The organism is Streptomyces sp. NPDC007088 (assembly GCF_042869355.1).
In the GTDB taxonomy this organism is placed as follows: domain Bacteria; phylum Actinomycetota; class Actinomycetes; order Streptomycetales; family Streptomycetaceae; genus Streptomyces.
In genome coordinates this window covers 114,136-171,806 of the sequence record NZ_JBIAFO010000012.1, presented here as the reverse complement: position 1 = coordinate 171,806, position 57,671 = coordinate 114,136, and the positions used below count along the sequence as shown (strand labels likewise).

At 72.8% G+C, this 57,671-nt stretch carries 45 protein-coding genes, 2 pseudogenes and 1 riboswitch (2 of these 48 only partly in view); of the genes and pseudogenes, 35 read left to right on the top strand and 12 right to left on the bottom strand.

Going from position 1 to position 57,671, the window contains the following annotated elements; all coding sequences use genetic code 11:
* On the bottom strand, positions 1 to 614 hold the start of the coding sequence (locus ACFYMP_RS20725) for a helix-turn-helix domain-containing protein (protein WP_388859460.1). The gene continues 637 nt to the left of window position 1, outside the view; 614 of the gene's 1,251 nt are visible here — the first part of the coding sequence; the start codon lies at positions 612 to 614; its stop codon lies off the left edge, out of view.
* Positions 615 to 822: 208 nt separating this feature from the next.
* Here ACFYMP_RS20725 and ACFYMP_RS20720 point away from each other — a divergent pair.
* Positions 823 to 1,183 (top strand): annotated as a pseudogene (locus ACFYMP_RS20720) (ATP-binding protein).
* Entirely contained in the window at positions 1,180 to 1,335 is a 156-nt protein-coding gene (locus tag ACFYMP_RS20715) for a hypothetical protein (protein WP_388859457.1), read from the top strand. The pseudogene ACFYMP_RS20720 and the gene ACFYMP_RS20715 overlap by 4 nt, the downstream one beginning before the upstream one ends.
* Positions 1,336 to 2,314: 979 nt before the next feature.
* On the opposite strand, the gene ACFYMP_RS20710 is transcribed toward ACFYMP_RS20715, so the two are convergent.
* A complete protein-coding gene (locus tag ACFYMP_RS20710; protein WP_388859454.1) occupies positions 2,315 to 3,193 on the bottom strand; it encodes a CPBP family intramembrane glutamic endopeptidase in 879 nt (292 codons plus the stop codon).
* A gap of 187 nt (positions 3,194 to 3,380) precedes the next feature.
* On the opposite strand from ACFYMP_RS20710, the gene ACFYMP_RS20705 reads away from it, so the two are divergent.
* Both ACFYMP_RS20705 and ACFYMP_RS20700 read left to right on the top strand, forming a co-directional pair.
* On the top strand, positions 3,381 to 4,622 hold the full coding sequence (locus ACFYMP_RS20705) for a sensor histidine kinase (protein WP_388859451.1): 1,242 nt from the start codon (positions 3,381 to 3,383) through the stop codon (positions 4,620 to 4,622).
* Positions 4,619 to 5,294 (top strand): annotated as a pseudogene (locus ACFYMP_RS20700) (response regulator transcription factor). Before ACFYMP_RS20705 ends, ACFYMP_RS20700 begins: the two are co-directional and overlap by 4 nt.
* 523 nt (positions 5,295 to 5,817) lie before the next feature.
* Here ACFYMP_RS20700 and ACFYMP_RS20695 read toward each other — a convergent pair.
* From ACFYMP_RS20695 to ACFYMP_RS20680, 4 genes are all read right to left on the bottom strand, one after another.
* Positions 5,818 to 7,065, bottom strand: coding sequence for a ThuA domain-containing protein (locus ACFYMP_RS20695; protein WP_388859448.1), 1,248 nt, complete (start codon positions 7,063 to 7,065; stop codon positions 5,818 to 5,820).
* Positions 7,066 to 7,391: 326 nt separating this feature from the next.
* A complete protein-coding gene (locus tag ACFYMP_RS20690; RefSeq protein ID WP_388859445.1) occupies positions 7,392 to 8,396 on the bottom strand; it encodes an ABC transporter substrate-binding protein in 1,005 nt (334 codons plus the stop codon).
* 14 nt (positions 8,397 to 8,410) lie between these two features.
* A complete protein-coding gene (locus tag ACFYMP_RS20685) occupies positions 8,411 to 9,181 on the bottom strand; it encodes an ABC transporter ATP-binding protein (RefSeq protein WP_388859442.1) in 771 nt (256 codons plus the stop codon).
* A 67-nt stretch (positions 9,182 to 9,248) separates the two neighbouring features.
* Positions 9,249 to 10,340, bottom strand: coding sequence for a FecCD family ABC transporter permease (locus tag ACFYMP_RS20680; RefSeq protein ID WP_388859439.1), 1,092 nt, complete (start codon positions 10,338 to 10,340; stop codon positions 9,249 to 9,251).
* Between the two features lie 96 nt (positions 10,341 to 10,436).
* A riboswitch (cobalamin riboswitch) is annotated at positions 10,437 to 10,561 on the bottom strand.
* Positions 10,562 to 11,026: 465 nt separating this feature from the next.
* Here ACFYMP_RS20680 and ACFYMP_RS20675 point away from each other — a divergent pair.
* Positions 11,027 to 12,946: a right-handed parallel beta-helix repeat-containing protein gene (locus ACFYMP_RS20675; RefSeq protein WP_388859436.1), complete on the top strand. Its 1,920-nt coding sequence runs from the start codon at positions 11,027 to 11,029 to the stop codon at positions 12,944 to 12,946.
* A gap of 148 nt (positions 12,947 to 13,094) precedes the next feature.
* Here ACFYMP_RS20675 and ACFYMP_RS20670 read toward each other — a convergent pair whose 3' ends face one another.
* From ACFYMP_RS20670 to ACFYMP_RS20660, 3 genes are read right to left on the bottom strand one after another with little or no spacing between them, the layout of a single operon-like run.
* Positions 13,095 to 14,120 carry a TolB family protein gene (locus ACFYMP_RS20670; RefSeq protein WP_388859433.1) on the bottom strand — a complete coding sequence of 342 codons (1,026 nt, stop codon included), beginning with the start codon at positions 14,118 to 14,120 and terminating at the stop codon, positions 13,095 to 13,097.
* Positions 14,117 to 15,403, bottom strand: coding sequence for an MFS transporter (locus ACFYMP_RS20665; RefSeq protein WP_388859430.1), 1,287 nt, complete (start codon positions 15,401 to 15,403; stop codon positions 14,117 to 14,119). The genes ACFYMP_RS20670 and ACFYMP_RS20665 overlap by 4 nt, the downstream gene beginning before the upstream one ends.
* Before the next feature lies 1 nt (position 15,404).
* Complete coding sequence (locus tag ACFYMP_RS20660; protein ID WP_388859427.1) at positions 15,405 to 16,295, bottom strand: alkaline phosphatase family protein; 891 nt, start codon at positions 16,293 to 16,295, stop codon at positions 15,405 to 15,407.
* A gap of 489 nt (positions 16,296 to 16,784) precedes the next feature.
* On the opposite strand from ACFYMP_RS20660, the gene ACFYMP_RS20655 reads away from it, so the two are divergent.
* Positions 16,785 to 18,521 (top strand): discoidin domain-containing protein, encoded by a 1,737-nt coding sequence (locus ACFYMP_RS20655; RefSeq protein WP_388859424.1) that lies wholly within the window; start codon positions 16,785 to 16,787, stop codon positions 18,519 to 18,521.
* 940 nt (positions 18,522 to 19,461) lie between these two features.
* On the opposite strand, the gene ACFYMP_RS20650 is transcribed toward ACFYMP_RS20655, so the two are convergent.
* Complete coding sequence (locus ACFYMP_RS20650) at positions 19,462 to 20,490, bottom strand: NAD-dependent epimerase/dehydratase family protein (RefSeq protein WP_388859421.1); 1,029 nt, start codon at positions 20,488 to 20,490, stop codon at positions 19,462 to 19,464.
* 216 nt (positions 20,491 to 20,706) lie between these two features.
* Here ACFYMP_RS20650 and ACFYMP_RS20645 point away from each other — a divergent pair, with 216 nt between their 5' ends.
* Entirely contained in the window at positions 20,707 to 21,471 is a 765-nt protein-coding gene (locus ACFYMP_RS20645; RefSeq protein ID WP_388859418.1) for a glucose 1-dehydrogenase, read from the top strand.
* A 231-nt stretch (positions 21,472 to 21,702) separates the two neighbouring features.
* On the opposite strand, the gene ACFYMP_RS20640 is transcribed toward ACFYMP_RS20645, so the two are convergent.
* Positions 21,703 to 22,683 (bottom strand): ScbA/BarX family gamma-butyrolactone biosynthesis protein, encoded by a 981-nt coding sequence (locus ACFYMP_RS20640; protein WP_388859415.1) that lies wholly within the window; start codon positions 22,681 to 22,683, stop codon positions 21,703 to 21,705.
* Positions 22,684 to 22,872: 189 nt separating this feature from the next.
* Here ACFYMP_RS20640 and ACFYMP_RS20635 point away from each other — a divergent pair, with 189 nt between their 5' ends.
* The 11 genes from ACFYMP_RS20635 to ACFYMP_RS20585 all read left to right on the top strand — a co-directional run bounded on the left by ACFYMP_RS20635 (position 22,873) and on the right by ACFYMP_RS20585 (position 36,219).
* Positions 22,873 to 23,577 carry a ScbR family autoregulator-binding transcription factor gene (locus ACFYMP_RS20635; protein ID WP_388859412.1) on the top strand — a complete coding sequence of 235 codons (705 nt, stop codon included), beginning with the start codon at positions 22,873 to 22,875 and terminating at the stop codon, positions 23,575 to 23,577.
* A 433-nt stretch (positions 23,578 to 24,010) separates the two neighbouring features.
* Positions 24,011 to 25,867: an AMP-binding protein gene (locus tag ACFYMP_RS20630; RefSeq protein ID WP_388859410.1), complete on the top strand. Its 1,857-nt coding sequence runs from the start codon at positions 24,011 to 24,013 to the stop codon at positions 25,865 to 25,867.
* The gene (locus ACFYMP_RS20625; RefSeq protein ID WP_388859407.1) at positions 25,864 to 26,241 is read left to right on the top strand and encodes a hypothetical protein; all 378 of its coding nucleotides are present in this window, start codon (positions 25,864 to 25,866) and stop codon (positions 26,239 to 26,241) included. Before ACFYMP_RS20630 ends, ACFYMP_RS20625 begins: the two co-directional genes overlap by 4 nt.
* A 70-nt stretch (positions 26,242 to 26,311) precedes the next feature.
* The gene (locus ACFYMP_RS20620) at positions 26,312 to 26,623 is read left to right on the top strand and encodes a LysR family transcriptional regulator (protein ID WP_388859404.1); all 312 of its coding nucleotides are present in this window, start codon (positions 26,312 to 26,314) and stop codon (positions 26,621 to 26,623) included.
* 491 nt (positions 26,624 to 27,114) lie between these two features.
* The gene (locus tag ACFYMP_RS20615) at positions 27,115 to 28,641 is read left to right on the top strand and encodes an FAD/NAD(P)-binding protein (protein WP_388859401.1); all 1,527 of its coding nucleotides are present in this window, start codon (positions 27,115 to 27,117) and stop codon (positions 28,639 to 28,641) included.
* A gap of 150 nt (positions 28,642 to 28,791) precedes the next feature.
* A complete protein-coding gene (locus ACFYMP_RS20610) occupies positions 28,792 to 29,604 on the top strand; it encodes a class II aldolase/adducin family protein (RefSeq protein WP_388859398.1) in 813 nt (270 codons plus the stop codon).
* A 110-nt stretch (positions 29,605 to 29,714) separates the two neighbouring features.
* Positions 29,715 to 31,106, top strand: coding sequence for a class II 3-deoxy-7-phosphoheptulonate synthase (locus tag ACFYMP_RS20605; protein WP_388859395.1), 1,392 nt, complete (start codon positions 29,715 to 29,717; stop codon positions 31,104 to 31,106).
* Positions 31,107 to 31,193: 87 nt separating this feature from the next.
* Entirely contained in the window at positions 31,194 to 32,378 is a 1,185-nt protein-coding gene (gene aroC / locus ACFYMP_RS20600; protein ID WP_388859392.1) for a chorismate synthase, read from the top strand.
* 309 nt (positions 32,379 to 32,687) lie between these two features.
* On the top strand, positions 32,688 to 33,557 hold the full coding sequence (locus ACFYMP_RS20595; protein ID WP_388859389.1) for an AraC family transcriptional regulator: 870 nt from the start codon (positions 32,688 to 32,690) through the stop codon (positions 33,555 to 33,557).
* Positions 33,558 to 33,793: 236 nt separating this feature from the next.
* Positions 33,794 to 35,845 carry a BTAD domain-containing putative transcriptional regulator gene (locus ACFYMP_RS20590; RefSeq protein ID WP_388859386.1) on the top strand — a complete coding sequence of 684 codons (2,052 nt, stop codon included), beginning with the start codon at positions 33,794 to 33,796 and terminating at the stop codon, positions 35,843 to 35,845.
* A gap of 188 nt (positions 35,846 to 36,033) precedes the next feature.
* Entirely contained in the window at positions 36,034 to 36,219 is a 186-nt protein-coding gene (locus ACFYMP_RS20585) for a hypothetical protein (RefSeq protein ID WP_388859383.1), read from the top strand.
* Between the two features lie 77 nt (positions 36,220 to 36,296).
* Here the strand turns inward: ACFYMP_RS20585 and ACFYMP_RS20580 are convergent, their stop codons facing one another.
* Positions 36,297 to 37,289: an LLM class oxidoreductase gene (locus ACFYMP_RS20580; RefSeq protein ID WP_388859380.1), complete on the bottom strand. Its 993-nt coding sequence runs from the start codon at positions 37,287 to 37,289 to the stop codon at positions 36,297 to 36,299.
* A gap of 404 nt (positions 37,290 to 37,693) precedes the next feature.
* Here ACFYMP_RS20580 and ACFYMP_RS20575 point away from each other — a divergent pair, with 404 nt between their 5' ends.
* From ACFYMP_RS20575 to ACFYMP_RS20495, 17 genes are all read left to right on the top strand, one after another.
* A complete protein-coding gene (locus tag ACFYMP_RS20575; RefSeq protein ID WP_388859377.1) occupies positions 37,694 to 38,917 on the top strand; it encodes an IS701 family transposase in 1,224 nt (407 codons plus the stop codon).
* Positions 38,918 to 39,211: 294 nt separating this feature from the next.
* Positions 39,212 to 40,852, top strand: a complete 1,641-nt coding sequence (locus ACFYMP_RS20570) for a carboxylesterase/lipase family protein (RefSeq protein ID WP_388859374.1) — start codon at positions 39,212 to 39,214, stop codon at positions 40,850 to 40,852.
* Positions 40,853 to 41,006: 154 nt separating this feature from the next.
* Complete coding sequence (locus ACFYMP_RS20565) at positions 41,007 to 42,173, top strand: 3-deoxy-7-phosphoheptulonate synthase (protein WP_388859371.1); 1,167 nt, start codon at positions 41,007 to 41,009, stop codon at positions 42,171 to 42,173.
* A 53-nt stretch (positions 42,174 to 42,226) separates the two neighbouring features.
* Positions 42,227 to 43,024: a 2,3-dihydro-2,3-dihydroxybenzoate dehydrogenase gene (locus ACFYMP_RS20560; RefSeq protein ID WP_388859367.1), complete on the top strand. Its 798-nt coding sequence runs from the start codon at positions 42,227 to 42,229 to the stop codon at positions 43,022 to 43,024.
* 99 nt (positions 43,025 to 43,123) lie between these two features.
* A complete protein-coding gene (locus ACFYMP_RS20555; RefSeq protein WP_388859365.1) occupies positions 43,124 to 43,747 on the top strand; it encodes an isochorismatase family protein in 624 nt (207 codons plus the stop codon).
* The gene (locus tag ACFYMP_RS20550; protein WP_388859362.1) at positions 43,744 to 45,678 is read left to right on the top strand and encodes an anthranilate synthase family protein; all 1,935 of its coding nucleotides are present in this window, start codon (positions 43,744 to 43,746) and stop codon (positions 45,676 to 45,678) included. Before ACFYMP_RS20555 ends, ACFYMP_RS20550 begins: the two co-directional genes overlap by 4 nt.
* 168 nt (positions 45,679 to 45,846) lie before the next feature.
* Entirely contained in the window at positions 45,847 to 46,917 is a 1,071-nt protein-coding gene (locus ACFYMP_RS20545) for a 3-oxoacyl-ACP synthase III family protein (RefSeq protein ID WP_388859359.1), read from the top strand.
* A gap of 10 nt (positions 46,918 to 46,927) precedes the next feature.
* The gene (locus tag ACFYMP_RS20540; RefSeq protein WP_388859357.1) at positions 46,928 to 47,728 is read left to right on the top strand and encodes an arylamine N-acetyltransferase; all 801 of its coding nucleotides are present in this window, start codon (positions 46,928 to 46,930) and stop codon (positions 47,726 to 47,728) included.
* Positions 47,729 to 47,733: 5 nt separating this feature from the next.
* Positions 47,734 to 49,323 carry an FAD-dependent oxidoreductase gene (locus tag ACFYMP_RS20535; RefSeq protein WP_388859354.1) on the top strand — a complete coding sequence of 530 codons (1,590 nt, stop codon included), beginning with the start codon at positions 47,734 to 47,736 and terminating at the stop codon, positions 49,321 to 49,323.
* Positions 49,324 to 49,469: 146 nt separating this feature from the next.
* On the top strand, positions 49,470 to 49,958 hold the full coding sequence (locus tag ACFYMP_RS20530; RefSeq protein WP_388859351.1) for an RrF2 family transcriptional regulator: 489 nt from the start codon (positions 49,470 to 49,472) through the stop codon (positions 49,956 to 49,958).
* Positions 49,959 to 50,117: 159 nt separating this feature from the next.
* Positions 50,118 to 51,602 (top strand): MFS transporter, encoded by a 1,485-nt coding sequence (locus ACFYMP_RS20525; RefSeq protein WP_388859348.1) that lies wholly within the window; start codon positions 50,118 to 50,120, stop codon positions 51,600 to 51,602.
* Between the two features lie 188 nt (positions 51,603 to 51,790).
* Positions 51,791 to 52,984, top strand: coding sequence for an MFS transporter (locus ACFYMP_RS20520; protein ID WP_388859345.1), 1,194 nt, complete (start codon positions 51,791 to 51,793; stop codon positions 52,982 to 52,984).
* A gap of 124 nt (positions 52,985 to 53,108) precedes the next feature.
* Positions 53,109 to 53,726 (top strand): NAD(P)H-dependent oxidoreductase, encoded by a 618-nt coding sequence (locus tag ACFYMP_RS20515; RefSeq protein ID WP_388859342.1) that lies wholly within the window; start codon positions 53,109 to 53,111, stop codon positions 53,724 to 53,726.
* A gap of 33 nt (positions 53,727 to 53,759) precedes the next feature.
* The gene (locus ACFYMP_RS20510) at positions 53,760 to 54,143 is read left to right on the top strand and encodes a YybH family protein (RefSeq protein ID WP_388859339.1); all 384 of its coding nucleotides are present in this window, start codon (positions 53,760 to 53,762) and stop codon (positions 54,141 to 54,143) included.
* A gap of 196 nt (positions 54,144 to 54,339) precedes the next feature.
* Complete coding sequence (locus ACFYMP_RS20505) at positions 54,340 to 54,987, top strand: NAD(P)H-dependent oxidoreductase (protein WP_388859336.1); 648 nt, start codon at positions 54,340 to 54,342, stop codon at positions 54,985 to 54,987.
* Between the two features lie 281 nt (positions 54,988 to 55,268).
* Positions 55,269 to 56,906: an AMP-binding protein gene (locus ACFYMP_RS20500; RefSeq protein ID WP_388859334.1), complete on the top strand. Its 1,638-nt coding sequence runs from the start codon at positions 55,269 to 55,271 to the stop codon at positions 56,904 to 56,906.
* Positions 56,907 to 57,135: 229 nt separating this feature from the next.
* Positions 57,136 to 57,671 carry the 5' portion of an NADPH-dependent FMN reductase gene (locus tag ACFYMP_RS20495; protein ID WP_388859331.1) on the top strand. Its footprint extends 22 nt past the window's final position, so 536 of the gene's 558 nt are visible here — the first part of the coding sequence; it begins with the start codon at positions 57,136 to 57,138; its stop codon lies off the right edge, out of view.

The window sequence follows — 57,671 nt, the reverse complement described above, 5'->3', positions numbered from 1 at the left end:
AGTCCGAGCCGGTAGGCGTGCTCCGCGTCGTCACCCCGACCGGCGTCCGAGGCGATCCATCCGGCGATCTGGCCCAACTCCCCGATCTGCACGAGCAGGCCGCGCCCCGTCTCCTCGGAGTGCTCGGACTCGCGGTACAGGCGGACGGCGGCGCGCAGCTCACGGAAGGCGGGGGCGATCAGGTCACCGCCGGACAGTACGTCGTCCGCGAGCCGGAGGCCGTGGACGCGAGCCGCCAGACCGTCCACGGTGGTGGTGCCGATCCGACGGCCACGGGGGGTCACCAGGGGTTCCAGCGCGTCCCCGTCGGGCAGCAGGTCCGCGAGGGTGGCCGCGACCCCGGGAAGAGTGGCCTGAACGTCCCCCCGGGCGTACGCGGCGGCCTGCTCCAACTCACGCAGCGGCACGCCGAACACCTGGGCGAAGGCGGGGAGCCACACGTCCGGGACGCGCTCCCCGCGCTCCCACCGGGAGACCTCGTTCCGCGTGATCGACTGGGCGCCCGACACGGCGCACAGCACGGCGGCGAACTGCCGCTGCGAGCGGCCGGAGTGCCGCCGCAGACCGGCGAGGTAGGCGCCGAACTCGCGGCGTCGCCCGGTGGTGTCGCTCATGGTGGCCCCCTTCCGTATCCAGTGTGGCCCCTTCCTGGCCCCCCGGTTGGCTCCTCCGCATGATCACGCACCCCGGTTACCTGAACGCGAAGCGCCCCGGCGACCGCGCGAACGGTCCCGGGGCTGGCCGATCTGAAGGAAGCAGACCGACAGGCCGCAACCTACAACCCGGGCCCGCCGGACCGGGCCCCCCGGGTACAGCGAGACCCTGCCGAGGCAGCCCGAGAGCGCAGCCACCGCGCGGCGCCTGCTTCGTACCGCCTGTGCCGTCTGGGGGCTGGACGCCTTGGCCGATGACGGGGCGCTGATCGTCTCCGAGCTGGTGGCCAACGCCGTGCAGCACGCCCGGCGGGAGTCCATCCGGGTCGTCATCGACCGCCCCGGTGCCGCGCGGGTGCGTGTCGGCGTCGCGGATCTCTCCCGGGCGCGGCCGGTGCAGCGCGAAGCCGACGACAACGAAGAGGGCGGGCGTGGTCTGCGTCTCGTGGCGGCGCTGGCCGCCGACTGGGGCACCGAATGAGCGGCGTTGGGGCAAGATCGTGTGGGCGGACCTGGAGGGGCGCGGGTGACCACGGGAGAGGCCCCCGGCCGCAGTGCGGCCCGCGCCCATCTGTCGCAGTTGATCGAGCTGTTCGGCACGGAGGGATGCCTGCGGATCAGTACGGCCCCTGCTGAACCCGCGCCGCCCGCCGGCGGCGGGGAGTCCGAGGACGACGAGTAGAACTGACCGCCCCAAGGCGCGGGAGTGCCCCGGTCGGTGAACTCCACCGAGCCGGGGCTTCGTCGTCTCACGGTCGTCTCGCACTGGTCTCACACACTGCACGGACTGACGCGACCCAGAGCTGTGGACCACGTAGCCTTCCCGTGCCGCCGTCGCCCACCGCGCAGGGTTGGCGGGTCAGAGCGCGTGAGAGGGGGAGGCCGGTGGGTGCTCCCACGCCCGTTCCTGGTCCATGACGGTTCCCAAGTCCCGAGCTGGAGACGGGCCGAAAAGCGAAACGATGTCCCAACTGCTGGCAGGCATCCCCCTGGGGACGAGGTACACAAACTCCGCGCCCCGGCGTGCCGACTGTGGCCAGGGACGTGCATTGAGACGGGCTCCGTCGCGGTAGAGCCGAACACCGAGAGGGCCGAGACCTCCGCGGATCTCTTGCAGGGCCGTGAACAGACCGCGCCCCGCGGCTGCGTGCTGATCTCCCGTCGGCGGTGAGATCGTGACCGTCCATGGCGCCCGCTCGGAGTACTCGGCGGTCCGTGTCTCCTCGTCGCGGTCCTCAATGCCTGCTCGGAGGTTGACTCTGATCGTCGCGGCACATGCTCCGGGTCCTCGACTACCTGCTTCGTAGGCATTCCTCAGGACCATCTCTCGGCGCGGACGACGCGGGAGGGGGCGGCCCCGTCAGGGTTGTGGAGACAGTCGCCGATCAGAGCGCCGGTGCTGTTGGTCTCTGTCGCGAGGTGCGCAATCGGAGTGTTCCGGTCCCACAGGGCTGTGCGGTCGAGTTTGCCGTAAGCGGAACGCCGACGGCCGCCGGGCAAGGATGAGCGGAGGGGCCGCGTGGGCCGCTGTCGCCCGGGAAGGGGGGGGCGACGGCGGCCCGCAGGTGTCCGGGCCCGGCCCGTCGGCCCTCGGGTGCCGGTTCCCGCAGCCTGGGGGCTGGGCGGGGGCGAGTACCGGAGGTGCGCGTCCTCGGCTGGCCTCAGTCGGTTCCGCTGCCGTGCCCCGCGGGCATCGGGTCCGGGATCCGGCGTTCGCGTGCCGACTTCCGGCCGCCGACGACGCACAGGCAGATGGCGGTCATAGGGGCGAGGGAGAGCAGCATGGGGGCAACCGCTCCCAGACCTTTCGCCTCGTCCAGCACTTCACCGAGGAGCAGGAAGAGGACCATGTTGTTCCCCGCGTGGGCCAGGCTCGCCACCCAGACGCTGCCGCTTCGCTGGTACAACCACATGAGTATGATTTCCTGGAGCTGGAATGAAATCGTCCATACCGCCAGGCCGATCAGCACGTTCGTGAATTCGACGTAGCCGATGAAGGCCAGCGGAAAGTGCCACACCGCCCAGACGAGACCTGTGGCGATGACGGACGGTGCCGTGCGGCCGCCGAAAAGACGTGGCCTGAGATAGCTGGTCCACCCGAATTCCTCACCCGCGTAGAGAGGGCTGAGGGCCACGGCCGCAACCATGAGGCCGAGAACGGAGACCAGTTCCTTCGTTCCGGGTATCCCTCCTGGGCCGGACAGGTCCGGTTCCCAGAGGCCCGTCGCCGCGGCAAGAGCGAGGGTGGTCGCCAGGATGAGCGGCGGCCCCAGCAAGGCTGTGGCGTAGTACCGCCAGGCAGCCTTGAGGCGCAGTCTCAGTCCGGCGTCGGCGAACCCCTCCTTTGTGATCCAGCGACGGACGGCGATCGCGGCAATTCCAGGCATACAGAAGCCGGGGAGTTGCAGGAGGGGGTTCAATGGGGACAGGCCCAGGACCGCTCGCGCGAGCAGCAGCCACAGCCAGGTTCCGGCGAAGGAGATGACGAGGAAGGCGGTCACGCCTTTACGGGTGAGAGATCTTGAGTCGGTGGGGAGCACAAGCATTTTTTCCTTTCGGCTTCTGGGACCGTGGTGCCCGCGTCGGGAATTACGGCTCCCCACCCTTGCATTCGGCAACCGGATGCGTATCACCACCGTGAGCGAATTGTCGTTCCCCCGTTGCGGGGACGCGTTCTGGCTCTTTCGGGGGAGGCGACCGGGCGGGGCGCGGGGATACGGTCCGACCGTGCGCAGATCAATTCGCCCGCCTTCGCGCGGGACTGTGTTCCGGGACTGGATGTACGCGGCCCTGGGCGCGGCCATGAGCCTTCCGCCGCTGACGGCCGCGGTGCTGTTCGCACCGCCGAGGTGGCCGGCAGGGCTCCGTGTGCTGGGCTTCGTGCTCGCGTTCGCCGTGGTGACCGTGGCCATGGGTGCTCCTCTGACGGCCAGGTGCGCGAGCGTGCGACTGGCCAACGGACTGCTGAGCGCCGGTCTGCCCGCGCCGGTGGACACCGCGGGGTGGCATGGGGCCAACCGGCTGCGTACGTCGGTGTGGCTGGTGCCGCACATGGTGCTCGGTTCGGTGGTGACGGCGATCTCGTGCGTGGCTGCGTTCGGAGCCGTTGCGTTTCCCGCGGTCTGGCTGGGCGGTGAGGAACGCATGGCCGTGTTCGGACTGTCCCTGCGGATCAGGGAGGGCTGGCGGGGAGCGTGGACGTTGCTGCCCGCCACGGGGTGTCTGGCGCTGGCGACAGCGGTCACTCTCGGCGGCGCGGCCGTGCTTCGGGCGCTCGCGCCGGTGCTCCTCGGCCACCGGCCCGGTGAGCGGCTGGCCGCCGCCGAGGCACAGATGAACCTGCTGGCGCAGCGGAACCGGCTGGCTCAGGAGCTGCACGACTCGATCGGACACACCTTGACGGCGTCCACGATCCAGGCAGCCGTGGCGGTGGAGCTGATGGACACCGACCCGGCCGGGGCCAGGCGCGCCCTGAACAGCATCGAGGAAACCTCTCGGGCCGCCATGGACGATCTCGACCATGTTCTCGGGATGCTGCGCGAGGAACGGCCGTCCACAGCGCCCCGGCCGACCCTCGCGGACCTGAGCCCGCTGGTGGAGGGGGTACGCGGAACTGGCGCGGAACTGGAAGTTGAGGTCCAAGGCGACCTGGCCCGGGTGCCGGCCACGGTGTCGCGGGAGGCGTACCGGGTCGTCCAGGAGGGGCTGACCAATGCCCTGCGGCACGGTGGGAAAGCCGGGATCCGGCTGCGGACGACAGTTCGGGACGGGTGGCTGGAGGTGGAGCTGACCAATCCGCTCGGTGCGGTGATACCTGGCCGGCAGCGATCCGGGGGCCACGGCGTGCGGGGGATCGGCGATCGAGTGCGGCTGCTTCGGGGGGAGACGCACGCCGGGGTCGTGGACACCGACGGGAAGGGAACACACTGGCGGCTCGTGGTCCGGATACCGCTACGGTCGGTGTCATGAGTGTCTCCAACGCGGCGGGCGTGAGCGACGACCCGCCCGTGACCGTCCTCATCGTGGACGACGACGAGCTGACCCGTACTGGCCTGCGGACGCTGCTGTCGGCCAAGCCCGACCTGGACGTGGTGGGCGAGGCCACCGACGGTGCCGAGGTGGTTGCCGCGGTGACCCGACTGCGACCGGATGTGGTGCTGATGGATGTACGCATGCCGCGGGCCGAAGGTCGTGGTGATCACCACGTTCGAGTACGACGAGCATGTCTGGGACGCCCTCCGGGCGGGCGCCAGCGGGTTCATCCGCAAGCGGGCCCCGGCACAGCAGATCGCCCACGCCATCCGGTTGGTGACGACCGGTGACTCGGTACTGTTCCCGGAGGCGGTCCGCTCGATGGCCGCCGGCCGGCCCGTACGACGCGACGCCTCGCAGATCGCCGCGCTCACCGGCCGCGAGACCGAGACGCTCCGGCTCATGGCACGGGGGCTGCCCAACCAGGAGATCGCCGCCCGGCTGGTGGTGAGCCTGGAAACGGTGAAGACCCATGTGGGCAACGTGCTGGCCAAGCTGGGCGTCGGCAACCGCACCCAGGCGGTCGTGCTGGCCTTCGAAACGGGGGTGGCCGACCCGGCTACGCGATGTGACCCGGATCAGCCCACCCCGTCCGCCGAACCCGGATAGCACCGCACGTGCCGATCGACCCGTTGTCTCCGTGACGGCCGGCACGGCGCCCCGTCCTCGGCACTGACCGCCGTCGGACGTGTTCCGCTTCCGCCATAGCCGGCAGCTGAGGCAGAGGCAGCGGCGCGTGGGCCCGTCCCCCCCCGCTCGTCTCCCGGTGGTCGCCGGTGGTGCGGGGCCGGCGTTTCTCAGCGACCGCCGACGACGGGCCACGACGCGAGGAGCACACGCTCCCCGAAGGGCGGAAGGCGGCGCGGCCGTACCTCCGGCGGTTGAGCGTCTTGACGGGGGTGACTGCCTTTCGGCGACTCCCGAGTTCCAGGGGGAGGGCGCGTCCGGAGATATCCGCGTCACCCCTCGCGGTCGGTGCCCGCCGCCCGGAGACCGGCTCCCTGGACGGCCCCCGGCGCGCGCCGGGGGCCGTGGCGGCCACGGCCCCCGGCCCCGGCGCGTGGCCGGTCGCGCCCCCGGCCGACTGGCCGGGGGCGCGGGCGCCGTACGGGCAAGCGCCCCGCGCGGCGGATCAGTTGGGCAGGGTCCACTTCTGGTTCGCGGCGCCGGAGCAGGTCCACAGCTGGAGGCGGGTCCCGTTGGCCGAGCTCTTGTTGGTGGCGTCGAGGCACTTGCCGGACTGCGGGTTGACCAGCGAGCCGTTGTCACCGGCGCGCCAGACCTGCGAGCCCGTGCCGTTGCAGTCGTAGAGCTGGACGGTGGTGCCGTTGGCGGTTCCGGCGGCGGTCACGTCGAGGCACTTGCCGAGGGCGCGGAGCGAGCCGTTCGAGGCGACCTCCCACGTCTGCGCGCCGGTGCCGTTGCAGTCGTAGAGCTGCGCCGCCGCGCCGTTGGCGCTCGACGCGCCCGCGATGTCCACGCACTTGCCGCCGTAGCCGACGATCGGTCCCGAGGCGGTGCCGCCCGGCGGGTTCGAGGGGCCCGAGGCACCGCCGAGCCACCGCAGGCCCTGGAGCAGGAGCTTGTTCTGCTGAGCGCTCGCGAAGGTGGAGGAGAGGGCGGTGTTGGTGCTGTAGTTCATCGCGTTGTGGCCGAAGTTGTTGTAGATCATGCGGTAGTCGCGGTTGGTCCACGAGATCGGGTAGTACCCGCTGTACCAGCTCTGGTTGGGGTCCGTGCCGATCGGGAACGTGGACTGGTCCATCGCGGCGAGGACGTCGATCGCCGGGTTCTTCCGCAGGTCGTTCTGCCAGCTGTACCACTCGCTCACCGACGAGGTGATCGTCGAGGGCAGGCCGGCGGTGGCCGCGTGGCCCGCGTCCTCGATCCTCAGCGTCTCCTGGGTCGGGCCCCAGGTGTTGCTGCGGAAGGCGCCGGTGCCGAGGAAGGTGTTGTGGTACCAGGGCCAGTCGCCCGGGTCCGTGTTGAACGCGGCGACGTGGAAGCCCATCCACCCGCCGCCGTTGTCCATGAAAGTCTTGAACGCGGCCTGCTGCGAGGCGGTGTGGGGATAGTTGTCGAGGAAGATCACCACCTGATACTTCGCCAGGTTGGCGGTGTTGAGCTGCCCCCAGTCGGAGGTCGAGGTGTAGGTGAAGCCGTTCGCCGCGCCCTGCTGCGGGAACCAGGCGTTCGCCTCGTGTACGAAGTTGATGTGCGCGGCGTCGTAGGTGCCGTCGTAGAAGGCGAGCACCTTGAAGGGCTCGGCGGCGCGGGCGTCCTGGGCCGGGACGGCCTGGAAGCCGAGGACCACGGCGAACAGGGCGAGCAGCCTGACCAGCACGCGTCCCGGGAACGCGGCCGTACGGGTGGGGGGCATGGGGGAAGAACCTCCTGCGCGGGGCGAGTCGGGGGCAGAACCCCGCATCAGGATTCAAGGGTTGAAGTCGTGTGCACGTCAATACACGCGTCGGCATTAGTCCGGACCAGTCGTCGCCGGTCGCTCGTCCTGCCCGCGTCCAGCGCCCTCGCGGGGTCCCCCGTCGTCCCCGCCCGCCATACCCCGCGCCAGGCCGACTCGTGCCCCGCCCCGGCCGGACCGGGGCGGGGTGGAGGCGGTGGTCCGGCCCGCCTCCTCGTACCCGAGCGAGGGTTTCCTCGTCGCGAGCCGGAGTCCTCAGGGGCCGACGCGGCCCACTGACGGCCTCAGGAGCGGTCGGTGTCGCGCAGGTACGCGCCGAGACGCTCGACGGCCGAGGGGTTGCGCGGGCTCTCCACGAGGTCGGCGTAGTCGAGCGTGAAGATCCGCCGGTGCTTGATCGCGGAGACGTTCCGTAGCGGCGGGTACGAGAGGAGGAACTTCTTCTTCTGCGCCGCACTCGTCGAGCCGTAGTCGTTGACGACGATGACGTCCGGGTTCCGCTTCACGACCGTCTCCCAGCCCACCGTCGTCCACGAGTCCTTGAGGTCGTGCAGGAGGTTGACGCCGCCGGCCTCGCTGATGATCTGCTCGGGCGCGGCGTAGCGGCCGGAGGTGAACGGCTTGTCCTGGCCGCTGTCGTAGAGGAAGACCGAGGGCCGGTCCGTGTCCTCGGGGGCCTGGGCGCCGACCGCGGCGACCGCCGCCTTGTACCGCTTGATCAGCTTCTGGGCGCGCTTCTCGACGCCGAAGATCCTGCCGAGGTTCTCCAGGTCCGTGTAGAGCGCGTCGAGCGGCGGCATGATGCCGCGCGAGGTGCTCGTGCTCGCGTTGCGGCAGGACTCGGTGAGCAGATACGTGTCGATGCCTTCCTTGTGCAATTCCTCCGGCGTGAGCGTGTTCTCGTTGAAGCCGTAGTTCCAGCCGGCGAAGACGAGGTCGGCGCGGGCGTTGAGGGCGATCTCCTTGGTGACGCGGTCCTTGGCGAGCCACTTCACCTTGTCGTAGGCGTCCTCGTACGGCAGGCCGTCGGTCGAGCCCTTGTCGGCGGGCATGACGTATCCGGCCATACGGTCCTCCAGGCCGAGCGCGAACATGAGCTCGGTGATGCCGACATCGTTGGTCACCACCCGCTCGGGGCGCTTGTCGTACGTGACCTTCTTGCCGCAGTTGGTGACGGTCACCGCCTGCGAGGTCGCGGCCTTGTCGTCGGAGGAGACGTTCGCGCCGCAGCCGGTCAGGGCGAGGGCGGCGGCGAGGCCGGACGAGGCGGTGGACAGGAGCTTGCGCACGGGGGGCCTTCCAGTCAGGGGTGTCGGGGGGCGAGCGGATCGAAGAGGAACTGGGCGGCGCCGGTTTCGGGGTGGCGTACCCGGTGCGCCCGGACGTGGAAGACGTCGGCGAGGAGGGCGGGGGAGAGGACCTCGTCCGGGGGGCCCGAGGCGACGACGCGGCCGGCGTGCAGGACGTGCAGCAGGTCGCAGTGGGCGGCGGCCAGGTTCAGGTCGTGCAGCGCGGCCAGCACGGTCGGGCCGCTGCCGCGGACCCGGCGCAGCACGTCGAGCTGGTGGGCGATGTCGAGGTGGTTGGTGGGCTCGTCGAGGACGAGGACGCGCGGCTCCTGGGTGAGCGCGCGGGCGATGAGGACGCGCTGCTTCTCGCCGCCGGACAGCGACAGGAAGCCGCGCGCGGCGAGGTGCGCCACCCCGGCCTGTTCCAGGGCCCGCGCACAGATCTCCCGGTCCCGTGCGGCGGTGCGTTCGCGGTGGGGCAGGCGGCCCATCGCGACGATCTCGGTGACCGTGAAGTCGAAGTCGGCGGCCGACTCCTGGGGCAGCGCGGCGAGAAGCCGGGCGGCGGCCCGGGGTGTCATGCGGTGCACGTCCTCGCTCTCGATCCTGACGACCCCCGCGTCGGGGCGTCGCGCCCGGTACACGCAGCGCAGCAGGGTGGACTTCCCGCTGCCGTTGGGCCCTACCAGTCCCACGAAGGTGCCGGCGGGAGCGTCCAGGGTGACCTCGTCGATCAGCCGGGCGCCCGCCACCTCGACCGAGAGACCTTCGACGTCGAGTCGCACGTCTTCTCCTTCACATCAAGCCTTGGCACGTGCACGGGTACGGGCGGTGGGGCGGGAGGCGTGAGCTTCAGCGTCCGGGGAGCGCGTTGCCCCCGCGCCGCATGAGGAGCAGGAACGCGGGCACACCCAGCGCCGAGGTGACCACCCCGACGGGCAGTTCGGCCGGGGCGAGCAGCACCCGGGACAGCACGTCGGCCCACACGAGCAGCACCGCCCCGGCGAGTGGCGCGACGGCGAGTACCCGGGCGTGCGAGGCGCCCACGAGCATGCGCACGAGGTGGGGGACCATCAGCCCGACGAAACCGATCGCGCCGCTCACGGCGACGACGGTGCCCGTCACGGCCGCCGTGACGACGAACAGCTCGCGCCGCAACCGGTGGGGCGGCACGCCGAGCGCCGCCGAGGTCTCGTCGCCCAGGGAGAGGGCGTCGAGCGCGCCGGCCCGCAGCCTGAGCCACAGCCAGCCCGCCACCACCGTCGCGGCCGCCAGCGGCACCTTCGGCCAGGTCGCCCCGCCCAGGCTGCCGAGCAGCCACATCATCGCCGCCCGTGCCGCCTCGCCCCGCTCGGCGCCGAAGACCATGACGGTGGTGACCGCCTGGAAACCGTAGGCGAGGGCGGTGCCGGTCAGGACGAGCCGCAGCGGGCTGAGCCCGAGCGGGGAGCGGGCCACCAGATAGACGACGAGGGTCGCGCCGAGCGCCGAGACGAAGGCCGAGAAGGAGAGCGCCCAGACACCGAGAGAGGCGAGCGCGCCGAACAGGATGACCGCGTTGGCGCCGACGGCGGCGCCCGAGGAGATCCCGAGGACGAAGGGGTCGGCCAGGGCGTTGCGCACCAGCGCCTGTACCGCGACCCCGACCGAGGCGAGTCCCGCCCCGACCACGGCGGCGAGCACGACACGCGGGAAGCGGATCTCCCACACGATGGTGTAGTCCGCGGCGTCGTCGGTGCCCAGGTTCCCGCCGCTGAGGCCGGCCCACAGGAGCCGCAGCACCTGCCCCCAGCCCGTGCCCGTCGCGCCGAGCCCGACCCCGCAGGCGAGTGAGACGGCCAGTGCGAGTGCCAGCCCGACGACCAGCGGCGCAGTGGGTGTGCGTTCCCGTGGGACATCCGCGGGGGCGGTGGGGGCGGTGGTGCGGGACACGGTGGCGCACATCCTCCGGGGTTGACGCCACCGGTGGAGTACGCAGGGCACCAGAAGGGCCCGGGGGCTCTGGGGGTCCTGCTCGCAGTCCGCGGCGAGCGGTTGACGGGTTGCACACCTGCCGCGGGCGATCGGGCTCGCGTGACCTGGACGGACCACGCACACCGTTGCGGGACAGCGCCGGACTCGCACCGGCTTCCCCCACGAGAGGCACCAGCAGCGTAGCAAGCCGGGGGCGGCGGCCGACCGGGCGGATGGCGCTCGCCCGGGGGAGCGGCGGTCCGGCGAGGGAGTGGGGCGGGCCGGCCGGTGCTCGCGCGAAACGGCGGTCGCGGCGAGGGCGAACGCCATGGAGGCGAGACGCGTGGTGCGGACGCCACGAGAACGCCGTGCGGACGTGTACGCGCAACTCCCCGGGAGGCGGGGACTGTTCTTTCCTTCCCCGGTCCGCGCCCCCCGCGCCCCGCGTACCGCCTTCCCAGCAGGCGGTTACGGGGACGGACGGAGCGCTCCGAGGGGGTGGCGGCGGGCACCGTCCGAGCGGGCGGCTGTGTGACAGCTGTTGACAATCACATGACATGCTTGAAAACTCTGATCGCCAGCTCGCACGAGATCGACTGAACAACTCAAAAAACTTGCGTAGCTGACGCAAAACATCAGCACATGACTCTGTCTACCCCCACAGAACAGAGGGCTTCATGACTCTCGTGACCAGGAAGCACACGCGGCGACTCAGGAGAAGGCTGCTCGGCGGCGTGCCGGTGGTGGCGCTGCTGGCCGGCGGTCTGCTGCCGGCCGCGCCCGCGGCGGCGCAGATCCCGGCCGACCGGGACGTCCGTGCCGGGGCGGCGGCGCAGGGCGCCACCGTTCCGTATACGGAGTACGAGGCGGAGAACGGGACCTACGAAGGGACGCTGCTGAAGGCCGACGCCAAGCGGACCTTCGGCCACACGAACTTCGCGACCGAGTCCTCCGGGCGGTCCTCGGTACGGCTGGACGGCACCGGGGACTACGTCGAGTTCACCTCGACGGTGCCGACCAACTCGCTCGTGGTGCGCAACTCGATCCCCGACGCGCCCGGTGGTGGCGGTACCGAGGCGACCATCAGCGTGTACGCCGACGGGAAGTTCGTGCAGAAGCTCGACCTCTCCTCGCAGCACAGCTGGCTGTACGGCAACAGCGACGACCCCGAGTCGCTGACCAACACCCCGCAGGCGGACGCCCGCCGGCTCTTCGACGAGGCGCACACCCTGCTCGACAGGAGCTACCCGGAGGGCACCACCTTCCGGTTGCAGCGCGACGCGGACGACTCCGCCTCGTACTACGTCCTCGACCTCGTCGACCTGGAGCAGGTCGCGCCGCCCGCCGCCAAGCCCGCGGAGTGCACCTCGATCACCGAGTACGGGGCGGTCCCGGACGACGGGAAGGACGACACCGAGGCGCTGCAGGCGGCGGTCACCGCCGACCAGAACGGTGACACCGACTGCGTGTGGATCCCCGCCGGGCAGTGGCGCCAGGAGCAGAAGATCCTGACCGACGATCCGCAGAACCGGGGCCAGTACAATCAGGTCGGCATCAGGGACGTCACCATCAAGGGCGCGGGCATGTGGCACTCGCAGCTCTACACGCTCACCCAGCCGCAGGACGCGGGTGGCATCAACCACCCGCACGAGGGCAACTTCGGCTTCGACATCGACGACAACACGCAGATCTCGGACCTGGCCGTCTTCGGCTCGGGCCGGATACGCGGCGGGGACGGCGGCGCCGAGGGCGGCGTCGGGCTCAACGGCCGCTTCGGCAAGAACACCAAGATCTCCAACGTCTGGATCGAGCACGCGAACGTCGGCGTGTGGGTCGGCCGGGACTACGACAACATCCCCGAGCTGTGGGGACCCGGCGACGGCGTCGAGTTCAGCGGGATGCGCATCCGGGACACCTATGCGGACGGCATCAACTTCACCAACGGAACCCGTAATTCGACGGTCACCAACTCCTCGTTCCGCACGACGGGCGACGACTCGCTGGCGGTCTGGGCCAGCAAGTACGTCAAGAACCCGGCGACCGACGCCGGACACGACAACACCTTCTCGAACAACACGATCCAGCTGCCCTGGCGGGCCAACGGCATCGCGGTGTACGGCGGTCACGACAACACCGTCGAGAACAACCTCGTGTACGACACGATGAACTACCCGGGCATCATGCTCGCCACCGACCACGACCCGCTGCCCTTCTCCGGGCGGACCCTGATCTCGGGCAACGGCCTGTACCGCACCGGCGGTGCCTTCTGGGGTGAGGCGCAGGAGTTCGGCGCCATCACGGTCTTCCCGGCGAGCCAGGACATTCCCGGGGTCGTGATCGAGAACACCGACATCCACGACTCGACGTACGACGGCATCCAGTTCAAGAACGGCGGCGGCAACGTCCCGGACGCGAAGATCACCGGTGTGACGATCGACAAGTCCAACAACGGTTCCGGCATCCTCGCGATGGGCGGGGCGCGCGGCAACGCGACGCTCTCGGACGTCACGATCACCGGCTCCGCCGAGGGCGACGTCGTGATCGAGCCCGGATCGCAGTTCCAGATCACCGGGGGACCCGCTCCCGGCAAGAAGTGACCCGCGAGTGAAAGGGAGGGGGTGCCCCGGGGACCGAGTCCGGGACACCCCCTCCCGCGCGCCGTTCCCGGCGGGCCGCGGCGGGCGGCGCGTCGGCAGCCGTCCCGGCCGGAAGGCCGCGCCCGCGTTCGGAGGCGTTCTCGGCCGGTCAGAGATAGACCGGTGAGACGGCGGCCTTCACCAGCTCGCGCGGCCTGCCCCGGCCGTCGGCGGGCACCGTGTACAGATCGGCGCCGAAGTCGCCCGGCAGGGCATAGGTCACGTGCCGGTCGTCGCTCCACACCACTTGGTCGTCGACGCTGCGGGGCTCGGCCAGCGCGGTCTCCCGCATCGTGCGGAGGTCGAGCGCGTACAGACGCCAGGGGGCGTCCGCCGGCAGGCCCGCCACCCGCTTCTTGTACACGATCCGGGTGCCGTCGGGGGACAGGGAGGGGCACTCGACGTTCTGGTGCACCACCGTGACCTCGCGGGTTCGCAGGTCACCGCGGACCAGATACGTCTTCCCGCCGGTGGCCAGGGTCGCGTAGAAATGCCGGTCGTCGCGCGCGAAGGTGACCCCCCAGAAGTTGACGTCCGCCGACCGGTACCGCCGGCCGTCCCTGACGATGCCGTACACCTCCAGGGACGGGGTCAGCCTTCCCGTACGCGTGTCCAGGATCGCCGTGCGGGTCGAGAAGTCGGTGCCGGCGTAGCTGTCGCCGCCGACGAACGCGGTCCACGCCGCGTACCGCCCGCTCGGGGAGACCCGGGCCCGCGAGGGGATGCCCGGGACGGGATAGCGCGCCCGCTCGCGCAGGTGCGCGTCCACGACGGTCGCACGGTAGGTGTCGGTGAGGGCCCCGTGCACCGCCCGCAGGCAGACCCCGGTGCCCGCGGCGGCGTAAAAGCGCAGGCAGGTGAGGCCGTTCGCCGTGGCGGTGCGGGTGCCGCCCGGGGCGCCCGCCGGTGCGGTGGCCAGCTCGTCGCGGTGCGGGCCCCACGCCATGTTGCGGAACACCAGGCGCCGCGCCCCCGGTCCGAGGTCCACCTCGCCCCGCGTCACCGTCGGGCCGCCGGGGCGGGCCCGGTCGCGGCGGTCGGAGCGCGCCGAGGCGCGCAGGACCGAGACGGTGGCCACCACGGCCAGTACCAGCACCACGGCGATCAGGACGGAGAGCCTGCCACGGCGGGTCATGCCGCACCCCCCGTCCGGGCGCGGGCGAAGGGGCGGAGGGCGTACGACAGCAGGCCGCACCCGCACAGCAGTACGGCGGCCGTCCCCAGCGCCGTGCGGTCCCCCCACGCGGTCCAGGCCGCGCCGAAGCCCAGGGAGCAAGCGAAGCGGGCGGCGGCCTGCCCGGTCTGCACCACGGCCAGCCCCGAGGAACGGCGCGTCCGCGACAGGCCCGCGGAGGCCGCCGCCATCAGCACGCCGTCCGTCGCCGCGTAGAACGTGCCGTGCAACAGCAGCACGGCGTACGGCAGGGCCGGGCTGTGGGCGTGGGTGAACAGCAGGACGTACACGCTGAGCAGCGCGAGATGCCCGCCGAGGAACACGGGCCAGGCACCGAGGCGGTCGGAGAGCCGGCCCAGGGGAGCGGCCAGGATCAGGAAGGCCGCGGCCGTACCCAGGGGCAGGAGGGCGAACCACTCCTCAGGCACGCCCAGTTGCCGCTGGAGGATCAGGTAGACGAAGGCGTCGCTCACGGTGGCCAGGCCCAGCGCGGCCGCGCACAGCGTGATGCGCGACAGAGCCGGCGAGGGGCGGGTGCGAGGCGGGGGCGCGCCCGGTGCGGCGGGCACGTGGTCCTCGGCCGGCGCGGCGGCACGTCCGTCGCGGGGGACGAACAGCACCAGGACCACCACCCCCAGCGCGGCCACGCAGAAGCTGACCGTGAACACCGCGTCGTAGCCGTCCACCGTGGCCCGCAGGATCAGGAAGGCCACCAGGGGACCGAGCAGTGCGCCCGCGGTGTCCATCGCGCGGTGCACACCGAAGGCGCGGCCCCGGTTCTCCGGGGAGCTGTTGAGGGAGATCAGGGCGTCGCGCGGGGCCGTGCGCAGACCCTTGCCGGTGCGGTCCGCCGCGAGGACCGCACCGATGACCGGGAGTGAACCCGCCACCAGCAACAGGGGTTTGCACAGGGCGGAGAGACCGTAGCCGAGCACCGCCACCGTCTTGTGACGCCCCGGCCCGCTGTCCGCGACCCGGCCGCCGACCAGACGTACCAGGGCCGAGAAGCCGTTGTAGACACCGTCGAGCAGGCCGAAACCGAGCGGGCTGAGCCCCAGCCCCGCGACCAGATACAGGGGCAGGACGGCCGTCACCATCTCGGAGGAGACGTCGGTGATCAGGCTCACCGTGCCGAGGGTGAGGACGACCGGGCCCGCGGCGCGCCGCCGTCCGGCCCGGGACCGGGCGGCGGGCTTTGCGGAGGGGTGCGTCCCGGTGGAGGCGCGGCTGTCCGCTACGTACATGTCAGGACGTCCAGATCCCCGTGATGTCCTTGCCGTTGGCGGCCTGTCCTGCGTGCGGGAGGCCGTGCATGTCCTCCAGCGTGCGGAGCAGGTCGTAGTGGTTGTAGGTCGTGGCAGAAGTGGCGCCGGCCTTGACCTGCCCGCCGTACAGCACGGTGGGGATCCTGTTGCCGCTGAGGCGGTTGTCCTCGTCGAAGGTGACGACGAGGAGGCTGTTGTGCGCCTTGGCCCAGCTCGCGTAGGCGCCCAGGTTGGTCTTGAGCCAGGTGTCACCCGTCCTGACCGAGCAGTCGTGCATGTCGCCGCACAGGTCCGGGACGACGAAGGAGACCCGGGGCAGCGTCGAGTAGTCCGAGGGGAACTGGGCGAAGGTCTTCGCCGAGGACGTCGGTACGTTGCTGAAACCGAACCAGGGGTTGTGCTTGCGGGCGTAGTCGCCGGACGAGCAGGTGGTCGAGCCCTGGCTGGGCAGGCCCTCGTTGTAGCTGCCCCACGACACGCCGGCGGCGATCAGCTCGGAGGCCAGGTTCGGGGCGGAGGAGAAGCCGGGCGAGTAGCAGCTGTCGTCCGTGACGCCCTGGGTGGAGCCGGAGAAGAGCGCGAAGTAGTTCGGCTGGCTCGGGTGCGTCTCGGCGTAGGAGGCCGTCAGGTTCGCGCCGCCCGTGACGAGGCTGTTGAGGTAGGGCGCGCTGGAGGAGCCGATGACCTGATGGTAGGCGTGGTTCTCGAAGACCACCACGACGGTGTGGTCGGGAGTGGGCACGGCGGTCGCCGCCTGGGCGGGCGCGGCGCCGGAGAACGCGAGCCAGCCACCGGTGACGGCGGCCGCCAGGGCGAGGACCGAGGCAGCGGCCTTTCCACGGGCGTGCCTGAGGAGCGAACTGCCGGACACAGGGGGCCTCCGATGCGTGGGGAACGGGATCCTGGCGGTGCAGGGCAGAGCATGCACACGCCAAAGTTCCCCGGTGTCACGCGTAGTGGCCGCACGCGTGAACCGTCGGTGAACCCTCGGATTCGCCGCGCGCGGCTACGGGCGCGGCGCGAATGGCGCGCGGGCAGGCGGGGACGGCGCGCCGTCGGTCACGGCGAGCCGGTGGGGGATGAGGCGGGGAGTGCTCTCTCGGGTGAGCAGCATGATTGACCGTCCGTTTCCGCCGCGTCAAGAGTTGTGCGCGAGGGCGGTACGCGGTGCGCCGATCCTCCATCTCTCGAACCCTGGGGAGCGCGAACCGGCCTCGGCTTCCAGGATTCGGCCAATCCGTCGTTGCCTTTTGAATCAACTGGTCGGCTCTCTTGACGGGCGCCACCGCCGCTAGGAGTCTCCCTCTGCGAAGGGGAGCGCTTTCTCGGCCCAACCCCTTCCGCTCTGCGAGGAGTTCGCATGACCACCCGTCGAAGACCACACCCCCGCGGTGTCCTGGCCCTCCTGGCCGCAGTGGCCCTCCTGTTCTCCCTCGCGGTGGTGACCGCTCCCGGCCGGGCCGTCGCCGCCGCCCCCGTACTCGTCTCGCAGGGCAAGCCCGCGACCGCCTCCAGCAGCGAGGGCCCCTTCGGTCCCTCCGCCGCCGTGGACGGGGACAACGGCACCCGCTGGTCGAGTGAGTTCACCGACAACCAGTGGCTCCAGGTCGACCTCGGCAGCAGCACGGCGATCGGCCAGGTCGTGCTGCGCTGGGAGGCCGCCTACGCCAGGGGCTACCAGATCCAGGTCTCGGCGAACGGCCAGCAGTGGACGACGATCCACACCACCACGACGGGCACCGGCGGCAACGAGACCCTGACCGTCTCGGGCACCGGCCGCTACGTCCGGCTGCTCGGCACCCAGCGTGCCACCCAGTGGGGTTACTCGCTCTACGAGTTCCAGGTGTACTCCACCGACGGCGGTCAACAGCCCGGCGGTGACGTCCTGTTGTCCTACGGCAAACAGGGCACCGCCTCCACCTCGCAGAACGACGGTACCTGCTGGCAGTGCTCGCCGGACAAGGCGTTCGACCGTGACCCCGCCAGCCGCTGGGCCACCAGCCCCGAGGGCGGCTGGACCGACCCGGGCTGGATCGCCGTCGACCTCGGCGCCCGTGCCGAGATCCACCGCGTCGTCCTCCAGTGGGACCCCGCCTACGCCCAGGCGTACCGGATCGAGGTCTCCGACGACGGCAGCAACTGGCGCACCGCCTACCAGACCACCACCGGCAAGGGGTTCAAGGAGACCCTCGACGTCAACGCCACCGGCCGGCACGTGCGCCTGTACGGCACCCAGCGCAGCGGCGCCTACGGCTACTCCCTGTGGGAGTTCCAGGTCTGGGGCACGGGCGGGGCACCCGTCACCCCGCCGCCGCTCCCGGCCGACCCGACGTACACCAAGCTGGTGTTCAACGACGACTTCGACGGACCGGCGGGCCGCGCCCCGGACCCGGCCAAGTGGGTACCCGAGACCGGCCCCGGCCCCAACAACGAGCTGGAGTACTACACCGCGAACAAGAACGCCGCGCTCGACGGAGCGGGCAGCCTCGTCCTCGAAGCGCGCAAGGAGGAGACGCCCGGCTCGGCCTGCCCCCGCGATCCGCTCACCGGCAGTGGAGTCTGCCAGTACACCTCGGCACGGCTGAACACCTACGGCAAGTTCAAGTTCACCTACGGACGGGTCGAGGCACGCATCAAGGTCTCCGGGACGCAGGGCCTGTGGCCGGCCTTCTGGATGCTCGGCGCGGACTACTTCGACCAGGGCCGGCCGTGGCCCTACACCGGTGAGATCGACATCATGGAACACGTCGGCAAGGAGCCGGGGACGACGTACTCGACCCTGCACGCGCCCGCCTACAACGGGGCCAACGGCTTCGGTTCGCCCTACACCCTGCCCGGCGGGGCCGACTTCGCGGCCGGTTACCACACCTTCACCGTGGACTGGAACAGCAAGGGCATGACCTTCCGCGTCGACGGCCAGGTGATGCACACGGTCGACAAGGAGACCCTGGAACGCACCCGCGGCCCGTGGGTCTTCGACCACGACTTCTTCCTGATCCTCAACAACGCCGTGGGCGGTGACTGGCCCGGAGCCCCGGACGCCAGTACGCGCTTCCCGCAGAAGATGAGCATCGACTACGTGAAGGTCTGGCAGTAGCCGTCGCCGCACGGCGGACTGCCGGGCGCACGCGCACCTCCCGCACGTCCCGCCGTGCCGGTGTGCCCTGACGCGAGAGAGCCGCCGGTCGGGGGCGGTCCCGGAGGAACTGGGACCGCCCCTGACCGCTGCTTGCGCCCGCGCGGGTCCTTCCGCCGGCCCCGAAGGGCCCTCGCGGTGCGCCCGCGGGCGCACCGCTCGTGCGCGAACTCCTCAGAGTGCGTGCGCGAACGCGGGAGAGCGGTGGCCCCGGTCTTCCTAACGTGGTGACGACACTTCGCGAGCGGCCTGTCCGCGAACGGGGTGTCCGTCCACCCGTCCACGAGGCAACCCCGAGGTGCTGCGATGGCCGTCCTTCCCGAACCCGTCACCGGCCCCCGCTGTCCTGCCGGCGCCCCCGCGCGTGCCGTGCCGGGCGAGGCGGCCCGTGTGGTGGGCGCGGAGCGGGGCACCCGCCCCGGTGAGGAGGCGGCCGGCACTCCGGGCCCCGCGTCCGGGGCGGACGGGGACACGTACCGTTCACGTGTCGTGAACGGCCCGGTCCGTCCGCGGCCCGCCGACGTGGTGAGTCGCGTCGTCGGCCCGTTCACCGGCCGTGCGCGGGTGAGCGCCGGGTGTTGACCGCCCCGGAACGCGACGAGAGGGGGAACGGAACGGTGGGCGACACCTCCGGCGACCACCGAGCCCCTCACCCGGCGCCCGGAGACCCCGGCGCCCGCCGACGGACCACGCCCCTCGGCACCGACCGCGCCCCGGCCGGACGGCATCCCGCGGACACGGGTCGCCCGGGTCGCCGGCAGAGGCCAACGCCTCCTGGGCGAACGCGAGGTGGAGCGGCAGCCTCCGTCCGCGCGCGAGCCTCCGTCCGCGCGCGCCGACGGGCCGGCGGCGCGGTACGGCGGACGGTTCCGTCCGCCAGAGGGGGGCGGCACGGCGCGCGTCATGCCGCGGAGTGGGCCCCGGCGGCAGTGCGGGTGGGCTCTCCGACCGGTACGGTCCCGCTCGCGGCCCCCGGCCCGCGAAGGCGGCCGCGGTACCAGTCGGCGGCGCGCGCGAAGTCCTCGCGGAAGTTCAGCCGGGGAGCGGTGCCCAGCAGCCGCCACAGACGTGAGGAGTCGTACCAGTGGTCCATGGCCAGCAGCGACAGCCGCCGCTGCCAGCCGGGGTCCTCCCGGGCACCGCGCCAGTCCTTGGCCTGGCGGTACGTCAGCTCACCGCTCGGCAGCGGCATGGTGGTGATCCTCGCGGTCTCCGTGATCAGCTCGCGCGCACTGACCGGCTGGGGGCGTCCGGCGTGCAGCACCTCGCCGCGGGGCACCGACTCCCGCAGGGCGAGAGCGGCCAGCACCCCCGCCAGATCGTCCACGCCGATCACCGACATCAGCGCCCGCCCCTCGTCCACCCAGTGCGGCAGGAAACCGGCGAACTCGGCCAGTGCCGGGACGACCCACACGTCGCCGGGGCCGTACACCAGATGCGGTCGGACCACGAGGCCGCCCGCCGCGAGCACCCGGCGCTCCCCGGCCAGCCGGGAGACGCTCGTCGGGGACACCGGTTCCAGCGCCAACTCGCCTTCAGCAGCGCGTAGATGGCAGCCGTCCCGGTACACGGCCGTGGTGCCGAGCTGGATGATCCGCCGTACCCCCGCGCGCTCGGCCTCGGCGAGCAGCGCGCCGGTGCCGGCGTCGTTGACCGCGCCGCACAGCGCGGGGTCGCCGCCGATCTGCGAGGCCAGGTGGAGAACGGTGTCGACGCCCTCGCACACCCCGCGCAGCGAGTCCGGTTCGGTCAGGCTCCCACGGCGTACCTCCACCCGGCCCGCCGGCCCGGACGGCGCGGGCCGCGAGCGGTGGGCCAGCAGCCGCAGCCTCGGGGGCTCGGACCGGGAGAGGCCCGAGGCCAGGAGCGCGGCGGTGCGGCTGCCGACGAAACCTGCGCCACCAGTGATCAGAATGCGAGGAGTTGCCATGTCGCTCATCCCTTTCAAGCCTGTGCGGGGTAGTTCCATAAGGTCGTGGCGGGTGTGTGGGCGCCCGCAGACCGCCGTGCGCGTCACCTCGGAGTGCGGATTCCGGCGGGCGGACGGCCGACGGGCGGTGATCCGCCGGTGCCGCAGCACCGGGGGAGCCAGGCCGGCCGTCCGCCGGCACGACGGTGCGGGCCCCTGCTCCGGTAGCTCGGGATCATGACGAACCAGGGCCTCCTCGCGGGTAAGACCGCCTTCATCAGTGGAGCGAGCAGTGGCATCGGAGCCGCCGCCGCACGTGTGTTCTGCCGCGAAGGCGCCGCCGTCATGCTGGTGGCCCGCCGTGAGAAGAAACTGGCCTCCCTCACCCGCGAGCTGCTGGACGAGGGGTACGAGGCCGAGTACGCGGTGGCCGACGTGGTGCACAGTGCGGAGGTGGCGGCCGCGGTGGACCGCACCCTGGCCCGCTTCGGGCGGCTGGACGTCGCCTTCAACAACGCCGGGATCGGCGCACCGCAGGCCCCCCTGCACGTGATGGCGGACAAGCTGTACGACGCGATCATGGACACCAACGTCCGGGGGGTGTGGAACTGCATGCGCCATCAGATCGCGGCGATGCTGCCCCACGGCGGCGCCATCGTGAACACCAGCAGTACCGCCGGTCTGGTCGCCACCCCCGTCGCGGCTCCCTACATCGCCTCCAAGCACGCGGTGGTGGGTCTGACGAAGGCGGCGGCGGCCGAGTACGCCCGGCACGGAATCCGGGTCAACGCTCTCGCGCCCGGCTCGACGCGTAGCGAGATGATCGACGATTGGCTCGAACAGGTGCCAGGCGCCGAGGAGTTGCTCCGTGAGGCCGCACCGCTGCCGCGGATCGCCGACCCCCAGGAGATCGCCGAGGCGGCGGCCTGGCTCGGCAGTGACCGGGCCTCCTTCGTCGTCGGCGCCACCGTGCCGGTGGACGGCGGCTGGACCATCCGTTGAGAGACACGGGGCGCCGACGTGGTGGACCGGTCCACGCGCCGCGGCCGCGGCGGCGGACAGGTACAGGTCGCGAAGGGGGACCACTCCCGGCGCCGGATGCCGTGCGAGGTCCGGTGCGGCGAGGAGGGAAGCGGAGTGAACGGCGTGGGGGGGGACCCCGCTCAGGAGGTGCTGAGGAGGGCCTGCCGTGTCCCGGTGCTGCGGACGGCCTCGTGGGCGCCGGCCCGCGGACTACTGAACGACGGAGCCGGCGAAGCGGACCACGAAGGCGAGCTGCCCGTCCTGGTGTCCGGTGACGCTGACCGAGGTCGTGCCGTCCTCGTCCGTGACGGGGTGGGCCTCGACCGTGCACGGAGTGGCGAACTCGACGTACCGGCTGAAACGCATCTCCGAGGAGGAGGCGACGAACCTGCCCGGAGCGAAGGCGAGGTGCGCGGCCTGCTGGGCGGCCTCCACCAGAACCATCGCCGGGACATGGTCGTTGGCGTGGTCGAAGAACAACTCGTTGCGCGGGTCGGCGCGCAGCTGCCACTGGCCGGGACCCTCGGCGGGGGAGAGGACGACGTCGCAGGTGCGCGTGTGGTGGACGGTCGAGGGCTGAACCGGCTCGGTGAGCGTGGTGAGCGCGTCGCCCGTCTCGGAGCTGGGCAGTTGCCCGCGTATGCGTGTGTAGGCGGCGGGCGAGGTGATCTGGAAGCGGATCGATCCGGAGCCGATCGGCCGGCCCTGCGCCCGCAGCTCCATCTCCAGGTGCGCACTGGCGGGCACCGCCCCCCGGCGGCGCAGGTCGACGACGCGCACGTCGAGCGTGAGCGCGTCGTCCGGAGTGGCCTCGGTGGGCAGGGCGGGCAGTTCCGTGTCGAGCCGGTGGCACAGGTCCCACATGACGAAGTGGTGGCCGAGCGGCACACCCAGTTCCGCGTGTGAGATGAGGAGCGTGGACTGGCGGATCGCCTCCAGCACCATGGAGGCCGTGGACCGGCCGTCCGGGCTCACGAAGAGCTGGTGGGTGCGCGGCCGCCGTACCGAGACAGTGAAATGCGTCTCGTCGTGCCGTCTGAGCCGTGTGGGCAGAACATCGCGAAGCCGGGCCCGGTGGACGAGTGTCCTCTCCACCGGCAGTGCCGGAAGGCTGGGCGTTTTGCCTGCTGTGATGTCCGGGAGTGCGGCGCGGTGCGCCTCTGTGTGGATGCCCCGGACTGTCGATGCCATAGCGCGCAAGGTCGTTGCCTCTTCTGTCGAAGGTGAAGGTGCAGGACGCCGTGGGGTATGGCCGATCTCCCCCCGCGGTCGGTAAGGTACAGGCATGCGGGTTTGTTTTTCAATGAGCTGACGACAGCCCAGGGCAAGCAGTCGCACGGAACCGTCCCCTCCGGACGGCTCGAACAGATGGGAGGCCGCGTGGCACGACAGGAGCGTGCGGTCAGGACGAGGAAAGCGATTCTGAGCGCAGCCGGTGAGGTGTTCGCCGAACAGGGCTACGCCGGAGCGACCATTTACGACGTGTACACCCGGTGCGGGGTGACGAAGGGGGCCTTCTACTTCCACTTCTCCTCGAAGGACGAGCTGGCCCAGGCCGTGCTCGACGAGCAGGTCAGTGGCCAGATCGGCTACCTGGAGGTGCCGGCGACAGGGGACACGGTCAGGTTCCAGGAGGTTGTCGACATCGGGCTGCTGGTGGGGCACCGGCTGACCTTCGACCGGATGCTGCAGGGCAGCATCCGGCTCGCGGTCGACCAGGGGCACGAGATCAACCGCCGTATTCCGTACCAGGCGTGGATCGACGTCCATGTCGGCATCCTCTCCGAGGCCGAGGCGCTGGGTGAACTGCTGCCCGGCACCGACGTGGAGGACGCGGCGCAGATGATCGTCGGTTCCTTCAGTGGTGTGCAGTTGATGGCCGAGGTCATGAGCGACCGCAAGGACCTGGAGGAACGGGTCGCGGTGCTCTACCGGGGACTCGCCCGCGCCGTCGTCACACCGGAGACGGCCGCCCGGCTGGACATCACCCCCGACCGGGGCAAAAGGCTCATGGCTCGCGTCAACGCGGACGCGCAGAACAACGCCGGAGCCGCCGCGGACGCGCGGAGCGACGCCGGGGAGTAAACCGGCAGAAGACCGGTTCCGCCGCGGGCGAGGAAGGCCGGCGGCGGGACCCGGCCGGGGCGAAGCGGCCCGGGACGCCGTCCCCGCGCGACGGCCGCCGCGCCCGGCCCCTCGGCATGCCCTTTTCCCGGTGGCGCCCGCGCGGTCGCTTCCGGTGCGCCCGGCGAGTACGGCCGCACGGATGCCCGCCGCACGGACGCGTGCCCTGTCTGCGTAAACGTGTGTCCTGCCCGCACGGACGCGTGACCGGCCGTGAGGCCGGCTCCTGCCCGGTGGCTCGCACGCTCGCGCGCTGGAGCGCCCCCGTGCCGATCCGGAACGCGGTACGCCGAGACCTGCGATCGCACTTTCCGATAGGAATGGAAAACCCGCATGCGGGTTTGTTTCTCTGGGGCAGGTTCCAGAGCGGGCTCACCGACCACGGAGACGCCACATGATCAGACTTGAGCACATTCGCCGTCGAGCGACCGCGCGTCCGGACGCGACCGCCGTCGTGGACGGCGCGATCCGGCTCTCCTGGGCGGAGTTCGCCGAGGCGGTCGAGCGCTGCGCCTTCGGCCTGGCCGGTCATCTGCCCGAGGCGCGTCCGGCCCGTGCCGTGTTCCTGGCCGGTCCGCGCTGGGAGCTCGTCGTCGCCCTCGCCGCCTGCGCGACGCTCGGTATCCCCTGTGCGGGGCTCGACCCCGCGCAGGAACCGGACCGGCTCGCCGACACGCTCGCCCTGCTCGACCCCTGCCTGGTGTTCGTCGGCGCCGAACAGCGGCCCGCCCTCGACGCGGTGACCTGGCCCGGCGCCACCGGCGCCCTGCGCATCCCGCTGGACAGAGGGGCGTGCGCGACCGGACGGGCCCCTGAGGGCCCCCAGGGCGCGTGCCACGCCGGTCCGTGCGACGGGAAGCGGTGCGCCACCGGCGTCGGTGACGAGCCCCGTGCCCTTCGCCCCGGCAGTCGTTCGCGGACGCCCGAAACTGCCGAGGGCGGCGAGGCCGGAGGCGCGTGCGCGTGCGCCGGGCTTGACGGGGAGCGGGAGCCGGGCCCCCGCGCCGGGAGCGCCGAACGGCTCTTTCGCGAGCTGCTGAAGAGCGCACCGGCCGACGATCAACCCAACTGTCCCGCAGGGGAGTTGCTGGAGTTCCTCACCGTCGTGCCCGGCGGTCCACACTGTCCCGCAGGGGAGTTGCTGGAGTTCCTCACCGTCGTGCCCGGCGGTCCACGGCCGAGGGTGGCCGTGCGCGACGCCGCCGCCGAGGGGCGCGCGCTGATCGGCCTGATGGACGAGTTCGGCTTCGACGCCCACGACACCCATCTGGTCGCCGCCCCCTTGTGGCAGCCAGTCTCCCTGCAACTGGCCCGCACGCTCCTCATGGTGGGCGCGCGCGTCGTGCTGGACGACTCCGGCGACGCGGAGATCCTGGCCGCCCTCCTCGCCGTGGAGGGCGTCACCACCGCCATGATCGAGCCCGGTGCGCTCGGCAGGGTGCTGGCCCACCCGGACTCCGCGCACCTGGCCCACACCACGCGGCTGCGCTGCGTGATCACCCCCGGGCGGCATCTGGGGCGCTGGGCCGTCGACACCGCCTGGACGCGGCTCGGGCCCGTGCTCCATCTGGTCCACGCCACACCCGAGACGGGCCTGAGCACCCTCCTGTGCCCGGAGGAGTCCCTCGTCGCCCGCGCCCGCACCGGGCGGCCCGTCCTGGGCGCCTCGGTCGCGGTCCTGGACGCGGAGGGCGCCGTCCTGCCCGCGGGCCGGCCCGGTCGTGTGGCCTTCGCCGGCCCCCAGGTGATGGACGGATACCTCGACGGCGACGCGGAGTTCGTCACCCTCGACACCGGTGCGGGGGAGCGGCGCCACCTCGTCACCGACGACCTGGGCGTCCTCGACGAGCGGGGCAGACTCACCCTCACCGGGCGGGTGGGCGGAGTGCGGCCCCCGGTCCGCGACCACGCCGTCGACGCCGCGCTGTTCCGGCTGGAGTCCGACCTCCTCAACCTGCCCTGCCTGCGCGACACCGCCGTGATCAGGCTCGGACTGCCCACGCTCGGGGACGTGCTCCTGGTCCCCTTCGTCGCGGTGGCCGTCGGGCGTGAGGCCACCGGCCATACGGCCCTGCGCACCGCGTGCGAGCGCCGGGTGCCGTCGATCCCGGCGCACGTCATCGCGGTGGACCACATCCCCCGCAGCCCCACCGGACGGATCAGGACCGCCGAACTCCTGCGGGCCGTGGTCCCGATCCTCAGCCTCAGCCTGCAACTGGAGCAGTGCGCGCGGCACGGGATCCCCGCATGAGCGCCGCCGACACCACCGCCGCGCGGCAGGACGCGACGGAGGCCGGTTTCGCCGAGGACTTCTTCGCCTTGGAGGGCGAGCTGCTGGAACTGTCCCGCGTGCGCGAGTGCGCCGTGGTCCCCGCCGAACTGCCCGGACTCGGCCCCTCGGTGGTCGTGGCCTTCGTCCCGCTGGAGCCGCGGCAGGAGATCGCCGGGCGGCGGGCCGTGCTCGCCGCCTGCCGGCGCAACCTGCCCGTCAGGTACGCGCACGCCGTGGCCGTGGACGAGGTACCGCGCACCGTCGACGGAGCGGTACGCCAAGGGGAGTTGCTCGATCAGGTGCTCCCGCAGATCGCCCGGGACCTGATAGCGCCCTCCACCGCGGCCGACTGAAACCGCCGCACCGGGGCGCACAAAAATACAAGCAGGCTGGTATGTTAAGTGGACCAGGGGAGGTCGTGTCATGCAGTTTCAGCAATTGCGCGCGTTCCGGGAGGTCGCGGCCGAACTGAGCTTCACGCGGGCCGCCAGAAACCTGCACTACGCCCAGTCGACCGTGACGACTCAGGTCAAGAACCTCGAAGAGGCCGTCGGCACCGAGCTGTTCGACCGCAGTCGGCGCCAGCTCGTGCTGACCGAGGCCGGGCAGCGGCTGCTGCCGCACGCCGAGCGGATCATCGAACTCGCCGAACTTGCACGGCGCGAGGTCGCCGAGGTGAACCACCCGCCGCACCGCTCCGGCCGGCGGAGGGCGCCCGCGCGCGTCCTGCTCTGAGCCGGTGCGCGGCCCGCCCCGCGCCCTGATCCGAGCCCCGCGCCCCACTGCGGCCGGTCCTCAGGGCCGGCCCTCGCGCGTGGAAGCGATCACGCCGGGGCCGCCCGCAGACCTCCGCTCGCGGGACATGTCACCGCCTGCGCCCGCGCGCGCCGTGAAACAGGAGCGTGATTCCGCCAATGCCGGTGCGCTGCACGGCAAATGGCGGTTCCCGGCCGTTCCTAGAGTCGCCCGTGTCGAACCGTCGTCCGTCGGCAGACGGGCCCCGGACTCGGCTCCCGTGCGCTCAGCCCCGGCCAGGCAGCCAGGCATCACCGGCCGCTGGACGCACGCCGCACGTCCAGCCCCGGAGAGGATCGACCATGGGCCAGGCCCCAGCAGCGGACCACCCGACGGGTGCCGCCGAAGCCGCGAGCGGTCCGCCCGGCCCGGCCGGGGCCGCCTGTGGTGACGTCCGCACGCCCCCGCACGCGCCGATGGGTGACTGACCCGTGTCCCCCGGAATCTCGATCGGCGTCGTCGGCGGCGGCGCGGCGGCCGTCTGCCTGATCGACGCCCTCGCCCGCAGCGAGGGCGACCCGGGCAGCCTCACCGTGTTCGAGCCCTCCCCCCACCTGTGGCGCGGCCGGGCCTACCAGACGGACACCGAGACGCTGCGCGTCAACGCGCCCCCCGAGGACATGTCCGTACGCGCCGCCGACCCCGGCCACTTCGCGCGCTGGCTGCGCGCCCGCGAGCGTGCCGCGGGCGTCGAGCGCGTCCGCGGTGCCGGCTTCGCGCCGCGCCCGCTGTACGGCGCGTACCTGGAGGAGTCCGCGTACGCGGCCCTCGACGCGCTGCGGCGCCGGGGCTGGCGCGTCGAGATCGTCGGCGAGGCCGTGACCTCCGCCGCCCGCACGCCCGGCCAGGTACTGCTGCGTACCGGCCACGGATCGTCCCGCGCCTTCGGCTACGTCGTGCTCGGCGTCGGCGGTGACAGCCCCGGGGACGTCTACGGACTCGGCGGCGTCCCCGGCTTCGTCGGCGATCCGTATCCGCTCAGCGCCACCCTCGACGGCGTCGGCGAGGACGAGCACGTCGCCGTCCTCGGCGGTGGGCTGACCGCCGTCGACATCCTTCTCTCCCTGGCCGCCCGGGGCCACCAGGGGCCCGTCAGCCTGCTGTCGCGACGCGGGGTACTGCCCGGAGTGCGGCAGCGTCCCGTCCCCTTCGTCCCACGCCACCTGGCGCGGGAACACTTCCGCGCCGCCGCCAGGAGCCGCCGCGAACTGGGCATCGAGGAGGTCGCCGCCGTGCTGCGGGCCGAGTTCCGCGAGGCGGGCGCCGACCTGGACGCCGTCGTCGAGGAGATCGGCCGCCTCGATCTGGAGGACCCGGTCGACCGCTTGCGCCGTCAGATCGGCGAGGTCGACTCCCCCCGCCTGGACCTGCGCCTCCTGCAACGCGCCGTCCCCGAGTCCGGCCCCGACGTGTGGCCGCTGCTGCGTGAGGAGGACAAGGCCATGGTCCTGCGCGCCCACTGCCACTCCCTCATGAGCCTGTGCCGCCCCATGCCGCCGGACAGCGCCGCCGTCCTCCTCGGCCTCGCGGAGTCGGGACAACTGGAGATGTTCTCCGGACTGCTCGACGTCCTGCCCGCCGGCGGCGGGGGCTTCGAGGTTCTGGCCGCCGACGGCACCCGGTTCCGCGCCGACCGGGTGATCAGCGCCGGCAACGCCTGCCAGGGGCGCGTTCCGGCCGGGGCGCTGCCCCTGGTCACCTCGCTGATCCGGGCCCGCGCCGCGGCCAGGCATCCGCACGGCGGGCTGCGTCTCGCCCGCGCCACCAGCCGGCTCACCAGCGACGGACGGCCCGACCCCCGGCTGTACGGGCTCGGCGACATCGCCGCCGGAACCCTGTTCTTCACCTTCGGCATCGCCTCCCTGGTCGCCCGCAGCCAGGACATCGTCACCGCGATCCTCGAACATTCGGCCACCGTGGACGCGGTCCGGGCACAGGCGGCGCCGCTCGCCGCCTGACACCCCGCGCGCGGCGTCACCCGCTCCTCGCCCCGGCGCCCGCGGGCCGACGGCAGCCCGACCCGGCCGCCACCCCTCCACGAGCCGCCACGCGCCTCCCCACCACGCCGGCTCCGCACTCCACCGGAGACTCACGAAAGGAACCCGAGCATGACCACCACCGCCACCGAGACCCGGCCCGCCCGCCTCGTGGACACCGTGACCGGACCGCCCGTCCCCGGCGAGCCGGACTTCGCCACCCACGACGACGCCCGGCGCCACCGCAGACGGCGGCTCGCCGCCGCGCTGCGCCTCTTCGGCGAGTACGGCTACGGCGAGGGCATATCCGGCCACATCTCCGTGCGCGACCCCGAGCACGAGGACCGTTTCTGGATCAATCCGTTCGGCGTCTCCCTGCGCCACGTCCGCGTCGCCGACCTGATCTGCGTCGACGCCACCGGTCGCGTCGTCAGCGGCCGGCGCCGGGCGAGCCCCAGCGCCTTCGCGCTCCACTCCCCGCTCCACGCACCGCGCTCGGGCGCCACCGCCGCGGTCCACGGGCAGACCCCGCACTCCCGCGCGCTGGGTGCTCTCGGCCGGCTGCTGGAACCCGTCGACCGGGAGTCCGCCGCCTTCCACGGTCGTCAGGTCTTCCACGGCGAGGACCAGGGGCCCTCCGTCTCGGTGGCCCAGGGCCGCGACATCGCCGCGAGGCTCGGCGGCAACCGGGCGTTACTGTCGCGCCACCACGGGCTGATCACCGTCGGCGGTTCCCTCGACGAGGCCGTGCACTGGTTCTTCACCTACGACAACTGCGCCCGCGCTCAGCTGCTCGCCCAGGCGGCGGGCGCTGCGCGGGCCCTCGCCCACGAGCAGCCGGCCGCCGCCCACGAGGGACCCGGGACCGGGTGGCGGGGCCACTTCGGCTTCCAGGCGCGGTGGGACGAGACCGGCGCCGAGGAATCCGACCTGCCGCAGGAGTAGCCCACGCGCATCCCGGGCCGGTACCACCCCAGGCGGCGCCGCGAACGCACACAGTCGCGCCCCGCTCCCTTCCCCGCACGAGCCCTCCGTAGAAGAACGAGGCCAGTCCCATGCATGCAGAACACACCGTGACGTCCCTGGACTCCTGGCGCGGGCTGCCCGCCGACCAGCAGCCCGAGTGGCCCGACGCCCAGGCGCTGCGCAGGGTCGTCGGCGAGCTGTCCGGCTACCCGCCGCTCGTCTTCACCGGCGAGTGCGACCAACTGCGCGACCGGCTCGCCCGGGTGGCGCGGGGCGAGGCGTTCGTCCTCCAGGGCGGCGACTGCGCCGAGACCTTCGACGGGGTCGGCGCCGACGAGGTCCGCGACAAGATCAAGACGCTGTTGCAGATGTCCGCCGTCCTCACCTACGCCACGTCGGTGCCGGTGGTGAGGATCGGCCGGATCGCGGGACAGTACGCCAAGCCCCGCTCCAAGCCCACCGAGACCCGCGGCGGCGTCGAACTCCCGGTCTACCGGGGGGACTCCGTCAACGGCCTGGAGTTCACCCCGGAGGCCCGCACCCCCGACCCCGAGCGGCTCAAGCGGGTGTACCACGCCTCCGCCGCGACGCTGAACCTGATCCGCGCCTTCGTCACCGGCGGTTATGCCGACCTGCGCCAGGTCCACGAGTGGAACCGGGACTTCGTGGCGGGCTCCCCGATCGGCGCACGCTACGAGAACCTCGCCCGAGCCATCGACGACGCGCTCACCTTCCTCGCCGCCTGCGGAGCGGACCCGCGCGAGTTCCACTCCGCCGAGTTCTACTCCAGCCACGAGGCGCTGCTGCTCGACTACGAGGCCGCGCTCACCCGTACCGACTCGCGCACCGACCTGCCCTACGACGTCTCCGCGCACATGGTCTGGATCGGGGAGCGCACCCGCCGACTGGACGGTGCGCACGTCGAGTTCGCCTCGAAGATCCGCAACCCCGTCGGCGTCAAGCTCGGCCCGAAGACCACCCCCGACGAGGCGCTGGCGCTCATCGACCGCCTCGACCCGGACCGCGAGCCCGGCCGGCTGACCTTCATCACCCGCATGGGCCGCGACCGCGTCCGCGACGTACTGCCCGATCTGGTCGAGAAGGTCACCGGCTCCGGCGCCGAGGTGGTGTGGCTGTGCGACCCCATGCACGGCAACACCTTCGAGGCGTCCAGCGGTCACAAGACCCGCCGCTTCGACGACGTACTGGACGAGGTCCGCGGCTTTTTCGAGGTGCACCGCGCCCTGGCCACCCACCCCGGGGGCATCCACATCGAGCTGACCGGCGACGACGTCACCGAGTGCGTGGGCGGCGGCTACCGGATCGGGGTCGGCGACCTCCACCAGCGCTACCAGACCGCCTGCGACCCGCGGCTGAACCGCTACCAGTCCCTCGACCTCGCCTTCCAGGTCGCCGAACTGTACCGGGAGCGCACCACCCCGCTCCGGCAGGAGCCCGCCCCGATCGCCACCGCGGCCTGAGCGCACCGCCCGGTGCGCCCTCACCGGCGCCCGGACGCGCACCGTACCGCCGCACGACACATCCCCGACCCACAGCGAAGGAACCCCATGTCTGCCTTGCGATGGCTCACCGCCGGCGAGTCCCACGGGCCCGCCCTGACTGCCGTACTGGAGGGACTGCCCTCCGGAGTGCGCATCACCACCCAGGAGGTCTCCGACGCCCTCGCCCGTCGCCGTCTGGGCCACGGGCGGGGCGCCCGCATGGTGTTCGAACGCGACGAGGTGGCCTTCACCGGCGGCGTACGGCACGGCCGCACCCTCGGTTCGCCCGTCGCCCTCCGTGTCGGCAACAGCGAATGGCCCAAGTGGCAGGCGGTGATGGACACCGACCCGGTCCCCGCCGGCGCCCTGGCCGGACACGCCCGCAACGCGCCCCTGACCCGGCCCAGGCCCGGCCACGCCGACCTCGCCGGGATGCAGAAGTACGGCTTCGACGACGCCCGGCCGGTCCTGGAGCGGGCCAGCGCCCGGGAGACCGCCGCCCGCGTGGCGCTCGGCTGCCTCGCCGAGGCGTTTCTGCGGCAGGCGTACGGCATCGAGCTGGTCGCCCATGTCGTCGCGCTCGGCCAGGAGAGCTCCACGTCGGCGACGATGCCCGGCCCCGGGGACACGGAGCGGCTCGACGCCGACCCCGTGCGCTGCCTGGACGCCGGGGCCTCGGCCGCCATGGTCGCCGAGGTGGACCGGGCGCACCGCGCCGGCGACACCCTCGGCGGAGTGGTGGAGGTCCTGGCCTACGGACTGCCGCCGGGGCTCGGCTCGCACGTGCACTGGGACCGCCGCCTGGACGCCCGGCTGGCCGGTGCGCTCATGGGCATCCAGGCCATCAAGGGGGTGGAACTGGGGGAGGGGTTCGCGCTGGCCGGCGTCCCCGGCTCCCTCGCCCACGACGAGATCCTGCCGGGCGAGGACGGCATCCGGCGCGCCACCGGCCGCTCCGGTGGCGTGGAGGGCGGGATGTCCACGGGCGAACCGCTGCGGGTGCGCGCCGCGATGAAACCGATCGCGACCGTGCCGCGGGCACTGGCCACCGTGGACGTGGCCACCGGTGAGGCCGCCGTCGCCCACCACCAGCGCTCCGACGTGTGCGCGGTGCCGGCCGCCGCCGTGGTCGCCCAGGCCGTGACCGCTCTGGTCCTCGCGGACGCGGCGCTGGAGAAGTTCGGCGGCGACAGCGTGCCCGAGACCGCCCGCAACCACGGCTCCTACCTGCGCCACCTGAGCGTGCGCTGAGCCGCCGCCGGCTCGCCGGGCGCCCGGACACGGCGCCCGGCGACGCGCGCCCGCACCGCACCCGTCCCCCTTCACCCCCGCGCTGCTGACGGCCCGTCCGTCGCGACATCTGCTATCGAAGCCTTCGATGAGGTTGTGATACCGGCATGCGGGTATGTTTTCATGGTGTGGGGGGACGGACCGCGCACTTGCCGGCGCTCCGTCCCGACACACGGACGGATGGGGGATGCGGTGCCACGCCTAGAAGAACTCGAGCCGGCGCCCGCGGTGGTGCGCCAAGTGCCGCCCCGGGGTGGCGCACCGGGCGGCGTGCAGATCGTCCGCGTCCACGACGAACTGCTCGACGGCACCCTCAGGACCCACCAGTTCGGCGGCGTGCGGGTGGCGGTGGTCAAGGGCGAGGGCCCCCGGGAACTCATCCGGCCGGGCCGGAGGGTCGCCCCGGCGGGCGAAGGGGTGCTGCGTGTCCTGCGGCCTTTGACCGGAGCCGTCTGGGTCGTGCAGGACGGCCGCCACGGGACGGTACGCGCTCCGCAGCTGATCTGCCTGGACAGCACCCGCCCCTACAAGGCGTCCATGCCGGAGAACTTCCGTCTGGTCGACGTCACGGTCGCGCACCGGCTGGTCGGCCTGACCGCCGACGAGGCCGCGTCGTTCACCGCCCGGCCCTGGACCGGCGCCGAGGGCCTGGCCGCCCTGCTCTCCTCCCTGCTCGAAGGGCTGGGCCGGCACGGCAGGGAGGTGGAGACCGCCGTCGACCTGCTCGGGGGCAGCGTCGTGGGCCTCACCGCCGCGCTCTTCTCGGAGCGCATGCGGGAGTTCGCCGAGGACCCGCGGATCGCCCGGCAGGCGCTGATGCTCCAGGTCCAGTCCTACGTCCGGGCGCGGCTAGCCGAACCCGGCCTGAACGCGGAGACCGTCGCCCGCTCCCACCACGTCTCCCTGCGCTACTTGCAGAAAGTCTTCCAGGAACACGGCATCAGCCCGGCGCGCTGGATTCGCGACGAGCGGCTCGCGCGCTGCCGCACCGAACTCGCCGACCCCCACCTGGACCACCTGCCGGTCGCCCTGATCGGTGAACGGGCCGGACTCTACGGCGCCTCCCACTTCAGCAGGCTCTTCCGCGACCGCTACGGCATCACGCCCCGCGAGTACCGGAAGGAGCGTGGCACCCCGTGACACGCGAAGGCGGCCCGGCGCCGCTCGACGGGGGCCCCGCCCCGAGCCCGCGGCCCGACGTGCCGGTCCGCGCCTCGCCCGAGGGGGAGGTCCGGGACCGCGGGAGGCACCCCGGACCGGCATCGGCAAGCTCCGCAGCGCCCGCATACGGCACTGGTACGAGTCACCGGGCGCGCCCCTTACGGCCGCCCGCCACGAGGCGCCCGCCGAGCGGGCCGGAAGAGAATGAGGACGTCATGCGGCAGGACGCCGGGACAGTGAACGCCGGGGCCCCGGGTGCCCGGGAACGAGGCGTCGGACAGCGGGAAGCCGGGACGGAAGCCGACGCGCTGCGCATCCGCGTGCTCGGCCCCCTGGAGGTGCGCGCCCAGGGCGAGGACCGTACGCCCACCGCCCCCATGGCGCGGCGCGTACTCGCGGTGCTGCTGCTGAACGCCAACCGGCTGGTCTCCACCTCCACCCTGATCGAGGAGCTGTGGGAGACCGAGCCGCCCCGCCTCGCCCGCAAGACCGTGCAGACCTACGTCTACCAGTTGCGCAAGGCGCTGCACTGCCCGGTGAACCCGTGCGAACGGATTCGTACCGGACCGAACGGGTACCGCATCGACCTCCAGCCGGGCGAACTGGACCTGTGGGAGTTCGAGCACGGAGTCCGGCGCGCCCGCACCGCGCTGACCGAGGGCGACCCCGCCGCCGCCGCGACCGTGCTGCGCGAGGCCCTCGCCCTGTGGCGCGGTGAGCCGTACGCGGGTCTGGAGACCGGTCCGCTGCTCTCGGCGCAGCTCCCGCCCCTGGCCGACCTGCGGCTGAGCGCCCTGGAGTCGCGCATCACCGCCGATCTGCGGCTGGGCCTGCACCGGTCGCTGATGGGGGAGTTGCGCCAGCTGACGGCGGACCACCCGCTCAACGAGGAGTTCACCGCCCACCTGATGACCGCCGCCCACCGCTCGGGGCAGCGCGCCACCGCCCTGGAGGCGTTCGCGCGGCTGCGCCGCCGGCTCGTCGACGAACTGGGCATCGAACCGTCCGAGCACCTCCAGCGCCTCCAGCAGGAGGTACTGACCGCTCAGCTGCCCGGGGCCGAGGCGGACGCCCCCACCGGGGAACCGTCCGCCGGGCGCGCCGGACCGGCCGGGCAGCCCGCTGCTTCCCGCGCCGCGGCCGGACAGGGGACGGCCCTCGGACAGCTCCCGCTGGACACCCCCGACTTCACCGGACGGGCGGTCGAACTGGCCCGGCTGACGGCCCTCACGCGCGAGGACGCGCGCGTCGGTGCCGGGGCTTCGGCCGGGCGCGGCGCTCCCGGCGCCGGGCCCCGGGTGGTCGTGGTGCTGGGCCCGGTCGGGGTGGGCAAGAGCGCCTTCGCCGTGCACGGCGCGCACCGGCTGGCCCAGCGGTTCCCCGACGGGGTGCTGCACGCCCGGCTGCACGACGACGAGGACCGCCCACGCCCCACGCACGCCGTGCTGCGCGCGCTGCTGCGCGACTGCGGCCACGACCCGGCCTCCCTGCCCCGGAACACCGACGAACTCGCGGGCATGTTCCGCTCGTTCAGTGCCGGCCGGTCGCTGCTCATGCTGCTGGACGACGCCGCGAGCACGGATCAGGTGCTGCCGCTGCTGCCGGCCGACGACACCGGTCTGGTCCTGGTCACCTCACGGGTCCGGCTGCCCGGTCTGCCCGGCGCGCGTATGCTCCCGCTCGGCCCGCTCCCCGCTCCCGACGCGGCGGCCTTCTTCGCCCGTGTCGCCGGTGCCGACCGGGTCGCGGGGGACCCGGAGACGCTCGGCGCGGTGACCCGGCTCATGGGCGACTGCCCGCTCGCGCTGCGCGCGGTGGGGGAGAAGTTCGCGGGCCGCCCGATGTGGACGCTGGGCGACCTCGCCCTCGGCCTGGTCGACGAGGACCGCCTCGCGGCGGAACTCGACGACGAGACCTGCGACGTCATGGCCCGCGTCGCCGGCGCCGTCGTCCGGCTGCCCGGACGGCTGCGCCGGGCGCTCGCCCTGCTCGCGGCGGGCGGGGCGGAGGACTTCGGCATGGCGCGGGCGCAGGAACTGCTGGGCGGCGACGCCTGGGAGGCCCAGTCCCTGGTGGGCCGGCTGCTCGACCACCACGTCGTGGTGAGCGGACCGCGGCCGCAGGCGTCCCCGCTCGTCCTGCGGGTCCCGCAGCTCGTCCGCCTGGCGTTGCCGTCCCCCGAGGACACCGGACTGCGCGTCCTGCCGGTCGCCGGCCGCGCCCCCCGCACCCGGTCCGTCACGGGAGTCCTCACCGTCGCGGGCTGAACCGGCCGCCGGCGCCCCGCCCGTGTGTGTCCGATCCCTCGGCGCGCACCGGCGGGGCGCCCCCGTTTTCGTCCCCGAGCGGGCCGTTGACCCGGCCTTCACCCGGACTGGACCGTCCCGGCGGATTCTGGTGGCGATGGGGTGGCGACCGGAGGAGCCGGGTGGCGCCCCCGACCCGAGGAGGCGGCATGCCGCTCGACGAGCACGAGGGGATACCGGCCCGCTGGCTGATGGTGCCGGCCGGTGTGGACATCGATCTCGACCCCCCGCCCCCGCCCACTCCGCCGCAGAGCGACAGCGCCCGGCACGCGGCCGTGTGCCGGCACTGCGGCGCGCGCCCCCCGGCCGGCCCGCCGCACCGGCCCCGCGCCTGACGGCACGGCGACACGACAGCACGACGGCACCACCCCCGCCGACAGGGGTGGTGCCGTCGCCGTTCCGCGGTCCGTGCTCAGGCCGCGGAGACCATGGGCGCCCGCTCGTGCGAGGGGAAGTGGGGCAGGACGTACTCGGCGAGTTCCTGGAGCACCTCATCCACGGGCCGGCGGCCGGGCCTGAGATTGAGCACCACGTGGTGCACGCCGATGTCCCGCAGCCCCTCCAGGTGGGTGCGCAGATAGCGCCGTCCCGTCCGGTAGCCCAGGGGGATGGCGCTGGGACGGGCCTCCGGCCGGTCCACCAGATCGAGGTGGAGCGACTGCGCGAACGGCTTCAGGCCGTTGCCCGTGTCCGCCACCGCCCTGCGCCACATCGCCGCCGTGCCGTGCTGCTGGAGCAGCGGACGCGGGTACATCAGCCAGCCGTCGGCGTGCTCGGCGATCCACGGCATGCTCTGCCTGCTGTGCCCCGTCACGAGCAGGGGAATCCGCCCGCCGGCCGGCTTGGGCAGCACTCCGGCGTCGCGGATGGTCCCGTAGCTGGAGTCCACGGCCGGAAAGTCCTCCGCCCACAGCCGCCGCAGGGTGGTGACGGCGGTGCGGAACAGCCCCGGGCCGTCGTCGCGGTCGAGCCCGTAGGCGGGGTACTCCATGCTCCGTTCCCCGCTCGCGGCACCCAGCAGCAGTCGTCCGCCACTGATCAGGTCCAGCGAGGCCGCCGACTTCGCGGTGTCCAGGGGGTTGCGCAGCGGCAGCACCGTGGAGCCGGTGGCCAGCGCGATACGCGAGGTCCGCGCGGCGATGTGGGCCAGCCACACCCACGGGTCGTACATCTGCCCGGCGTCGCCGAACGCCGGGTCGTACAGCGGGATGTCCCGGACCCACAGCGCCGCGAACCCCGACCGCTCGGCCCGTACGGCCCGTTCGGTCTGCTCGGCGACGTCCATCCGGGCCACCGGGCCCTCGTAGGACTCCATCGGGAAGAACAGCCCCAGCGTCAGGCCGCCGGGGCGGAACACGCGCGCGAATCCCGGGCGCGAGGCGAAACCGGGGTCGAAGCTGGACATAGGGCCTCCACATCGAAGTCCGCCCACCGCGCCGGAGCGGGAACCCCTCCGGCGCGGTGGGCGGACGCACCGACACCATCTCGCCCGCCAACCTAGGCGCCACCCGCCCGGCCGTCTGGCCCGTCCGCGCACCGGCCCTGACCGGTCCGCGCACCGGCCGCGGCCCACCCGCGCACCCTCCTCGACGCACCCGCGCGGGCACCCCGTCCGCCCCCTCGCCCGGCCTGCGCGTTTCCCGCGCCTTGGCCCCGCCTTGGACACCCCGCCACAGGCTCCTGTTCGGCAGCTGGAAGACCGGGTCGACGGGACGCGGACCGCTGCCGGCCAGGTGTCAACCGCACAGACACGGGCCCGCGGCCCCGCCGCGGACACCGGTCGGACGAATGACGATGGGGGACGACGGGATGCACACGAGATTGCAGGAGCGCACCGGGGACATAGACACGATCCGCGCGGCGCGGACGGCGGCCAAGGACGGCGTGCTGGAGGAGCTGGGCGCGGCACTGTTCGAGTCCCTGCCGCGCAGCGACCAGCGGCGCCGGGGCATGGAGTACGTCCAGGGACTGCTCGGTGTCCAGGGCCGCAAGTCGATACGGAACATCTCCTCCCTCTTCGGCGGTGAGGCGGCCGAGCAGAGCCTGCACCACTTCATCAGCGGTTCCACCTGGGACTGGGGGCCGGTCCGCCGCGCTCTCGCCCTCCACCTGGAGGAAGTGTCCCCGGCCCGCGCCTACGTGTTGCGGCCCATGGTGATCCCCAAGGCCGGCGACAGCTCGGTCGGCGTGGACCGCCGCTTCGACCCCGGCCGCGGCCAGGTCATGAACGTGCAGCAGGCCGTGGGGGTGTGGGCCGTGTCGGAGGAGCACAGCACCCCCGTCAACTGGCGGCTGTACCTGCCCGAGACCTGGCTGGACGACGCCACCCGGAGGCGGCAGGCGTCCATCCCGGAGAGCGCGGCGCCGGAGACCATGGACCAGTGCGGCGTGGAGGCGTACCTCGACATCACCCGCGGCTGGGGCCTGCCGGTGCGGCCCGCCGTCATGGACGCCCGCGAGGCCGATGTCGTCGCCACCGTGCGCCGGCTCCAGGCCGCCGACGCGCCCCTGCTGCTGCGCGTCAGCGCCAACCGGCGGTTCTCGGCGACCGATCCCGGACTGCCGCGCTCGGTCGCCGAGACCGAACTCACGGCGCACCAGCTCATGATGATGGCCCGTCCACTGCGCCAGCCCGTCATCCAGCGCCGGCCCGGAACCGGCGGTCCCGCGCGCGCCGCGCTGACCGCGGCCGTCCGCGTCGAACTGCCCCGGCGCGCCGGGCGCCGCTCCTCCCGGGGGCGTGAACTCGTGCTGCTCGGCATCGGTGAGAACGGCGGACGCTGGCCGGCCGAGCTGTGGCTGACCGACCTCACCGACCTGCACCCCGCCCAGTTGCTGAGGCTGAGCCGGCTGACCCGCCGAGTGGACCGGGACTTCGCCGACATCGCCGAGCCGGTCGGCATCAAGGACTTCTCCGGCCGCTCCTTCAGCGGCTGGCACCGCCACGCCACCCTCGCCTCCGCCGCCCACGCCGTCGCCGTCCTCTCGGGTGCTCCGACCCCCGAGCCGCAGCCGGAACAGGTGTCCGCGTGATGGCCGGACGCGACCGGGCGGGGCGTGCGGACGGCGCGAGCCCGAAGCCCCCGCGGCCGAGCGCCGCGCACCGCGCGACAGTCCGGGCCCGAGCCGCGGGCGGCGCAGTGTAGAGGCGAGCGAGGAGGATGTCAGCCGTCCTCCCGCCCGGTACGTCAGCTCCCCGGCCGGCCCGGCCGGGGAGCTGACGGACTCTTCCCGGCAGCTGACGTATTGCCAGGGCCTCCTTTGGTGACCTCCGAACAGGAGGCACACGATCGGCGCACCAGCCGACCGAGTGCCTAGGAGTCCACCATGGCCAGCCAGCCGCAGGCCGCAGGCGAGTGGCGGGGTGCTGCCGCCCTCGTCACGGAACCGCCGTGCCCTCCCGCCGCCACCGGGTCCCGGATCGTGGTGCGCACCTCGGCCGGGCAGGTGGCCGGAGAGCGGGCCGCCGGCGTCTGCGTCTTCCGCGGCATCCCCTATGCCCGCCCGCCGCTGGGCCCGCTGCGCTTCGCCTCCCCCCGGCCGCCCGAACCCTGGAGCGGCGTCCGGGAGGCGGTGCGCTTCTCACCCGTCTCCTTCCAGGCGGCGATCCCCAACCGCCCGGTGCCGCCCGGCAGCGAGGACTCGCTGTACGCCAACGTGTTCACGCCCGCCACGACCGGCAGCCGCCCCGTGCTGGTCTACATCCACGGCGGCGGCTGGCAGGCGGGCGCCGGCAGCATGCCCGCGTACGACGGAACCCGGCTCGCCGAGCGCGGGGACCTCGTCGTGGTCACCTTCAACTACCGGCTCGGCGTCCTCGGCTTCGGCCTGCACGAGGACCTCACCGACCCGGAGACCGGGCACGCCGCCAACTGGGGTCTCCAGGACCAGGCGGCCCTGCTGCGCTGGGTAGGGGACAACGCCGCGGCCTTCGGCGGAAACCCGGACGACATCACCGTGTGCGGCACCTCCGCGGGCGGCGCCACCGCCTGGCAACTGTCCCTGCTACCAGGCGTGCGCCCCCTGATCCGGCGCCTGATCTCCATCAGCCCCAGCCACACCACCGCGCCCGGCACCGCCCTGACCCCGCAGGACTCGCGCACCGCCTACGCCGCCCTCGCCCACCGCCTGGGCACCACCGTGGCCGGGCTGCGCGAGGTACCGGCGGGCGCGCTCACCGACGCCTGGACCCAGCTGTTCGCCCCGCCGCCCGGGGACCGGATCGTCTCCAGCGGACGCTGGTACCGCGGCCCCGTCGTCGACGGGCGCACCATGCCGGCCCCCGACCACCTCCTGCCCACGCCCGACGTGCCCGTGCTCAGCGTCCACACCAGCACCGAGGGCTCGTTCTACACGGGCCCCGCCTCCCCCGAACCGCTGCCCGCCCCCCGGGACGAGGCCGAACTCGTCCGGGCCGTGCGCGAGGTGCTGAGCCTGGCCGAACCGGACGCCGACGACGCCCTCGCCCGCGCCTGCGCCGCCGCCCACCGCTCCGCGGCCCGGGAGGCCGGGCTGCCGGGTGACCCGCGGTCGCTGTGGACCGAGATCTGGGGCGACGCCTTCTTCCGCCACCAGATCGTGCGGTTCGCCGACCGGCACGCCCGCGCGGGCCGTACCCCGCTGTACGCGATGGAGTTCGCCCACCCCGCGCTCCCGCCCCACTTCGGGACGCCGCACGAGGCGACCTCTCCGTTCCTGTTCGGCACCCACCGGCTGCCGCAGTTCGCCGCGGCGTTCGGCGACGGGCCCGCGGAGCGACGGCTGTCCGACGTGTTCGTCGACACCGTCGCCGCGTTCGCCCGGACGTCCGCGCCGCACACCGCGCACCTCCCCGAGTGGCCGCCGTACACCCCCGATCGCCCCAGCACCCTCGTGCTGGGCGGACCCGGCTTCGCCGAGGTCACCCGTACCCCGAAACTCGCCCAGCTGGACTTCTGGGACGCCGTGGGCTGGTCCCCGCGTCTGTGACCCACCCGTCCGCGCCCGCCGCGAGACCCGGTGGCCGGCCCCGCCGGCCACCCCATCCGACCACCTTCGCCATCTCCGCACCGCCAAGTCCCTACCCGCCCCTGCCCGCACCGCGGTACCGCGTGCCGGCCACCGCCAGTGTCAGGAGACACCTGTGGACGACGCTCTCGTCGACATCGAACTGAAGATCGCCCCCCAGCAGCCCGACTGGGACGACCCCGCCCAGGTGCGCCGCGTGCGCTCCGACCTGGCGGGCCGCCCCTCGCTCGTCCGGGCCGAGGACGTCCGCGCCCTGCGCCGCGGCCTGGCCCGGGTGGCCGCGGGCGAGGCCCTGGTCGTCCAGGCCGGGGACTGCGCCGAGGACCCCCTGGAGTGCACCCCCGCGCACGTGGCCCGCAAGGCCGCCGTGCTCGACCTGCTCGCCGGTGCCCTCCGGCTGGTCACCGGCAAGCCCGTCCTGCGGGCCGGCCGTATCGCCGGACAGTTCACCAAGCCGCGCTCCCAGTCCAAGGAACGCATCGGGGACCTCGAACTGCCCGTCTACCGCGGCCACATGGTCAACGATCCCGATCCCACACCCGAGGGCCGCCGCCCCGACCCGCTGCGCCTGCTGACCGGGTACATGGCGGCCGACGACATCATGCGCCACCTCGGCTGGCGCACCGACGACCCCGACCGCATCGACCCGCCGGTCTACACCAGCCACGAGGCGCTGCTGCTCGACTACGAGGTGCCGCTGCTGCGCCGCGAGGACGACGGTCTGCTGCTGTCCTCCACGCACTGGCCCTGGATCGGCGAGCGCACCCGGCAGCCGGAGGGCGCGCACGTCGCCCTGCTCGCCGGGGTGACCAACCCGGTGGCCTGCAAGGTGGGGCCCACCACCACCGTCGAGACGCTGCTCGACCTGTGCCGGCGCCTGGACCCCGATCGCGTACCGGGACGGCTCACGCTGATCGCGCGGATGGGAGCCGACAAGGTGGCCGAGGCGCTGCCCCCGCTGGTCGCGGCGGTGCACGCGGCCGGGCACCCGGTGATCTGGCTGACCGACCCGCTGCACGCCAACACCGTCACCACGCCCAACGGCTTCAAGACCCGTTACGTGGAGGCCGCCGAACGGGAGGTCACCGCCTTCCACCGGGCGGTCACCGACCACGGGGGCACCGCGGGCGGTCTGCACCTGGAGACCACGCCCGACGCGGTCATGGAGTGCGTGCCCGACGCGCGCACCGCCCATCTGGTCGGCGACGCCTACGAGAGCTTCTGCGACCCGCGGCTCAACGCCGGCCAGGCGGTCTCCGTCGTCTCGGCCTGGAACGGGTGAGCCGCCCGGCACGTCAGCACCGCCCCCCAACGGATGTGAAGGAGAGGCACGACATGGACAGCGCACACACGAGAGACAGCGAGAGCAGGCTGGCCCTGGTCACCGGGGCCGCCGGCGGGATCGGCGCGGCCGTCGTCCGCACCCTGGCCGAACAGGGCGTCCACGTGGCCGCCGTGGACCGCCACGCCGGCCGTCTGGAGGAAGAGGCCGCCAAACTCGCCGCGGACGGGCTTCCGGTGACGGCGTTCGCCGCCGACGTGACCGACAGCACCGCGGTGGACGCCGTCGTCGACCGGATCGAGCAGGACCTCGGCCCTGTCGACTATCTGGTCAACGCCGCCGGTGTACTCCGCCTCGGCGAGGTGACCGCGTACACCGACGACGACTGGACGAGCACCTTCGCCGTCAACACCACCGGTGTCTTCCACCTCTCGCGCGCCGTCGTGAGCCGCATGGTGCGGCGCGGAGGGGGAGCCGTCGTCACCGTCGCCTCCAACGCGGCCGCCACCCCCCGCACCGGGATGGCCGCGTACGCGGCCTCCAAGGCGGCGGCGGAGATGTTCACCAAGAGCCTCGGCCTGGAGGTGGCCCGGCACGGCATCCGCTGCAACATCGTCGCCCCCGGCTCCACCGACACACCGATGCTCAGCTCCATGTGGCACGACGACTCGGGGCCGCGCGCCACCCTCGCCGGGAACCTCGACGCCTTCCGCGTCGGCATCCCGCTGGGCAAGCTCGCCCGCCCCAACGACATCGCCGACGCGGTGGCCTATCTGCTGTCCGACCGGGCGTCCCACATCACCCTGCACACCCTGACCGTCGACGGAGGCGCCGCCCTCGGAGCGGCCTGACACCGGCCCCGCCCCCACCCCCGCCCGCTCGCACCCGGACCCCGCGTCCGGCGGACACCGCCGAGAGCGGTTCCCGCCCGAGAAAGGACACACCCCGCCGTGGCCGACCTCCCGACCATCGAGTCGTACCCTCTGCCGACCCCGCCGGACCTGCCGGCGAACACCGCACCGTGGGTCTGCGACCCCGCCCGCGCGGTGCTCCTCGTCCACGATATGCAGCGTTACTTCCTCAAGCCCTTCCCCGAGCCGCTCCGCAGTCAACTGGTGCGGAACACCGCTGAGTTGCGTGATCACTGTGCCGAACTCGGTATCCCCGTCGCCTACACCGCCCAGCCCGGCGGCATGACCGTGCGCCAGCGCGGCCTGCTCAAGGACTTCTGGGGTCCGGGCATGCGCCCCGCGCCCGCCGACCGCGCCGTCGTGGACGCGCTCGCGCCCCGACAGGACGACTGGCTGGTGACCAAGTGGCGCTACAGCGCCTTCCACCACACCGACCTGCTGGAACGGATGCGCTCCGAGGGGCGCGACCAGCTCCTCGTGTGCGGCGTGTACGCCCACGTCGGAGTACTGATCACCGCCGTCGAGGCGTTCAGCCACGACATCGAGACATTCCTGATCGCGGACGCCGTGGCCGACTTCGACGAGAGCCGGCACCGGATGGCCGTCGAGTACGCCGCCGCGCGCTGCGCCGTCGTCACCACCGCCAAGGAGGTCCTGGCATGACCGGCACCACCGGCCCCCGCGCCCAGCCGCCCCACCAGGAGGATCTGCTCCAGGAGATCCTCGGCCCCACGCCCCCGCCGTTCGCCCTGCTGTACCGCCCCGAGGCCACCGGCCCCGGCGTCCTCGACATCCTCGTCGGCGAGGTGTCGCACCCCGGGACCCTGGCCGCCATCCCGCTGCCCGAGCCCTCCGGCGTCCCCGGCGCCCCCCGCCACGACGTCCTCGCCCTCGTGCCCTACCGGCAGATCGCCGAGCGGGGGTTCGCCGGGCACGACGACGGCACCCCGCTGGTGGCGCTGAGCGTCGCCCGGCAGGAGACCGCCTCGCTCGCCGCCGTACTGCAACGGCTGCCGGACACGCCCATCCGCACCACCGGCGCCCACTTCGACGTGGGCGACGACGCCTACGCAGAGACGGTCCGGCGCGTCATCACCGAGGAGATCGGCACCGGCGAGGGCGCCAACTTCGTCATCAAGCGCACCTTCACCGTCGACATCTCCGACTACACCCCGCACAGCGCGCTGACCTTCTTCAAACGGCTCCTGGAACGCGAGAAGGGCGCGTACTGGACCTTCGTCGTGCACACCGGCGAGCGCACCCTCGTAGGCGCCACACCGGAGCGGCACATCAGCGTGGACCGGGGCACGGCGGTGATGAACCCGATCTCCGGCACCTACCGCTATCCCGCCACCGGCCCGACCCTCCCGGAGGTGATGAACTTCCTCGCCGACGGCAAGGAGGCCGACGAGCTCTACATGGTGGTCGACGAGGAACTGAAGATGATGGCCCGGATCTGCCCGGACGGCGGCCGCGTCACGGGGCCCTTTCTCAAGGAGATGGCGCGTCTCGCGCACACCGAGTACTTCATCGAGGGCCGGACCGACGGCGATCCGCGCCACATCCTGCGCGAGACCCTCTTCGCGCCCACCGTCACCGGCTCCCCACTGGAGAGCGCCTGCAAGGTCATCGGCCGCTACGAGCAGGAGGGCCGCGGCTACTACAGCGGTGTCCTCGCCCTGATCGGCCGCGACGCCGACGGGGGCGCCGCACTGGACTCCGCCATCTGCATCCGCACCGCGGACATCGACCGGGGCGGTCGCGTGCGCATCGGCGTCGGCGCCACCCTGGTGCGCCACTCCGACCCGCTCTCGGAGGTGGCCGAGACCCGCGCCAAGGCCGCCGGTCTGCTCGCCGCGCTGGAGGGCGAGGGGGCGACACGTTTCGCGGCCCACCCCGAGGTGTGCCGGGCGCTGCGCAGCCGTAACGACACCATCGCGGGGTTCTGGCTCGCGGACACCCAGCCGGTGCCGGTGGCCGTACAGCCTTCCCTGCCGCCCGGCCGCCGGGTCCTGGTGGTGGACGCCGAGGACACCTTCACCTCGATGATCGGCCACCAGCTCACCTCGCTGGGCCTGGAGGTGGCGGTGCGGCGGTTCGACGAGCCGTACGAGATCACCGGCCACGACCTGATCGTCATGGGGCCGGGGCCGGGCGATCCGCGGGACCTGTCGCACCCCAAGATCGCCCATCTGGACGCGACGATCGAGAGGCTGCTGCGCGAGGGGCTGCCGTTCCTGGCGATCTGCCTCAGCCATCAGGTCCTCAGCCGCCGGCTCGGCCTGGATCTGGTGCGCCGCCCCCGGCCCAACCAGGGCGTCCAGCGGGACATCGACCTGTTCGGCCGCCGCGAACGCGTCGGCTTCTACAACACGTTCGCCGCCGCGAGCGCCGAGGACAAGGCGGAGACGGCGGCCGGGATCGTCGAGATCGCCCGCGATCCCGACAGCCAGGAGGTGCACGCCCTGCGCGGCGCCACCTTCGCCTCGATGCAGTTCCACCCCGAGTCGGTGCTCACCCAGAACGGCGTGGGCATCACCGGCGGACTGGTCCGCGGACTGCTGGCCGGCTCCCTGCTCGCGCCCGCCGCATGACATCCCGGCGGCCGGTCCGGGGCGCCCCGCGCCGGACCGGCCGCCATCTGACGTACTCCCCGGCGACCTGACGGGTTCGGCCGGCGGCCTTTGCCGCCGGCCGGGCGCCCTCGGGAGCATCGGCCCTGCGCGGGGGAGGCCCGAGACGCTCACGGAAGGGTCAACACCATGATCAGCACGGGTACGGCCAGAGCCGGCCGCACGGCCGGTGGCATCGCCATTCTGGGTACGGGCTCCTGCCTGCCCTCCCACGTCGTCGGCAACGACGAGGTGGGGGCGGCGGCCGGAGTCACCGACGAATGGATCAGACACAAGACCGCCATCCGCTCCAGGCGCCGGGCGAAGCCGGACGAGGCCACCTCCGACCTCGCGGTCGCCGCGGGGCGGGCCGCCATGGAGGCCGCGGGCATCACCGCCGCCGACCTCTCCCTGGTCGTCGTCGCCACCTCGACGCCCGACCAGCCGCAGCCGCCCACCGCGAGCATCGTCGCCGACGGCCTCGGTGCCGGACACGGCGCCGCCGCCTTCGACGTCAACGCGGTGTGCAGCGGCTTCGTGTTCGCGCTCAACACCGCGCAGCACGTCCTGGCCGGCTCCGACTCCGCGTACGCGCTGGTCATCGGCGCGGACGTCTACTCCCGCATCCTCGACCCCGCCGACCGGCGGACCGCGATCCTCTTCGGGGACGGCGCCGGCGCGGTCGTGCTCGGCCCCGCCCGCCCCGGGCGCGGTCTGCTGGCCGGAAGGCTGGCCGGTTTCGGCGCCGAACGCGACCTGATCGAGGTGCCCGCGGGCGGCAGCCGCCTGCCCGCCACCCCCGAGACCCTCGCGGCCGGGCTGCACTACTTCACCATGAACGGGAGGGGCGTGCGCGACTTCGTCGCCGAGACCGTCGCCCCCGCCATCACCGCCTTCGTCGAGGAGGCCGGCTACACGGCCGCCGACATCGACAGCTTCGTGCCCCACCAGGCCAACGGGCGGATGCTCGACGACCTGTCGGCCACGCTCGGCATCAGGTCCGCCCACACCCGCACCACCTACGAGGAGTTCGGCAACACCGGCTCCGCCTCGGTTCCCGTCACCCTCGACCACGCGGCCCGCACCGGGCAGCTGTCCGACGGCGATCTGGTGCTGATGGCCGCCTTCGGCGGCGGCATGGCCATGGGCCTGTCGCTGCTGCGCTGGCAGCACCCCGTTCCCACCCACACCACATCCGCCCCCACCACCCCCCAGAGCTGAGGAGACGGCGATGCAGGACGGCATCATGGACGACTACCTGGCCCGGATCGGCGCGACCCGCCCCGAACAGCCGGACCTGAAGGGGCTCCGTCACCTGACGGAGCGTCACCTTCTGTCGGTGCCCTTCGAGAACCTCGACTACCACCTGGGCGAGGACATCTTCATGGACGAACGCGTCCTGGAGAAGATCGTGCACAAGAACCGCGGTGGCGGCTGCTTCGAGGTCAACCCCGCCCTCTCCTTCCTGCTGACCTCGCTCGGCTACGAGGTCGACATCCTGCCCGGCTGGGTGCACCGCCCCGACGGCCTCGGCCCGTTCCTCGGCCACCTGGCGCTGCGCGTCAAGGCGGAGGGGCGCGACTGGCTGGTCGACGTCGGCTTCGGCCGCAACAGCCGCTTCCCGCTGGACCTCTCCTCGCGCGAGGTGCAGCAGGACCCGCACGGCGAGTACCGCATCCACGACGCGGGTGACGGCGCCATCGACGTGTACCTCGGCGGCAAGCCCCTCTACCGGGTCGCCGACCGGCCGGTCCGCGTCGAGGACTTCGCGCCGGCGCTGTGGTGGTACCGCACCTCGCCCGACTCCTCGTTCCTCCAGGCCCTGTTCTGCTCCGTCCGCACGACCGACGGGCTGGTCACGCTCAAGGGCAACTACCACATGAGCAGCGTCGCCGGGCAGGAGCGCTCCCGGCAGACCCTGGGGACCGAGGCCGAGGCGTTCGAGGCGTACAAGAAGCACTTCGGCATCAGCCTGGAGACGCTGCCCGAGGAGCCCGCCGGAGGCGTCACCGCCGGCGTGCGGACGGAGTGAGGACGATGAGCGAGAACCACACCGGCGCCACCGACATCGACGTACTCGTCGTCGGCGCCGGCCCCACTGGACTGCTGACCGCGGTGGAGCTGATGCGCCGCGGTGTACGGGTGCGGGTGATCGACCGCGCCCAGGAACCCTCGACCACCCCCAAGGCGCTGTCCGTGTGGCCCCGCGCCCTGGACATCCTGGAGGACGCCGGACTCGCGGACGGCGTGCGGCGCGAGTCCGCGCGGATCGACCGGCTCAGCTACTTCTCCGAACGCACCCCGCTGGCCTCCTTCGCACTGACCGAGGACACCGCCTGCCGGGTGCTGCCCCAGCACGTCACCGAACGGCTGCTCGCCGAGCGGCTGTCCGCGCTCGGCGGCAAGGTCGAGCGCGGGGTGCGGCTGCTCGCCCTCGAAGGCGTCGACTTCGTCGGCGGCGTCGGCTCGGGCGGGGACGTCACCGCCGTGGTCGAGACGGCCGAGGGCGGCCTCGACCGCATCCGGGCCCCCTACGTGGTCGGCGCCGACGGCGCCGGCAGCGCGGTCCGCGGCCAGCTCGGCATCGGCTTCCAGGGCAGTACGTACGAGCTGGCCTTCGCCCTGGTCGACGCCCGGATCGAGGGCGAACTCCCCGACAACGAGTGCCTGTTCTACCAGGCACCCAGCGGGGCGCTGGTCGTGGTGCCCATGCCGGGCGGTGTCTACCGCTTCCTGTCGATCATGCCGCAGGGACGCCGCGAGGTATCCCTGGACCTGATGCGGGAGATCGTTGACGAGCGCGGTCCGCGCGGTGTCCGGCTGACTGAGGCGGTGTGGCAGGCGGTCTTCCGCGTCCACGCCCGGCACGCCTCCGACTTCGCCGTCGGGCGGGTCTTCCTCGCCGGCGACGCCGCCCACGTGCACAGTCCGGCGGGCGGCCAGGGCATGAACAACGGCCTCCAGGACGCCCAGAACCTGGCCTGGAAGCTGGCCGCCGTCGTCCACGGCACCTCACCCGAGGCGCTGCTCACCACCTACGGCTCCGAGCGCTCCGAGGCGACCCGGCAGATCGTGCGCGACACCGATCTGCAGACCCGTGCCTGGGTGGCGAACAGCCGGGCCAAGGTCGCGGCCCGGGACGCCGCCTTCAAGCTGCTCGACCGCACCGGCGCCGTCTCGCGGTTCTACACCCCCGTCATGGCCGGGCGGCGCCTGGCCTATCCACCGCCGCGGGAGACCCAGCGGCCCTCCGGGCTCGCCGGCTGCCGACTGCGCGGCCGGGTCCCCGGCGGCCTCAAGGAGGGCGCGGTCTTCCCCCGGCGCGCCGCGCTCGCCCACGGCATCAGCGGCCCCGACACCGACCCGCACGCCTGGACCCTGGTCCTGGCGGCTCCCTCGGAGTCCTGGGCCGAGGAGGCCGGTCACGTCGCCGCCCGCTACGGGCAGCGGCTGCGCACCGTGGCGCTGCGGCGCCGCGAGAGCGCCTTCGCCACCGGCTGCCGCAGCGCCGGCTACTGGCTGGTGCGCCCGGACGGGCACGTCGCCGCACACGGCCACCAGAGCGATCTGGACCGTCTGGAGGCCGAGCTGCGCACCGCGCTCGAACCGGAGCCGCAGGAGCGCTGACGACGGTGCGCGGCCCGCCCGCCAAACGGGCCGCGACTGCTCGACAAACCCCGCCTGACCAGCGAGAACATCGACACCCAAAGCAACTTGACATAAAAAGAAGTGAGTCCTTCTGGCGGACATCCTGGATGCGTAATGTCTAGGACATGAAGCTGAGAGAGGGCGTGGAGTGGGCGGTGCACTGCTGCATCAACCTGTCCTGGATATCCCCTGACAGGGCGGTGCCGGCGGCCAGACTCGCCGCCTTCCACGACCTGCCCACGGCTTACCTCAACAAGCAGATGAACGCACTGGGAAGCGCCGGCATCGTCGCCTCCCGGTCCGGCCCCCGCGGCGGATTCCGCCTCGGCAGAAATCCGGAGGGCATCAGCCTGATGGACGTGGCGGCGGCCATCGACGGCTCGACACAGGCGTTCCTGTGCACGGGCATCCGGCACAACGGCCCGGCCGGACACATCACCGGACCCGAAGCCGCCCACCGCACCACCTGCACCGTGGCCCAGGCCTTCTCCACTGCCGAACTGGCCTGGCGGCGCCGGCTCGCCGATCACACGATCGCCGAACTGGCCGACACGGTACGGCGGGCCAACCCCGCAGCCCCGGATCAGGTACGCCGCTGGTTCGAGGAGAACTGAACCCCACCCGGCCCGCCCCGCACCACCAACCTCCGCACCACCCCGCACCACCACAGAGCCTGTCCTCGGCGCACCTGGAGTGCGCCCGGGGCCGTCCCCCCACCGGCAACACCGGCGGTGTGCGCCCCGACTTCCGACCCCGTAGTGAAAGGCACAGTCATGCCGTCTTCGGCCACAGGCGCCGTCACGGACGCGCCCCGCCGGCGCACCGGACTCCTCTTGGCGCTGCTGGCGTTCGCCCAGCTGATCATCTCCATCGACTACAACATCGTCTACGTCGCCCTGCCCGAGATCGGCAGCGGACTCGGCTTCTCCGCCCAGAGCCTGCAGTGGGTGGTCAGCGCCTACGCGGTGGCCTTCGGCGGGTTCCTGCTCCTGGGCGGCCGGGCCTGCGACCTGTTCGGGCCGCGCCGCATCTTCATCCTGGGCATCGCGCTGTACGGGGTGTCCTCCCTGGTCGGCGGCCTGGCCACCGAACCGGGCGTGCTGATCGCCGCCCGCGCGGTGCAGGGCATCGGCGGCGCCTTCCTCTTCCCGGCCACCCTGACCCTGGTCTCCACCAAGTTCGCCGAGGGCAAGGAGCGCAACCGCGCCTTCGCCGTGTGGGGCACCGCGGGCGGCTCCGGAATGATCCTCGGTTCGCTGCTCGGCGGCGTCCTCACCCAGGCGTTCGGCTGGGAGTCGGTGTTCTACGTCAACGTCCCGCTCGCCCTCATCGCCGTCGCCGCCGCCTTCCCGCTGATCACCCGTGACCAGCTGACCGGCTCCCGCCGCTCCTTCGACCTGGGCGGTGCGCTCACCTCCACGGTCGGCACCACCTCCGTCGTCTTCGCCCTGGTGCAGGGACCGGAGTCGGGCTGGGGCTCGGGCCTGATCATCGGCGCCTTCGCCTTCGGTGTGGCGCTCCTGGTCGCCTTCCTGCTGATCGAGAAGCGCAGCAGCGACCCGCTGATGCCGCTGCGCCTGTTCCGCAACCGGAACCTGAGCACCGGCGCCGGTGTCACCTTCTTCTACATGGCCACCTTCGGCACCCTGCTGTACTTCCTCACCATCTACTTCCAGGGCGTGCACGGCTACAACGCGCTGGAGACCGGCCTCGCCTTCCTGGTCCCGATGGTCGCCATCGCCACCGGCGCCCAGACGGCCGGCCGTCTGGCCACCAAGTACGGCCTGCGCGCCATCATGATCGCGAGCCTGCTGGTGGGCTTCGTCGGCACCGTCATCGTGGGCCTGTCCCTGGCCACCGACGCCTCCTACGTCGCCCTGATCCCCGGCATGGTCGTCATGGGCCTCGGCCAGGGCGCCGGCTACACCCTGATGTTCGGCGCCGCCACCGTCGGCGTCGACCCGGCCGAGCAGGGCATCGCCTCCGGCTGGGCCTCCACCACCCAGCAGATCGGTGGCGCGGTCGGCCTCGCCATCCTGGTCGCCGTCGCCAACTCCGGCCTCGACGGTCTGCAGGGCGAGGCGCTGCGCTCGGCCACCACCGACGGCCTGCGCACCGCGGTGTACATCGCCGCGGCCGGGATCGCGGTGACCGCGCTGGTCGCCCTCGGCCTGAAGAAGCCGGGCAAGTCCGAGCCCGTCGCCCAGGGAGGCGCCACCGCCTCCTCGGCCGACGAGCCGCAGACCGTCCAGGTCTGACCCGCACTCCGGCGCGCTCCCAGGGGCGCGCCGGACGCCGGACCCCCGTGTCGTACGTTCCCCCGCCCGGCGCGGGGGTTCCGGCATGTCCCCCCACAGGTACCGACAAGTCGCCGTCCGTGACGGCGACTTGACGCTTTGTCGCGATGCGCTTGCCCGGTGCCGTGTTCCGCTCGCAGGCTCGGCACATGTCGAAAACTTCAGTGGCCGAGGTGCCCTCGGTCAGGTCCCCGAACGCACCGTTCGCCGCCACCGTCGCGACCGTGTCCGTGATGGGCGTGCTCGTGGTGGGCCAGATGTACGTGACCATCCCGCTCATGCCGCAACTCGCGGACGCCTGGGGGGTCCCGACCGGATCGGCGGCCGCCTCGACCACGGCCTTCGCCTTCGCCCACGCGGTCGGCTCGCTCGTCAGCGGCCCGCTCTCCAACCGCTGGGGGCGGCGGGCGGTCATGGTGGTCAACGTCCTCGCCATGTCCGTCGTCACCGCTCTGCTGCCCCTCGTGGGCTCCCTCACCCCCGGGGTGACCCTGCGCGCCCTCCAGGGGCTGTTCGCGGGCTCGTTCATCCCCATGGCCTACGCCTACCTGAACGCCCGCTTCGAGCCGCGCCGCGCCTCACTGGCGCTGACCGTGGTCTCCGCCTGCATGGGGGCCACCGTGGTCATCGGCCAGGTCGAGGCCCAGCTGGTGGCCTCGGTGGCCGGCTGGGTCTGGGTCTTCTGGGGGACCGTCCCGCTACTCCTGCTGGGCGCCGCGGTGTCCTGGCGGGTGCTGCTGCCCGAGGAGCGGCCCCAGGCCGCCCCGGCCGGCCGGACACCACCGGCCGGAGCGCGAGCCGCGCTGAGCGCGCGGGTGATCCCGCTGTATCTGGTCATCCTCGTCGGCGCGGGCTCCCTCACCGCCGTGTACACCGGAGTCCAGCTCTACGGACCGTCCGACGTGGCCAGTGGTGGCGCGCCCCTGCTGGCGCTGCGCGCCAGCGCCCTGCCGGCGCTGCTGGGCGCCGTGCTGATCGCCCCGGCCCTGGCCCGGGTCCCGGCCTCCCGCAGGGCCGCCGGAGCGCTCGTGGTGACCACCGCGGCGATGCTGGCCGCCGCCCTGGGCGGAGACGACGCCATCGCCCTGGGGGCCGCGCTGTTCGCCTTCATGGCGGGCTTCTCCACCCTCGGACCCGCTCTCATCCAGTCGGTCGGCGCCCGGGTCGGCGCCGCGGCCCAGACCACCGCGATCGCGCTGTACGGCTTCACGCTCAACGTCGGCGCCGGTGCCGGGGCGCAGGTCGCACCCCTCTTCGACCGGTTCGGCCACCTCGCCCTGTTCCTCGCGCTCGCCCTGGCCCTGGCCACCCTCGGTGTCCTGCACCGCCGACGCGCGACCTGACGCACTCGCCGGCCACGCGTTGTCGCGCCCCGGCCCCGCGGACCACGATGCGGACAGTCATCCGACACCCCCTTTCCGACAGCCACGTGTTCCTCACACCCGTACGCCCAGGGAGCGCCCGACCATGACGAACGTCGCCGTCATCTACTACTCCTCCACCGGTTCGACCCACCGTCTCGCCGAGGCCGCCGCGGCGGCCGCCGCCCAGGAGGGCGCCGAGGTGCGGCTGCGCCGGGTGCCCGAGATCGCCGCCACCGGGCGGCCCGGCTCCCAGGAGCACGCCGCCGAGGCCGCGCGCATACCGGAGGCGACGCTGGAGGACCTCCAGTGGGCCGACGCCGTGCTGCTCGGGTCCCCGGTCCACTTCGGCCTGGCCGCACCGCAGTTGATGCAGTGGATCAACACCACCTCCCCGCTGTCGATCCGCGGCGAGCTGCTGGACAAGGCCGTCTCGGCCTTCGCCTCCGGCTCCGCCGAGCACGGCGGCCAGGTGACGACGATCCTCGCCCTGCACAACGCCATCTGCCACTGGGGCGCGGTCGTCGTCGCCACCGGGTCCGCCGACCCGGTGCTGTACGAGAAGAACAACGGCAACCCGTACGGCGCGAGCACCGTCGCGGGCAACCGGGCCGGCTTCATCCACGAGGAGAACGCCGGCGCCATCGCCTACCAGACCCGCCGCACCATCCATGTCGCCGCCGCGCTGAAGGCCGCCCGCTCGGCGGCTCCGGCCGCCGCCTGACCCGCGCGCACCACGCGAGGAGGGAGTATCCCCATGGCAGTCAGTGACCCGGCCCAGCTTCCCGCGACCTTCGTGGCCGCCTTCAACGCCAAGGACCTCACCGCCATCGACCGGCTCTTCGAGCCCGGGGCGGTGCGCGTGCTGCGGCCCGGCGAGGTGGTCACCGGCGACGGCCGCAGGCAGGCGACCAGCAGCTTCCTGGCGCTCGGCGTCCCGATCGACATCAGCCTGCGCCACAGCTACGTCTACGAGGACACGGCCCTGCTGATCGGTGACTTCGTCATCGACGGCACCCGGCCGGACGGTGAGCGCGTGCACATCGAGGGCACCGCCACCGACGTGGCCCGGCGCGGACCGGACGGACTGTGGCGCTACATCATCGACAACCCGCCGGGCATCGAGAAGAACGGTCAGTGAGACGGCCGTCCGCCCGTGCGCGGGCGGGCGAAGCGGGCGGACGGGCCGTGTCCAGGAGGCCACCCGGCAGCCCGGGGAGGCCACTTGACGGACTAATGGGTTCCGGTGGTCCCGCGCCCCCGCCCGCGCGAGGATGGGCGGTGCACGCCACGCAACGGCACCCAGGCACCCCACCAGACTAGGGAGCAGTACGGCCATGACCAATGTCGCCATCGTCTATTACTCGGCCACCGGGAACATCCACAAGCTGGCGGTCGCCGCGGCCGAGGCGGCGGAGAAGGCGGGGGCCGAGGTCCGGCTGCGCCGCGTCGCGGAGATCACCGAGGACCCGCTCGCGCCCAACTACGCCGAGTGGTCGCAGGCCAACCAGGAGCACGTCGCCACCAGCCGGAACGTGGCCACGGCCGCCATCGACGACCTGGACTGGGCGGACGCCGTGGTCTGGGGCACCCCGGGCCGCTACGGGCTGCTGGCCGGCCCGCTCAAGCACTTCATCGACCAGACCTTCGAACTGCACGCCCGGCGGGGCCTGATGAACAAGGCGATGTCCGCGTTCACCTCCACGGGCACCCAGCACGGGGGCCAGGAGTCCACGATCCTGTCGCTGAGCAACGTCTTCTACCACTGGGGCGCCGTCATCGTGCCGCCCGGCGTGACCGACGACATCCTGCTCACGCCGAGCAACGGCAACCCCTACGGCGTCAGCGCGACCTCCGGCCTGCAGGCCATCCCGGGCCATCTCGCGCAGAACGTCACCGACGACAACCTGGCCGCCGTCGGCTACCAGACGGTGCGCACCCTGAAGGTGGCCGAGGCCCTCAAGAAGGGGCTGGCGCAGAACTGACCGGCCGTGAGAAACGGTCGTGAAATGCGACCGTGAGAGGGGCCGGACCGCGCCGGAAGGCGTGGTCCGGCCCCTTTCGCGTTCGCGGGCCTCCTTCGCCCCCCCGCCGGGCCTCCCGCGCGTCCGTCCCGGGCTTTTCCCGGCATTCCCCGGGGCTTTCCGAATTACCGTATTCCGAGATGACGCATTCACCGGCCGCTCCTTTCCGCCGGTCCGCGCCCATGCGAACTTGTAGAGGGGAATTCCTGTTTCGTGTATCGGTTCTCGGAGGAAGAGTCCTGATGTATAAGGTTCCGAAAAGTAAGAAGTTCCTCTACCTCGGAGTGGTCTCCGAGCAGGCGGCGCAGAAGTACGGCAACACTCCGATCACGCTCGATCACGACATGGACGCCTTTCCCGAGGCGGGGCGCAGGTTCACCGTCGCGGAGTTCGCTTCACTCGTCGCCTCCACCGCCGACCGGCTGTGGGCGGCCGGGGTGCGTCCCAGCGAGCACGTGGCGGTCCACAAGACGTCGAGCTTCGACATCACCGTGCTGGCGTGTGCGGTGGCCCGGATAGGCGCCGTGCCGGCCATGCTCTCCCCGCACCTGGACGGGGAGAGCATCGGCAAGCTGCTGGAGCGGCTGGAGCGGCCCACCCTGCTCACCGACGAGGCCAAGCTGACCGGTTCGCTGGCCGGGCTGCCGCTGGGCGAGCTGACCGCGCGCGTGGTCACCGCGACCGGTTCCCACCCGGAGGCCGTCGCCCTGGCCGACCTCAGCGGGCCGGCGCGCCGGCCGGTACTGCTCGACCCCGACCAGCCCGCCCTGATGACGCACACCTCGGGGACCACCGGCGTACCCAAGCTCGTGGTGCACTCGGCCCGTTCGCTGGGCGCCCGGGGCAACTGGCAGGACAAGGTGGTGTCGTTCATCCGCAAGCGGGAGACCGTCGCCATGCACGTCTCCTACGTGCACTCGCGCATGTACCTGGGCCTCGCCGTGCTCCAGAGCCGCGGCATGCCGATGGTGTTCATGAACGACGCCAGCCCCGCCCACGTCGCCGACATCCTGGTCGAGCACCGTCCGGGCGTCCTGGAGACGCACCCCAACTCGTACCTGGAATGGGAGGAGATGCTGGACGACCCGCGCCGGCCGGTCTCCACCGTCAAGTACTTCAACAGCACCTTCGACGCCATCCACCCGAGCACCATGCACAAGTTCATGCACGCCTCGCAGCGTCGCAGCCCGGTGTTCCTCCAGGTGTACGGGCAGAGCGAGTGCGGCCCGCTGGCCGCCCGCACCTACCGGCGCCGCAACGCCCTCAAGGCCGACGGCCGCTGCCAGGGCTACCCCACGCCGTTCATGACCAAGTACCGCCTGGTCTCGCGCGGCGGGCAGAAGCCGACGAAGGAGAACCCGGGCTACATCGACGTCGTCACCGCGGGCCGCGCGCTGTCCTACTACGGGGAGCAGGAGCGCTTCGACAAGCAGGTCGTGGGGGAGTGGTGGCGCGGCGGTGACGTCGGCTACCGCACCAAGTGGGGCTGCCTGCACCTGCTGGACCGCGAGGTCGACGTCATCCCCGGCATCGACTCCACCCTGGAGGTCGAGGACGCGGTCCTGCACCGCCTGGACGAGCTGACCGAACTGGTCGTCGTGCCCGGCCCGGACAAGCGGCCGGTGCCGGTGGTGTGCACACGCGGGGACCTGCCGCTCGACCTGGAGCGCTGGCGGACCGCGGTCGCCGACCAGCCCGCGCTGGGCGACCCCGTCCAGCGCCGCCTGTCCGAGCTGCCGCGCACCGCCACCGCGAAGATCAAGCGCCTGGAGCTGGCCCGCCAGCTCGCACAGGAGCTCACCGGGGCGCAGCCCGCCGCCGAGGCCGTCGAGGAGGCCGCTCCCGCCGCCGAGGAGGCCCCCGCGACCGCCGGCCGCTGACCGCCCGTCACCCGGCCGCCCCGCGGCGGCCGGCCGCGCCGACGGTCCCGTCCCCCCACGGTCCTGCCGGACCCGCTCCCGAGCGGGTCCGGCAGACGTGTGTCGCATCGATTTTTTCGATACGACTTGGAAACCCGCATGCGGGTTTGTTCTTCTAGAGGAGAGGACGGACCGACCGACCGTGTGTGAAAGGGCCCAAGACATGCCGACTGACCGCATCCGTGTGGCTGTGATCCTTACGAGCGTACGCAAGGGCCGTTTCGGCCCCACGATCGCGAACTGGTTCGTCGGCACCGCCGGCCAGCGCGACGACATCGAGGTCGACCTCGTCGACCTCGCGGACTTCCCGCTCCCCACGGCCCTGACCGACGAGCCCTCGCCCGAGGTGGCCGAGCTGCTCGCCGCGTTCTCGGCGCGCCTGTCCCGCGCGGACGGTTTCGTCGTGGTGACCCCGGAGTACAACCACAGCTTCCCGGCCTCCCTCAAGGCGGCCCTGGACTGGACCCAGAACGAGTGGCACGCCAAGCCCGTCGCCTTCGTCGGCTACGGCGGCCTCGCCGGCGGTCTGCGCGCCGTCCAGCAGCTGCGCCACATCTTCAACGAACTGCACGCCGTCACGGTCCGCGACGCCATCAGCTTCCACGGCCCCTGGGCGCAGTTCGACGCGGAGGGCAACCTCACCGAGCCGGCCGACGCCGAGGCCGCGGCCAAGGTCCTGTGGGACAAGCTGACGTGGTGGGCCCTGGCCACCAAGGAGGCCAAGCG

Excerpts from the sequence above, each read along its gene's own strand:
- ACFYMP_RS20695 (WP_388859448.1), bottom strand. The coding sequence starts at position 7,065 with ATGCCCCCCACCCGTACGGCCGCGTTCCCGGGACGCGTGCTGGTCAGG.
- ACFYMP_RS20680 (WP_388859439.1), bottom strand. The coding sequence starts at position 10,340 with ATGTGCGCCACCGTGTCCCGCACCACCGCCCCCACCGCCCCCGCGGAT.
- ACFYMP_RS20675 (WP_388859436.1), top strand. The coding sequence starts at position 11,027 with ATGACTCTCGTGACCAGGAAGCACACGCGGCGACTCAGGAGAAGGCTG.
- ACFYMP_RS20670 (WP_388859433.1), bottom strand. The coding sequence starts at position 14,120 with ATGACCCGCCGTGGCAGGCTCTCCGTCCTGATCGCCGTGGTGCTGGTA.
- ACFYMP_RS20665 (WP_388859430.1), bottom strand. The coding sequence starts at position 15,403 with ATGTACGTAGCGGACAGCCGCGCCTCCACCGGGACGCACCCCTCCGCA.
- ACFYMP_RS20655 (WP_388859424.1), top strand. The coding sequence starts at position 16,785 with ATGACCACCCGTCGAAGACCACACCCCCGCGGTGTCCTGGCCCTCCTG.
- ACFYMP_RS20650 (WP_388859421.1), bottom strand. The coding sequence starts at position 20,490 with ATGGCAACTCCTCGCATTCTGATCACTGGTGGCGCAGGTTTCGTCGGC.
- ACFYMP_RS20645 (WP_388859418.1), top strand. The coding sequence starts at position 20,707 with ATGACGAACCAGGGCCTCCTCGCGGGTAAGACCGCCTTCATCAGTGGA.
- ACFYMP_RS20640 (WP_388859415.1), bottom strand. The coding sequence starts at position 22,683 with ATGGCATCGACAGTCCGGGGCATCCACACAGAGGCGCACCGCGCCGCA.
- ACFYMP_RS20630 (WP_388859410.1), top strand. The coding sequence starts at position 24,011 with ATGATCAGACTTGAGCACATTCGCCGTCGAGCGACCGCGCGTCCGGAC.
- ACFYMP_RS20625 (WP_388859407.1), top strand. The coding sequence starts at position 25,864 with ATGAGCGCCGCCGACACCACCGCCGCGCGGCAGGACGCGACGGAGGCC.
- ACFYMP_RS20620 (WP_388859404.1), top strand. The coding sequence starts at position 26,312 with ATGCAGTTTCAGCAATTGCGCGCGTTCCGGGAGGTCGCGGCCGAACTG.
- ACFYMP_RS20610 (WP_388859398.1), top strand. The coding sequence starts at position 28,792 with ATGACCACCACCGCCACCGAGACCCGGCCCGCCCGCCTCGTGGACACC.
- ACFYMP_RS20605 (WP_388859395.1), top strand. The coding sequence starts at position 29,715 with ATGCATGCAGAACACACCGTGACGTCCCTGGACTCCTGGCGCGGGCTG.
- aroC (WP_388859392.1), top strand. The coding sequence starts at position 31,194 with ATGTCTGCCTTGCGATGGCTCACCGCCGGCGAGTCCCACGGGCCCGCC.
- ACFYMP_RS20590 (WP_388859386.1), top strand. The coding sequence starts at position 33,794 with ATGCGGCAGGACGCCGGGACAGTGAACGCCGGGGCCCCGGGTGCCCGG.
- ACFYMP_RS20585 (WP_388859383.1), top strand. The coding sequence starts at position 36,034 with ATGCCGCTCGACGAGCACGAGGGGATACCGGCCCGCTGGCTGATGGTG.
- ACFYMP_RS20580 (WP_388859380.1), bottom strand. The coding sequence starts at position 37,289 with ATGTCCAGCTTCGACCCCGGTTTCGCCTCGCGCCCGGGATTCGCGCGC.
- ACFYMP_RS20575 (WP_388859377.1), top strand. The coding sequence starts at position 37,694 with ATGCACACGAGATTGCAGGAGCGCACCGGGGACATAGACACGATCCGC.
- ACFYMP_RS20570 (WP_388859374.1), top strand. The coding sequence starts at position 39,212 with ATGGCCAGCCAGCCGCAGGCCGCAGGCGAGTGGCGGGGTGCTGCCGCC.
- ACFYMP_RS20560 (WP_388859367.1), top strand. The coding sequence starts at position 42,227 with ATGGACAGCGCACACACGAGAGACAGCGAGAGCAGGCTGGCCCTGGTC.
- ACFYMP_RS20550 (WP_388859362.1), top strand. The coding sequence starts at position 43,744 with ATGACCGGCACCACCGGCCCCCGCGCCCAGCCGCCCCACCAGGAGGAT.
- ACFYMP_RS20545 (WP_388859359.1), top strand. The coding sequence starts at position 45,847 with ATGATCAGCACGGGTACGGCCAGAGCCGGCCGCACGGCCGGTGGCATC.
- ACFYMP_RS20540 (WP_388859357.1), top strand. The coding sequence starts at position 46,928 with ATGCAGGACGGCATCATGGACGACTACCTGGCCCGGATCGGCGCGACC.
- ACFYMP_RS20535 (WP_388859354.1), top strand. The coding sequence starts at position 47,734 with ATGAGCGAGAACCACACCGGCGCCACCGACATCGACGTACTCGTCGTC.
- ACFYMP_RS20530 (WP_388859351.1), top strand. The coding sequence starts at position 49,470 with ATGAAGCTGAGAGAGGGCGTGGAGTGGGCGGTGCACTGCTGCATCAAC.
- ACFYMP_RS20525 (WP_388859348.1), top strand. The coding sequence starts at position 50,118 with ATGCCGTCTTCGGCCACAGGCGCCGTCACGGACGCGCCCCGCCGGCGC.
- ACFYMP_RS20520 (WP_388859345.1), top strand. The coding sequence starts at position 51,791 with ATGTCGAAAACTTCAGTGGCCGAGGTGCCCTCGGTCAGGTCCCCGAAC.
- ACFYMP_RS20515 (WP_388859342.1), top strand. The coding sequence starts at position 53,109 with ATGACGAACGTCGCCGTCATCTACTACTCCTCCACCGGTTCGACCCAC.
- ACFYMP_RS20510 (WP_388859339.1), top strand. The coding sequence starts at position 53,760 with ATGGCAGTCAGTGACCCGGCCCAGCTTCCCGCGACCTTCGTGGCCGCC.
- ACFYMP_RS20505 (WP_388859336.1), top strand. The coding sequence starts at position 54,340 with ATGACCAATGTCGCCATCGTCTATTACTCGGCCACCGGGAACATCCAC.
- ACFYMP_RS20500 (WP_388859334.1), top strand. The coding sequence starts at position 55,269 with ATGTATAAGGTTCCGAAAAGTAAGAAGTTCCTCTACCTCGGAGTGGTC.